This is a genomic window from Mycobacterium sp. E1747 (genome assembly GCF_001667775.1).
In the GTDB taxonomy this organism is placed as follows: domain Bacteria; phylum Actinomycetota; class Actinomycetes; order Mycobacteriales; family Mycobacteriaceae; genus Mycobacterium.
Map to the genome: position 1 here is coordinate 113,542 of NZ_LZJI01000183.1, position 42,546 is coordinate 156,087.

A 42,546-nucleotide genomic window follows, 5' to 3' on the forward strand; every position below is an offset into this window, starting at 1 on the left:
GCTATCGGGCCGTTGCGGACCATCCTGCACCGCAGGTCCAAACGATTCGGCGCACTGCCGTTGGTGGCGCCCCTGTTCGCGGCGGTCACGGTCACCGCCATCCTGATCTTCCGCGATCAGACCCTGGCGGGCGAGATCCAGGCCAGCATGCTCAAGCGGGCCGTCGGCCCCAGCCTGAGTTGGTTCGACGAACACATCCGCTACGAGCGCCTGTTCATGGCCAGTCCCGACGGCTCGGTCGCCCGCCGCTTCGCCGTGCTGGCCCTGGTCCTGGCTCTCGCGATCACGGTCGCAATGTCGTTGCGCAAGGGCCGAATTCCGGGCACGGCCGCCGGGCCGAGCCGCCGCATCGTCGGGATCACGATCATCTCCTTCATCGCGATGATGTTCACGCCCACCAAGTGGACCCACCACTATGGGGTCTTCGCGGGACTGGCCGGGCCGCTGGGCGCGCTGGCCGCCGTCGCCGTGACCTCCGTGGCGATGCGGTCGCGGCGCAACCGCACCATGTTCGCGGCCGCGGTGCTGTTCCTCATGGCCCTGTCCTTCGCCAGCGTCAACGGCTGGTGGTATGTCTCCAATTTCGGTGTGCCATGGTCGAATTCGTTCCCCGCCTGGCACTACGCCTTTGCCACCGCGCTGCTCGCGCTGACGGTCGTGGTGCTGCTGCTGGCCGCGTGGTTCCACTTCGTCGATCCCGAAAACGGCGCACCCAAAACCCGCCTGGGTGCACGATTCGCCGGAATCATCCAGTCCCCGTTGGCAATCGCGACCTGGCTGCTGGTGGTGTTCGAGGTGGCGTCGCTGACCCTGGCGATGACCGACCAATACCCCGCCTGGTCGGTGGGCCGCTCGAACCTGCAGGCGCTGATGGGCAAGTCCTGCGGCCTGGCCGAGGACGTCCTGGTGGAACAGGACCCCAGCGCGGCTGCGCTGTCGCCGGTGAGCGCCTCGCTGGGCGACGCCCTGGGCGCGGGCCTGTCGGAAGCGTTCACGCCCAACGGGATTCCCGCCGACGTCCGCGCCGATCCGGTGATGGAGCGTCCGGGCGACCGCAGCTTCATCAACGACGACAGGCTCGTCACCGGCGCCGAGGCCGGCACCGAGGGAGGCACCAATCCGGCGCCGGGAATCAACGGATCGGTGGCCCAGCTGCCCTACAACCTGGATCCCTCTCGCACGCCGGTCCTGGGCAGCTGGCGTCCTGGCATCCAGGTGCCCGCCCACCTGCGGTCGGGCTGGTACCGCCTTCCCGCCCGCGACCAGGCGCGGCCACTGCTGGTGGTGAGCGCGGCCGGCCGCTTCGACCCCCGTGAGGTGCAGGTCCAGTGGGCCACCGATGCGGAGGCGGCGGGTGGGCATCCCGGCGGGTCGTTCCAGTTCTCCGACGTGGGCGCCTCCCCGGCGTGGCGCAACCTGCGGTTGCCGCTGTCGGCGATCCCCGCCGACGCCACCCAGATCCGGCTGGTCGCCGACGACGAAGACCTGGCGCCGCAGCACTGGATCGCGCTCACCCCGCCGCGCATCCCGCAGCTGCGCACACTGCAGGACGTCGTCGGCTCGAAGGACCCGGTGTTCCTGGACTGGCTGGTCGGCCTGGCGTTTCCCTGCCAGCGCCCGTTCAGCCATCAAAACGGCGTCGACGAGACGCCGAAATGGCGGATCCTGCCAGACCGTTTCGGCGCCGAAGCCAACTCGCCGGTGATGGACAACAACGGCGGCGGCCCGCTCGGCGTCACCGAGCTGTTGCTGAAGGCGACCACGATGGCGACCTATCTGAAGGACGACTGGTCACGCGACTGGGGCTCCCTGCAACGGTTGACGCCATATGTCGCCGGCGCACAGCCCGCCCGCCTGCAGCTGGGTACGGCCACGCGCGGCGGCCTGTGGAGCCCCGCGCCGCTGCGCAAGAGCTAGCGACCGCTTTCTCGACGGGTCTTGCCCGCGATTATCCGTAAGTCTACGCTTACCGTTCGTGACCACTTACCAAAACGGTGACGTATGGCTGGCCCTGGCCGACGGGACGCGGCGGGCCATCGTGGAACGCCTCGCTCACGGCCCGTCGGCGGTCGGCGAGTTGGCCCGCGACCTGCCCGTCAGCCGGCCGGCGGTGTCACAACACCTCAAAGTGCTCAAGTCCGCGGGGCTGGTGCGTGACCGTGCCGCAGGTACGCGACGCATGTACCAACTCGACCACACCGGGCTGCAGGCGTTGCGCGCCGACCTGGACCGGTTCTGGACGCAGGCCCTGGCCGGCTACGCCCAGAAAATCGACGAGAGCAAAGGAGAAAGCAGGTGAATCAACGGATTTCGAGCGTCGCCCACACCATCGTCGTCAACGCGCCGATCGAGCGGGCCTTCACGGTCTTCACCGAACAATTCGGCGACTTCAAACCGCGGGAGCACAACCTGCTCGCGGTTCCGATCGCCGAGACGATCTTCGAGCCGCGGGTCGGGGGGCACATCTATGACCGCGGCATTGACGGCAGCGTGTGTCGCTGGGCCCGGATCCTGGTCTACGAGCCGCCGCACCGCCTGGTGTTCAGCTGGGATATCGGCCCGACCTGGCAAGTGGAGTCCGACCAGTCGAAGACCAGCGAAGTCGAGGTGCGGTTCACCGCTGAGCCCGGTGAGCGCACCCGGGTTGACCTCGAACACCGTCACCTCGATCGCCACGGTCCCGGCTGGCAGTCCGTCGCGGACGGCGTCGACGGCGAGGCGGGCTGGCCGCTCTACCTGGATCGCTATGCCCGCCTGCTGCCCGCTCGGGACCGGCAATGACGGCAAGCCTGATGAGCATGGCCTGCGACGAGCGGGCCGACCTCGCAGAGTTCCTGGCCACCCTGACGCCCGAGCAGTGGAAGGCGCCCAGCCTGTGTACCCGCTGGACGGTCAAAGACGTTGTCGCGCATACCATCAGCTACGAGGAGCTCGGTCCGCTGGGGCTGATGAGACGCTTCGCGAAGGGCTGGGTCGTCCGTGCCAACCAGGTGGGCGTCGACGAGTTCGCCGACCGGAGTCCAGATCAGCTGCTCGACTTTCTGCGGGGCCATCTCCAACCACAGGGGCTGACAGCGGGTTTCGGCGGAATGATCGCGCTCGTGGACGGCACGATCCATCACCAAGACATCCGCCGCGCGCTGAACCGGCCCCGCGTCGTCCCTGCCGATCGACTCGAGCGCGTCCTCGATCTGGTGCCGGGCAACCCGCGGCTGGGGGCCGGACGCCGAATCCGGGGGCTGCACCTGCGCGCCACCGACCTCGATTGGGAACACGGCCGCGGAACGGAAGTCACCGGGCCCGGCGAGGCGCTGCTGATGGCGATGTCCGGCCGGCCGGCGGCGCTCGCCGACCTCGCCGGGCCTGGCGTGAACACCCTGGCCGCCCGGCTGCCCCGCTGACGCCGCGCGGTCCCGCGCGGCCCCGCGTCCTCCGCGGACAAAGCGGCTTCGCTTACGATCGAGCCTCGTGCCCCACGACGGTTATCAGCGATCGCAGCGGATCCCGCGGTTCGTGGCGGCCGTCGCTGGCATCGTCGGACTGCTGTTGTGCGCGCTCGTCCCGTTGCTTCCGGTCAAGCAGACCACCGCGACGGTGCTGTGGCCGCAGGGCGTCGCGGACGGGCACGTCACCCAGATCACCGCACCCCTGGTCTCCGGGGCGCCCCGCGCGCTCGACATCTCCATTCCGTGCGCGGCGATCGCGACCCTGCCCGCCGGCGGCGGCCTGGTGGTCTCGACCCTGCCCGCCGGCGGCGTCGATGCCGGCAAGGACGGGCTGTTCGTGCGGGCCGACAAGGACCTGGTGGTCGTCGCGTTCCGCGACACCGTGGCCGCGGCCGCGCCGCGGGCGGCGGTCGCCGGCGGGGCCTGCAGTGCGCTGCACGCCTGGGCCAACGCCGGCGCGGTTGGTGCCGACTTCGTGGGCATGCCTGGCGCCTCGGGAACCCTGCCCTCGGAGAAAAAGCCGCAGGTCGGCGGCATCTTCACGGACCTGAAGGTGCCGGCCCAGCCGGGGCTGTCGGCCCGCATCGACATCGACACCCGTTTCATCACCGCCCCGACCGCCCTCAAGCAGCTCGCGATGGCCGTCGGTGCCCTGGCCGTGCTGACCGCCGTTATCGCGCTCGCCGCACTGGACCGGCGCAGCCGCGGCGGCGGCACGCTGGTCAACTGGCGGTCACCGATCGCGTGGCTCTCCCGCTACCGCCCCCGGGCGCGGTGGAGTTCCTGGCGCCGCGTCGGGCTGGCAACCTGGATCGCCGATGTCGGGGTGATCGCGACGCTGTTGGTCTGGCATGTCATCGGCGCCACCTCGTCGGACGACGGCTACAACCTGACCATCGCGCGCGTCTCGGCGAAGGCCGGCTACATCGTCGATTACTACCGCTATTTCGGTACGACGGACGCGCCGTTCGACTGGTACCTCGGGGTCTTGTCCAAGCTGGCGTCGGTGAGCACCGCCGGGGTGTGGATGCGGCTGCCCGCCACGCTGGCCGGAGTCGCGTGCTGGCTGGTCATCAGCCACTGGGTCCTGCGCAGGCTGGGCCCCGGCAAGGGGGGCCTGGCCGCCAACCGGGTGGCGGTGTTCACCGCGGGCGCGGTGTTCCTGGCCGCCTGGCTGCCGTTCAACAACGGGCTGCGGCCCGAGCCGCTGATCGCCTTGGGCGTGCTGGTCACCTGGATGCTGGTGGAGCGGGCGATCGCGCTGCAACGCCTGGCGCCGGCCGCGGTCGCCATCTTCGTCGCGATGCTCACCGTGACGCTGGCGCCGCAGGGCCTGATCGCCGTCGCCGCGCTGCTGACCGGTTCGCGGGCCATCGCCCGGACCATCCGGCGCCGCCGGGCGACCGACGGGTTGCTCGCGCCGCTGGCGGTGCTGGCGGCGTCGCTGTCGCTGATCACCGTCGTGGTGTTCCACGGTCAGACTCTTGCCAACGTCGCCGAGTCGGCGCGCATCAAGTACAAGGTCGGGCCGACGATCGCGTGGTACCAGGACTGGCTGCGCTACTACTTCCTCACGGTGGAGTCCAACCCCGATGGGTCCATGGCGAGGCGATTCGCGGTGCTGGTGTTGCTGCTGTGCCTGTTCGGGATGTTGGTCATCCTGCTGCGGCGGGGGCGGGTGCCCGGCGTGGCCAGCGGCCCGGCCTGGCGGCTGATCGGCACCACCGCCATCGGCCTGCTGCTCCTGACGTTCACGCCGACGAAGTGGGCGGTCCAGTTCGGCGCCTTCGCCGGACTGGCCGGGGCGCTGGGCGCGGTCACCGCGTTCGCGCTTTCGCGGATCGGCCTGCACAACCGCCGCAACCTGACGCTGTACGTCACCGCGTTGCTGTTCGTGGTGGCGGTGGCGACCTCGGGGGTCAATGGCTGGTTCTACGTCGGCAACTACGGGGTGCCGTGGTACGACATCCAGCCGGTGATCGCGAGCCACCCGGTGACGACGATGTTCCTGGCGCTGTCGATCCTCACCGGGTTGCTGGCCGCGTGGCAGCACTTCCGCATGGACTACGCCGGTCACACCGAAGTCCAGGACAACCGGCGCAACCGGGTGCTGGCGTCGACCCCGCTGCTGGTGGTCGCGAGCATCATGGTGGTCGGCGAAGTCGCCTCACTGACCAAGGGCGCCGTGTTCCGCTATCCGCTCTACACCACCGGCAAGGCCAACCTCGCCGCGCTGGTCTCGGGGCTCTCACCGGCCAGCTGCGCCATGGCCGACGATGTGCTGACCGAACCCGACCCCAACGCCGGCCTGCTGGCGCCGGCGCCCGGACAGACCTTCGGCCCCGACGGCCCGCTCGGCGGGGTCAACCCGGTCGGCTTCAAGCCCGACGGCGTGGGCGATGACCTGAGGTCCTACCCAGTGGTGACCAAGCCCGGCGTGGTGAATTCGGACGCGTCCCCCAACAAGCCCAACGCCGCGATGAGCGACTCGGCGGGCACGGCCGGCGGGAAGGGCGCCGCCGGCGTCAACGGCTCCCACGCGGCGCTGCCGTTCGGCCTCGACCCGGCCCGCACCCCGGTGATGGGCAGCTACGGCGAGAATTCCCTGGCCGCCACGGCGACGTCGGCGTGGTACCAGCTGCCTCCGCGGACCCCGGACCGGCCGATCGTCGTGGTGTCGGCGTCCGGCGCGATCTGGTCGTACAAGGAGGACGGCACCTTCACCTACGGGCAATCGCTGAAATTGCAGTGGGGAGTGACCCGCCCCGACGGCACCACCCAGCCGCTGGCCGAGGTGCAGCCGATCGACATCGGCCCCGAGCCGGCGTGGCGCAACCTGCGATTCCCGCTGACGTGGGCGCCGCCCGAGGCCAACGTGGCGCGCATCGTCGCCTACGACCCGAACCTGAGCTCGGATCAGTGGTTCGCGTTCACGCCGCCGCGGGTGCCGGTGCTGCAAACCCTGCAGCAGCTGATCGGGTCGCGCACGCCCGTGCTGATGGACATCGCGACCGCCGCGAACTTCCCGTGCCAGCACCCGTTCTCCGAACACCTTGGCGTGGCCGAACTTCCGCAGTACCGCATCCTGCCCGATCACAAGCAGACGGCGTCGTCGTCGAACGGGTGGCAGGCCAGCGAGGCCGGCGGCCCGTTCCTGGTCACTCAGGCGATGCTGCGCACCTCGACGGTCTCGACGTATCTTCGCGGCGACTGGTATCGCGACTGGGGCTCCGTGGAGCAGTACTTCCGGCTGGTGCCGGCTGATCAGGCGCCCGACGCCGCAATCGAACAGGGTGTGATGACAGTGCACGGCTGGAGCCGGCAGGGACCGATTCGGGCACTGCCATGAGCGTCACGACCGTGAACAACCGCGAAGGCACGGTGACCGCCCGTCAAGACGTGCGAGCGGCGCGCTGGGTCGCGACGATCGCCGGGCTGATCGGCTTCGTCCTGTCGGTCGCGACGCCGTTGCTGCCCGTCGTGCAGACCACCGCCACCCTCAACTGGCCGCAGGGCGGCCAACTGAACAGCGTGACGGCTCCGTTGATTTCGCTGACGCCGGTGGACGTGACGGCAACCGTGCCCTGCTCGGTGGTGGGCTCCCTGCCGCCCGAAGGTGGGGCGGTCCTGAGCACGGCGCCCAAGAAGGGCAAGGACGCCGCGCTGAACGCGTTGTTCGTCGTCGTCAACGCCAAGCGCGTCGACGTCACCGACCGCAATGTGGTGATAGCCAGCGCGCCCCGCGACCAGGTGGCGGGGCCGCAATGTCAGCGCATCGAGATCACCTCGACAAAAGCCGGCGCATACGCCACCTTCGTCGGACTCAGTGATTCGGCCGGCAGGCCGATCGGCGGCGGTTTCCCCGACCCGAACCTGCGGCCGCAGATCGTCGGGGTGTTCACCGATCTCACCGGCCCCGCGCCGCCGGGTCTCAAACTGTCGGCCACCATCGACACCCGGTTCTCCACCACCCCAACGACTTTGAAGCTGACCGCGATGGTGCTCGCCATCGTGGCCACGATCGTCGCGCTGATCGCGTTGTGGCGCCTCGACCAGCTGGACGGTCACCGGATGCGCCGGCTCATCCCGAAGAACTGGCGCACCTTCACCCTGGCCGACGTCACGGTCATCTTCGGGTTCCTGCTGTGGCACGTGATCGGGGCCAACTCATCCGACGACGGCTACATCCTGGGCATGGCCCGGGTCGCCGACCACGCCGGCTACATGTCGAACTACTTCCGCTGGTTCGGCAGCCCGGAGGACCCGTTCGGCTGGTATTACAACCTGCTGGCGTTGATGACCCACGTCAGCGACGCCAGCCTGTGGATGCGGCTGCCGGACCTGATCGCGGGAATCGTGTGCTGGCTGCTACTTTCGCGTGAGGTGCTGCCCCGCCTGGGGCCCGCGGTCGCCGGCAGCAAGGCGGCGAATTGGGCGGCGGGAATGGTCCTGCTGACAGCGTGGATGCCGTTCGACAACGGCCTGCGCCCGGAACCGATCATCGCCGTCGGTTCGCTGATCACGTATGTGCTCATCGAGCGCTCCATGCGCTACAGCCGGCTGACGCCCGCCGCGCTGGCGGTCATCACCGCGGCGTTCACCCTCGGCGTCCAACCCACCGGATTGATCGCCGTGGCCGCGCTGGTCGCCGGTGGACGTCCGATCCTACGCATTCTGGTCCGCCGGCATCGACTGGTCGGCACCTTGCCGCTGGTGGCACCCATGCTGGCCGCCGGCACCGTCATCCTGACCGTGGTGTTCGCGGACCAGACGCTGTCAACGGTGTTGGAAGCCACCAGGATTCGGACCGACATCGGGCCGAGTCAGGCCTGGTACACCGAAAACCTGCGCTACTACTACCTGATTCTGCCCACCGTCGACGGTTCGCTCTCGCGCCGCTTCGGATTCCTGATCACCGCGCTGTGCCTGTTCACCGCCGTGTTCATCATGTTGCGGCGCAAACGGGTTCCGGGCGTGGCTCGCGGACCGGCGTGGCGCCTGATGGGCGTCATCTTCGGCACCATGTTCTTCCTGATGTTCACCCCCACCAAGTGGGTGCACCACTTCGGGCTGTTCGCCGCGGTGGGGGCGGCGATGGCCGCGCTGACGACGGTGCTGGTGTCGCCGAAGGTGCTGCGCTGGTCGCGCAACCGCATGGCGTTCCTCGCGGCGGTGCTGTTCATCATGGCGCTGTGCTTCGCCACCACCAACGGCTGGTGGTACGTCTCCAGCTATGGCGTGCCGTTCAACAGCAGCATGCCCAAGGTCGGCGGAATCTCGATCAGCACAATATTTTTCGCGCTGTTCGTGATCGCCGCGGTGTACGCGGCATGGTTGCACTTCGCTGACACCAGCCATGGCGAGGGCCGGCTCGCGCGAGCGCTGACGGTCGCGCCGATCCCGTTGGCGGCCGGCTTCATGGCGCTGGTGTTCGTGGCGTCGATGGTGGCCGGCATCGTGCGTCAATACCCCACCTACTCCAATGCCTGGGACAACCTACGCGAGTTCAGTGGCGGCTGCGGCCTGGCCGACGACGTGCTCGTCGAGCCGGACAGCAACGCCGGTTTCATGGCGCCCCTGCCCGGCGGTTACGGACCGCTGGGCCCGCTGGGTGGGGTCAACCCCACCGGGTTCACCCCCAACGGCGTGCCGGACCGCACGCTGGCCGAATCGGTCAAGGAGACCTCGGTGCCGCAGCCGGGCACCGACTACGACTGGGACGCGCCGCTCAAGCTGACGGCGCCCGGCGTCAACGGATCGACGGTGCCGCTGCCGTACGGCCTGAATCCCGCTCAGGTTCCGCTGGCCGGCAGCTACACGACCGGGGCGCAACGGCAGAGCCGGATCACCTCTGCGTGGTATCAGCTGCCGAAGGCGGATGACGGCCACCCGCTGGTAGTCGTCACCGCGGCGGGCACCATCGCCGGCAACAGCATCTTGCACCACCACACCAGCGGCCAGACGGTCGAGCTGGAATTCGGCACGCCCGGTCCCGGCGGATCCGTACAGCCGGGCGGCAGGCTGGTGCCCTACGACCTCCACGGTGAGCAACCCAAGGTGTGGCGCAACCTGCGCTTCGCGCGGTCCCAGATCCCCGCCGACGCCGTCGCCGTGCGACTGGTCGCCGAGGACCTGTCCCTGACGCCGGACGACTGGATCGCGGTCACCCCGCCGCGGGTGCCGGAACTGCGCTCGTTGCAGGAGTACGTCGGCTCGACGCAGCCGGTGCTGATGGACTGGGCGGTAGGGCTGGCCTTCCCCTGCCAGCAGCCGATGCTGCATGTCAACGGCGTCACCGAGATCCCGAGGTTCCGCATCACCCCGGACTACAACGCCAAAAAGCAGGACACCGACACGTGGCAGGACGGCGTCAACGGCGGCCTGCTCGGCATCACCGATCTGCTGCTGCGGGCCCATGTGATGTCGACCTACCTGTCGCACGACTGGGGCCGAGACTGGGGATCACTGCGCAAATTCGACACCATCGCCGATGCCCATCCCGCACAGCTCGAGCTGGGCACCGCGACCCGCGGCGGTTGGTGGTCTCCGGGGCCCATCCGCATTAAACCGTAAGGCTTTATAACGCCTTTCTTCGCAATTAGTCAGCCGCCCAATAACCGCACAAATTAACGATTAAGTAATTGCGGCAAATTGGTTTGACGGTCCCACATTCGGGTTAATACCTAACCGCTGTGATCCAGTTCACACGGGGAGAAACGGGTGGGGACCATGTACACGCTGAGACGGATCCGAACATGTGCGGCGCTGATTGCGGTGGCAATCACCTGGGCGATCACGTTCGGCGTCAAGGCCCACGCCGAAGGCGGCACCACAGTGGTGCTGGACAACTATTTGCGGCGCTGCGATTTCAGCCGCGTCGGCGTAGCCCCGAAGGTGCCTAGCCCGATGCTGGGCACCGGCTCGGCGGTGATCCGTACCACCGGATCGAAAGCGGTCGCCGAGGTGCACCTGTACGACGAACCTGAGCCCGGCACCCACTTCGAGGTCGGGCTGATCCAGATGCCCCGGCCGTCGTCGGGCACCTGCGGGCCGGGTGACCCCGGCACCGCTTTCTCCGGCATGGATACCGATGCGGCGGGCACTGGGACAGCCACCGTGCAGGACACCATTCGGCCCGGCACGACCGGGGTTTGGGTGATTATCGAGCGCCCCAACGCTAACTCGCAGAATCCGGCGGAGTTCTACACATCGGAGTTCGTCGCACCGGTATAACGCCCCTTTGGGAGAGGGCAGTGCCTTAAGTCCCTATCTCGACGCCGCGGTCGAGTGCTCCGATAAAGGGGTCGCCGCGTGACCGGCGTCGGATGAAAGGTACGGCAATGAACGCTTCCCAATCGTCGACACGCTTTTTCTGCCGCGTGCTCGGCCCCTTCCTCGTCGTCGTCGACGTGACTGCGGTGGCGCGCGCCTCCGACATGCAGTCGCTGCTGTCGCAGTTCGAGGCGAATTCGATGTGGACCTTCGTGACCGGTGCCTTCATCTTGCTGCTCGGCCTGAGCATCGTCGCGGCGCATCAAAACTGGCGCGGCGCCGCGGCGGTCACCGTTTCGCTGCTCGGCTGGCTGATCGTGCTGCGCGGGTTGCTGCTGGTGGCCTTTCCCAGGTTCTTCGCCACGTTGGCCAACGACATGATCGGCGCCCAGGGCTGGTGGATCACGCTGTGTGTCGTCTTCGCCCTGATCGGCCTGTACCTGACCTACGTCGGTTGGGCGCCGGCGCCGGCGAGCCCGACGTCACGGGCGGCGGCGGTCAAGCCGGACGTGTCGCGAGCCGCGTGAGCGACACGGGGTCCACGCCGCACCGGCCAACCCGGCGCGAAGACTTCCAGGACCGCACCGGCGCCATCGGCAGCGCCATGCCCGCCGAGCTCGAAGCCCCGGCGACCGCCGCCGACGCCGCGATCGAGCACACCTCGGCGTTGCGACCGGGCTCGGCATTGCTTGTGGTCGAGCGCGGCCCCAACGCCGGTTCCCGCTTTGACCTGAGCGCAGAAGTGGTTTCCGCGGGCCGCCATCCCGACAGCGACATCTATCTCGACGACATCACCGTCAGCCGCCGGCACGCCGAATTCCGAAGCGTCGGCGGCCAATTCCGCATCGTCGATGTGGGCAGCATGAATCAGACCTACGTCAACCGACAGCCTGTCGATTCGGCGGTGCTGGCCAACGGCGACGAAATCCAAATCGGCAGGGTCCGTCTGGTTTTCCTCACCAACGCGTAGCGTCTCAACCATGAGCGACTATGCCGCAGAGGCGGTAGACAGGCTGCCCTTCTCCACCGAAGAGAAGGCGCAGCGCTACCGGACCGAGAACTACCGGGGGGCCGTCGGCCTCAACTGGTACCTCACCGACCCCACCCTGCAGTTCACCATGGCGTACTACCTGCAGCCGGAGGAACTGACCGTCGTGGAGCCGCATCTGGTGCGCATGGGCGAGCTGATGGGCGGCCCGGTCGCGCGATGGGCGGAGGAGACCGACCACAACCCGCCCCGGCTGGAACGCTACGACCGGTGGGGGCACGACGTCAGCCAGGTGGTCATGCCGGCCTCCTTCGCCGAGTCCAAACGCGCGGTCCTGGACGCCCAGCAGGCGCTGCGCACCGACGCCCGCGCCGCCAAGGTGAGCTCGGGACTGGGCCTGTTCGCGTCGAACTACCTGCTCAACCAGGCCGACATCGGGATGGGCTGCGCGCTGGGCACCGGCGGCGGCATGGTCACCTCGCTGGTGGCCGCCTACGCGCCGGCCGACGTGCGCGAGCACGTGCTGGCCAAGTTCGCCTCCGGCGAGTGGGCCGGGGAGACGGCGCAACTGTTAACCGAACGCACCGGCGGCTCGGACCTGGGCGCGCTGGAGACGACGGCGACCCGCGCCGGGGACACCTGGATCCTCAACGGATTCAAGTGGTTTGCCTCCAACTGCGCCGGTGAGGCCTTCGTCGTACTGGCCAAGCCGGAGGGCGCGCCCGACTCGACACGCGGCGTCGCCAACTTCCTGGTGCTGCGCACCCGCCGCGACGGGACACGCAACGGGGTGCGGGTGCGCCGCCTCAAGGACAAGCTCGGCACCCGCTCGGTGGCCTCCGGCGAGGTGGAATTCGTTGATGCGGAAGCGTTTCTGCTGTCTGGGGAGCCCAGCGGCGAGGCGGGCCCGTCGGACGGCAAGGGCTTGGGCCGGATGATGGAGCTGACCAACGCCGCGCGCCTCGGTATCGCCTTGTTCGGGCTCGGCAACGCGCGTCGCGCCCTGGTCGAGTCGCTGTGCTACGCCCGGCGGCGGCACGCGTTCGGCGGCGCGCTGATCGACAAGCCGCTGATGCGGCGCAAACTCGCCGAGATGATCGTCGACGTGGAAGCCGCGCAGGCAATGGTTTTCGACGGCACCGGCGCCACCAACCACCGCCAGCCCCGCGGCATGCGGCAACGCATCGCCGTGCCGGTCACCAAGCTCAAGGCCTGCCGGCTCGGCATCACCGCCGCGTCCGACGCGATCGAAATCCATGGCGGCAACGGCTATGTCGAGAGCTGGCCGGTGGCCCGGCTGTTGCGCGACGCGCAGGTGAACACCATCTGGGAGGGGCCGGACAACATCCTCTGCCTGGATGTGCGGCGCGGCATCGAGCAGACCCGCGCGCACGACGCGTTGTTGGCGCGGCTGCGCGACGCGGTGTCGGTGTCGGACGACGACGACACGACCCGGCTGGTCGCCGGGCGGATCGAGGACCTCGACGCGGCCATCACGGCGTGGTCCAAGCTGGATCGCGACATGGCGGAGGCGCGGCTGTTCCCGCTGGCTCAATTCATGGGCGACGTGTACGCCGCGGCGTTGCTCGCCGAGCAGGCCGCCTGGGAGCGCCAGACGCGCGGGGGTGAGCGCAAGGCGCTGGTCGCGCGGTTGCATGCGCAGCGGTACCTCGCGGATCGGGGTGCGTTGCGCGGCATCGACGCCGAGTCCGACGAGGCGCTGGAGCGGTTCGACGAACTCGTCGACGGCGCGCTGACGGGCTAGCGCGACTCTCGCGGAAGAACCTAGACCGGGATCAGCCCGTGCTTTCGCGCCGTCCGGAACCATAACTGCTTGTCCCGCAACAACTTCATAGACTTACGCAGCAGCAGCCGGGTGTCGTGCGGATCGATGACCGCGTCGATGAAGCCACGCTCGGCGGCCGTCCACGGGATCGCCATGTTGAGGTTGTAACCCTCGATGAAGTCCTTCTTGATCTGCTGGGCCTCGGGCGTCGTCGGGTCGGGGAACCGCTTCATCAGCAGCTGCGCGGCCCCCTCGGCGCCGATCACCGCGATGCGCGCGGTCGGCCAGGCGAAGTTGAAGTCCGCGGTCAGCTGCCGGGAGCCCATCACGGCGTAGGCGCCGCCGTAGGACTTGCGCACGGTGATCGTCACCTTCGGCACGTCGGCCTCCACGACCGAGTAGAGGAACCGCCCGCCGCGCTTGATGATGCCGCGCTTCTCCTCCTCGGCGCCCGGCAGGAACCCCGGGGTGTCCACCACGAAGACCAGCGGGATGTTGAACGCGTCGCAGAACCGGATGAACCGCGCCGCCTTGTCCGAGGCCTCGTTGTCGATCGACCCGGACAGATGCATGGGCTGGTTGGCGATCACACCCACGGGGTGTCCGTCGACGCGGGCGTATCCGGTGATGATGGCCGGGCCGTGTTGCGCGGCGACCTCGAGGAAGTCCCCGTCGTCGAAGATGCGCAGCAGGATCTCGTGCATGTCGTAGGCCATGTTGTCGGAGTCCGGCACGATCGAGTCGAGCTCCAGATCGGTGGGCGTAATCTCGGGCTCCAACCCGGGGTTGACGATCGGCGGCTTGTCGAAGCAGTTCGAGGGCAGGAACGACAGGAAGTCCCGTACGTACTGGAATGCCTCGGCCTCAGAATCCACCACCTGATGGATGTTGCCGTAGCGGGCCTGCGCGTCGGAGCCGCCGAGCTCGTCCAGGGTGACCTCCTCGCCGGTGACCTCCCGGATCACGTCGGGACCGGTCACGAAGAAGTAGCCCTGGTCGCGCACTGAGACCAGCAGGTCGTCCTGGATCGGCGAATACACCGCTCCCCCGGCGCACTTGCCGAAGATGAGCGAGATCTGCGGCACCAGACCCGACAGCGCCTCGTGGCGGCGGCCCAGCTCGGCGTACCACGCCAACGAGGTGACCGCGTCCTGGATGCGCGCTCCACCGGAATCCTGGATGCCGATGATCGGGCAGCCGATCATCGCGCACCATTCCATCAGCCGCGCGACCTTGCGGCCGAACATCTCGCCGACGGTGCCCTGGAACACCGTCTGGTCGTGGGAGAACACCCCGACGGGCCGGCCGTCGATCGTGGCGTGTCCGGTGACGCACCCGTCGCCGTAGAGCGCGTTGGGGTCGTTCGGCGTCTTGGCCAGCGCGCCGACCTCGAGGAAGGTGCCGGGGTCGACCAGTGCGTGGATGCGGGCCCGGGCACTGGGGATGCCCTTCTTGTCGCGCTTGGCGACGGCCTTCTCACCGCCGGGCTCCTTGGCCAGCTCCATGCGAACATGGAGCTCGGCCAGCTTTTCGGCTGTCGTGTGAGCGCGAGAAGGTTCCGCACCGGTCACTACTTGCCCACCTCACTCTTCCGGCGGCTCCCCGCCTCGATGTTCTCCAGCGCCTCGGTCATGTGCGCGCCGACCTTGGCGATGATCGGCTCGTCGATGGCCTGGATGTGCTCGCCGCCGATCGGCACGACCTCGAGGTCGGACACGTACTCGCCCCAGCCGCCATCCGGCTGGCGAATGGCATACCGCGGCTCGAACTCGATGACGTCGTCATGGTAGCGATCGGCCATGTAGAGCGTGACGTGGCCGTCGTACGGCTCGATCTGGACCGTCTCCAAGGCGCGGTTGTCCAGGTAGGACGTGCGCTGGTGCTCGATGATCCCGCCCGGGACCTGCACGCCGCTCTGCTGGACGATCTCCAGCACGAACTTGACCTGGCCCTCGTCGTCGAGTTCCTCGAGCTGCTCGTAGGGGATCGCGGGAATCTCGACGTTGAAGGTGCGTTCGGCGAATCTCGCGTACCGGTCCCACCGCTTGCGGGTCTCTTCCCTGGTCTGCGGGATCTCCTCGCCGGCCCGGACCGTGTCGATCATGCCGACGAACGCCACGTTGGCGCCCATCCGCTTGAGCCCGATCGCGCAGGCGTAGGCCAACGCGCCACCCAGCGACCAGCCGACCAGGATGAACGGCTTGTCCCCGTTGATCTCCAGCAGTTTGGGCACGTACTGGGCGGCCCGTTCCTGCACGGTGCCCTCGACGCGCTCAAGCCCGTACATCGGGGTGTCCGGCGGCAGCCGCTTGAGCAGTGGCTCGTAGACCACCGTCGAACCGCCGGCCGGGTGGAACACGAAAACCGGTACCTGCGAATCGTTTTGCGGCGCCCGGATGGTGCGGACGAACCCGTCGAGTTCACCGGCCTCGAGGTAGGTGCGCACCTTTTCGGCCAGCGCTTCGATGTTCTCCGATGTCAGCACGTCCTCGGCGGTGATCGGACCTTCGGCCCGCTCGGAGAGGCGCTGCGCCATCTTCTCGGCCTGCGCGTCATCCAGCTTGGGCAGCGGGTTGAAGATGCCGCCCGGGGACTTGCCGGTGACGATCGCCCACGTCGCGAACGTGACGCGTTCGGCGGCGTCGCGCGGCGGCACGTCGGAGTTGAGCGCCTTGCTGACCGCCTCGGAGCTGAGCGCCTGTGCGGCGCCGGCCAAGTTGGGTGCGGGCTGCCCGCCGTTCGCCTTCGGCCCGGACGGGTCGGTGGGCGGCGGCGGGATCGGCACGTCCGAGGCCGACGGCGCCGGCGCCTGGGTCTCCGGCTCCGCTTGCGGGTCGGGCGCGGGCGCGGCGACCGTGTCGGGCGAGGCGCCGCTCATCAACTGCGCCTGGGCCTTGGCGATCTCCTCGGGCGAGTGCGTCTGCTGGTACTCGTGCAGCTGCTCGACCTCGTCGCGGTGCTCGACCGCGTATTTGATCAGCTCCTCGATGTTGTAGAGGTTGGCGTCTCGAACGGCCGTCAATTGGATTGGCGGCAGGTCGAAGTCGTACTCGACGCGGTTCTTGATGCGCACCGCCATCAGCGAATCCAGGCCGAGCTCGATCAGCGGCACCTCCCACGGCAGGTCCTCCGGCTCGTAACCCATGGCCGAGCCGACGATCAGCCCCAGGCGCTCGGCGACCGTCTCGCCCGAGTCGGGCGACCACTTGCCCATGCTGGCCGAGAAATACCGGTTGGTCAGGCTGTCCGTCAGGGTTTCGGCGTCGGCCTCGGGGCCGGATTCCTCGGGCGCGACGGGTGCCCCGTTGGACGCAGCCGTGATCGCCGCGCCCGCGCCGACCGCGGCCGGCAAGGCGACACCGCCTTCACCGGCGCGGGTCACCAGCGCGTCGTACACCAGCGTGAAGGACTCGTCGATGCGGGAGTGCACCTGCACCGAGGCGCCGCCCGGGTGCCGGGTCAGCGTCGTCACCAGCCGGGCGCCCTCGCCGGGCACCGCGCGCTGCTCGGCCGCGGCCAGCTGCGCATCCGGAAGCACCTCGGCCGCAGCGGCTTTCACCAACGCGGGCAGGTCCGTCCGGCCCCGGGGGTTGTACTCCCAGACGTGGCGGCCGTCCGGCAGCGCGACGTGGTTGCCCGGCATCAGCACCGAGCTGCTGCCGTGCGCGAAGTGCACGTCCAGCCAGTGCTCCTTGCGCTTGAACCGGGTCGGCGGAATGTTGGCGTAGTCCTCGGGACCGGACGCCCGGCTGAACAGCGTCCAGATGTCCAGGTCGTGGCCGTGGACGTAGAGCTGGGCCATGGCCGCGATCATCGCCTCGACGTCGTCCTGCTTCTTGGCCAGCGTCGGGATCAGCTGTGCGTCGTGCAACCCCGCCGCGGCGGTGGTCAGGCCGATCTGCATCAGCGCCACCGGGTTGGGCGCCAGCTCGAGGAAGGTGGTGTACCCGCTGTCCACGGCGTTGCGGACGCCGTGCGTGAAGTACACCGAGTGCCGCATCCCCTTGACCCAGTAGGCGACGTCGTGGATCGGCTCGCCGTCGGGCTTGATGTAGGTACCCTCGTGCACCGTCGAGAAGATCCCCACGGTGGGCGTCATCGGCTCGATGCCCTGCAACTCCGCGGAGAACTCGCCGAGCAGCGGGTCCATCTGCGAGGTGTGGCCGGCGCCCTTGGTCTGCAGCTTGCGGGCGAAGCGGCCCTCGGCCTCGGCCCGGGCGACGATGGCGTCGATCTGTTCGGGCGGGCCGCCGATGACGGTCTGGCTGGGCGCGGCGTAGACGCACACCTCCAGGCCCGGGAAGTCGGCGAACACCGTCTTGAGCTCGTCGGCGGAGCACTCGACGAGCGCCATGAATCGGATGTACTCGCCGAACAGCATCGCCTCGCCCTCACCCATCAGGTGCGAGCGCGACGCGATGACCCGGGCGGCGTCGGCCAGCGACAGCCCGCCGGCGAAGTAGGCGGACGCGGGTTCACCGAGGGACTGCCCGATCACCGCGGCGGGCTTGGCGCCGTGGTGCTTGAGCAGCTCGCCGAGCGCGATCTGGATCGCGAAGATGACCACATTGGACGTCTCGATGCCGTACTCGTGCGAGTCGTCCAGGATCAGCTCGAGCACCGAGTAACCGCGCTCATCCTGGATCAGCGCGTCGACCTTTTCGATCCACTCCGCGAAGACCTCGTTGCGCAGGTAGAGGTTCTTCCCCATCTTGCGGTGCTGCGCGCCGAAGCCGGCCATCGCCCAGACCGGCCCGTTGGTCACCGGCCCGTCGACGCTGAACACGCCCGGCCGCTGCTTGCCCTCGGCGACCGCGCGCAGACCCTTGATGGCCTCTTCGTGGTCGTGCGCCAGCACCACCGCACGCGAGCGGCCGTGGTTGCGCCGCGACAGCGCGCGACCGACAGATTCCAGCGACGACGCCCGACCCTCCGGGCTTTCCAGCCAGTCCGCCAGCTCGGCGGCCGCGGCCTTCTTGCGCGAGGTCAGGAACGCCGACACCGCGAGCGGGATCAGGGGTTTGGTCGGCTCGGCGGCCTCCCGCGCCGCGAGCTCCTCCAGCGCGATCTCCTTGAGCCGCAGCGCCTCGTCGGTGATGCCCGGCAGCTCGTACGCGTCCTCGTCGGGCGCCTCGACATCCGGGATGATGTTGCCGAAGTCGTCGAATCGCAGCGCGTGGCTTTCCATGGTGGGGGCTCCCCCGCCAGCGGGAGGTGCCCCCACGGCGGTTTCCGAGGCCGCCTGCGCTTCGGGCGCCGGCTCGGGCTCGCGCTCCTCTTTTTCCACGACGTCGCGGGGCAAGACCTCGCGCACCACCAGGTGGGCGTTGGCGCCACCGAAGCCGAAGCTGGACACCCCGGCCAGGGCGTAGCCGCCGTACCGCGGCCAGTCGGTGGCCTCGTCGACCACCTTCAGGCGCATCGCGTCGAAGTCGATGTAGGGGCTGGGGCCGGCGAAGTTGATCGACGGCGGCAGCTTGTCGTGTTGCAGCGCCAGCACCACCTTGGCCATGCTGGCCGCGCCGGCCGCCGACTCCAGGTGGCCCACATTGGTTTTCACCGCGCCCAACAGCGCCGGGCGGTCCGCGGGACGGCCCCGGCCGACGACGCGGCCCAGCGCCTCGGCCTCGATCGGGTCGCCGAGGACGGTGCCGGTGCCGTGCGCCTCGATGTAGTCGACGTTGCGGGGATCGATGCCGGCGTCCTTATAGGCCCGGCGCAGCACGTCGGCCTGCGCGTCCTGGTTGGGGGCGATCAGGCCGTTGGACCGGCCGTCGTGGTTGACCGCGCTGCCCGCGATCACGGCGAGGATCTGGTCGCCGTCGCGGCGGGCGTCGTCCACCCGCTTGAGCACCAGCATGCCGCCGCCCTCGGAGCGGGTGTAGCCGTCGGCATCGGAGGAGAACGACTTGATCCGGCCGTCGGGCGAGAGCACCTGACCGATCTCGTCGAAACCGAGCGTGACGACCGGCGTGATCAGCGCATTGACCCCGCCGGCGACCGCCACGTCGCACTCGCCGTTGCGCAGCGCCTGGACCGCTTGGTGGGCGGCCACCAGCGAACTCGAGCAGGCGGTGTCGACGGCCACGGACGGGCCGCGGAAGTCGTAGAAGTACGAGACCCGGTTGGCGATGATCGACGTCGCGGTGCCGGTGATGGCGTAGGGGTGCGCGACGGTCGGGTCGGACACCGCCAGGAAGCTGTAGTCGTTGTTGGAGACCCCGACGTACACGCCGACGGATCCGCCGCGCAGGCTCGACGCCGGGATGCGGGCGTGCTCGAGCGCCTCCCAGGTCAGCTCCAGCGCCATCCGCTGCTGCGGGTCGATGTTGTCGGCCTCGGTCTTGGCCACCGCGAAGAACTCGGAGTCGAAACCCTTGATGTCCTTGAGGTAGCCGCCGCGGGTGCGGGCCTTGGCCATCCGCTCGGCCAGCCGCGGCTCTTCGAGGAACTCCGCCCACCGGCCCTCCGGCAGATCGGTAATGGCGTCGCGGCCCTCCATCAGGGCCTGCCACGTCTCGTCGGGGGTGTTCATGTCGCCGGGCAACCGGGTCGACAGGCCCACGATCGCGATGTCGACTCGCTCGGCCGGGCCCTTGCGCGTCCAGTCCAAGACGTCGTCGCCGGAGGTGTCGAGCTCCGGCTCGCCCTCGATGATCCGGGTGGCCAGCGACTCGATGGTCGGATGCTGGAAGGCCACCGCGACCGACAGCGTCACACCGGTCATGTCTTCGATGTCGGCGGCCATCGCGACGGCGTCGCGCGACGACAGGCCGAGCTCGACCATCGGCACCGACTCGTCGATGTCGTCCGGTGACTTGCCGACGGCCCGGCCCACCCAGTTGCGCAGCCACTCGCGCATCTCGGGGACCGTCAGGTCGGTCTTTTTGGCGGGGACGTCCCCCTCGGGGGACGGGGCGTTGTTCTCGGCGTTCCCGGAATGAGCAGTCTCAGCCATAGTTTTCGTGGATTCAGTCTGTTGCGCCAGCGAACGCCGTCGGCGAACCGACGCCGCTACGCAGGCTGCCGTCGAGGTAGGCGGCGCGGCACGCGCGGCGCCCGATCTTGCCGCTGGAGGTACGCGGGATCGTTCCGGCCTGCACCAGCAGCAGGTCGCGGATGGTCACCCCGTGGCGGACGGCGATGGCCGCCCGGATCTCGTCCGCGATCGGCTGGTAATCCAGCTTGTGCGTGCCCGGGGCACGCTCGGCCACGATCACCAGCTGCTCGGAGCTGTCGTCGGGGTCGTGCTTCAGGCCGGTGTGCGGGTTGTCGAACACCACCTGCGGCAGCTGGTTGGCCGGGACGGAGAACGCGGCCACGTAGCCGGTGCGCAGGGCGCGGCTGGCCTCCTGGGCTGAGTACTCGAGGTCCTGCGGGTAGTGGTTGCGGCCGTCGATGATGACGAGGTCCTTGATCCGGCCCGCGATATAGAGGTGGCCCTTGTGGTAGGTGCCGTAGTCGCCGGTGCGCACCCACATTCCGTCGTCCGGAGCTCCCTCGGCGTGCGACTGGCTGACGCGCGACTTGAGGATGTTGCGGAAGGTCTCGGTGGTCTCGTCTTCCTTGCCCCAGTAGCCGGTGCCCATGTTGTTGCCGTGCAACCAGATCTCGCCGATCTGCCCGTCGGGCAGCTCGCTGGCGGCGTCGGGGTCGACGATGACGGCCCACTCGTCGACGCCGATGACGCCGGCGGAAACCTGCGCGACGGCCGTGGGCGCATCGGGGGCCACCTCGACGAAGCGCTGCTTGTTCAGCTCGTCACGGTCGACGTGGATGACCGTGGGCGCTTCGTCCATGGGCGTGGTCGAGACGAACAGCGTGGCCTCGGCCAGGCCGTAGGACGGCTTGATCGCGGTCTCGCGCAGGCCGTACGGCTTGAACGCTTCGTAGAATTTGCGCATCGACGCCGGGGACACCGGCTCGCTGCCGTTGAGGATCGCCTTGACGTTGCTCAGGTCCAGCGGTGGCTCGCCGTCCTTAGGCACCCCGCGCACTGCGGCGTGCTCGAACGCGAAGTTCGGCGCGACGGTGATGACCTCGCTATCCGGGGCGTCTTCGGGCTTGCGCGCCATCTCCCGAATCCAGCGGCCGGGCCGGCGCACGAACGCGGCCGGGGTCATGAACGTGAAGTTGTAACCGAGCACCGGCGACAGCAGCGCCGTGATCAGGCCCATGTCGTGGAAGAACGGCAGCCAGGACAGGCCGCGGTCGCCTTCCTTGCCCTCGAGGCCGTTGAGCACCTGCAGCACGTTGGTCGGCAGGTTCAGATGGGTGATCTGCACCCCGGTCGGGGTACGGGTGGAGCCGGAGGTGTACTGCAGGTAGGCGATCGTGTTCGCGTCGGCCTCGGGCTCGGCCCAGGTGGACGCCACCTCGGTGGGCACGGCGTCGACGGCGATCACGCGGGGCCGTTCCTTGGCCGCGCGCGCGCGGATGAATTTGCGCACGCCTTCGGCGGCCTCGGTGGTGGTCAGGATGGTCGACGGCGTGCAGTCGTCGAGCACCGCGTGCAGCCGGCCTACGTGGCCCGGCTCGCCCGGGTCGAACAGCGGCACGGCGATCCGCCCGGCGTACAGCGCGCCGAAGAAGGCGATGAGGTAATCCAGGTTCTGCGGGCACAGGATGGCGATGCGGTCACCGGGCTGGGTGACCTGCTGCAGCCGAGCGCCCACCGCCCTGTTGCGCGCGCTGAAGTCGCGCCAGACGATGTCGCGGTACACCCCGTCGCGCTCGGTCGAGAAGTCGACGAAACGGTAGGCCAGCTTGTCGCCGCGAACCCTTGCCCACTTCTCAACGTGCTTGACCAGGTTGGTGTTGTCCGGGAACCTGATCTTTCCATTCACGATGAACGGGTTGTGGTACGGCATTCCGCTCTCCTGTCACACCTGTTGTAGGCCGGCGCTACGCCGGCTTGTAGTCCTTCGGTCGGCCATGCCGACGGCTTCCATTTCTACGCGGGCCAGTCCTCGCGCGGCGCCGCGGGCGCCAGCCTCCTGTTCATCCAGGCCGGCTTCCATCACGATCGGTCCGCAACAAAGTGTTATAGCTCTTAAATTCCTCTTAATGTTAAGGGGCGGCCCGCAGCACACCAAATCACAAGGTACCGCTGATCTGCACCCGCAACGGGCTCCTGACGGCTGTGTCCCGCCCCCGGGTCATCCATGTTTGGGGTGCGGCGCGTTGGCGATCAACCCTTGGACCCAGTTCAGCGTCCAATCGGTGGCCGGCTGCCCGTCCAGGTTCCAGAACTGCGTGGTCGCGTACAACGCGTGGATGGGCTGTCCGGCACCGCCTGCCAGCGTGTTGAGCGTATTGGGCAGGTTGGCCACGCTGAACGCCTCGTCCGGGGCGGCGCAGATGAGGTCGCCCGGCGCGCAGATCTCGTTGGTCTTGTCGTTGAGCGCGCCGAAGCCTCCGGGTCGGGCGCCGGTCATCGTCAGACCCAGCCCGGAGAGCACCGGCACCTCGTGCAGCGTGACCTCCGCGCCCTGCCCGGGCGGATTGGGCCCGATGTCGTTGCCAACGCCGGGCTGGCGGCGACCGTCGGCGATCAACGTCACACCGAGCACCAGGTCGTCGTCGACGGGTCCGCGGCCATTGCCGATATCGCTGGCGATGTCCCCGGCGATCACCGCGCCCTGCGAGAAGCCCATCAGCACGTAACTGGTCAGCGGGCACTTGGCGTTCATGTCGGTCATCGCCTGAACCGTCGCGCGGGTGCCCTCGGCGCGGCTTTCGTTGTACGACATCTGCGTATCGCCGCTGAGCGGGTTGTGGAACTGCGCGGTGTAGGGCGTCGTGTACTCCTGCACCCGGGACGCGGGGAATTGCTGGGTGATCGCCGCGGCCACCTTATGCAGCAGCGCGTTGGGGAATTGCATCGGGTTGAGCGGATCGTCCTGCGGGGCGGATTCCCAGGTGCCGGGGACGTTGACCAGCTGGACGTCGGGGCACGACGCGTCTTGCGAAGCGGGCCGGGGCTTGTGCGGGTGCGTGCTTGTGGACGGTGACGGCAGGACGCCCGGCGGAACCGCGCTGGGCGGCGATTCGCGGCCACGCAGCATGACGACCACGAGCACGATGACCAACAACACCACCCCGGCCATCGCCAAGGCGGCGGTCCAGGCGAGGGCTCGGTGGCGCTTACGCCGGGCGTTGGTGGCCATGTTCTCCCGCTAGCAGGGTCGGTGGATCGCAGCGATGCGGTCCTCCCGACCCCAGCTGCATCCTCTACACGGTACCGGCTCGCCGGAGCGCCTCAGGCGGGCCCAATCGCGCCGACCCGCCGCGCCCGGCTTCACCGCCCTTGCGATCGGCACCGGCCCAATCGCGCCGACCCGCCGCGCCCGGCTTCACCGCCCTTGCGATCGGCGCCGGCCCAATCGCGCCGACCCGCCGCGCCCGGCTTCACCGCGCTTGCGATCGGCGCCGGCCCAATCGCGCCGACCCGCCGCGCCCGGCTTCACCGCGCTTGCGATCGGCGCTAGCGAATCGCGCCGACGATGTCGCCCGACATCGCCCCGAGCTGCCCCGACCACGAGCCCCACCCGTTGTCGCCGCCGCCGGGGAAGTCGAAGTGACCGTTGTGCCCGCCGACGCTGCGGTACTGCTGGTAGAACTCGCGGGAGCTGCCCATGGCCGCGCCCGCCTGCCCGATCATGGCGGCGTCGTCGCCGCCCATGTTCGTCGGGCTGTAGACCCACACGCGGGTGTTGTTCTGCGCCAGCAACGACGCGTGCACGTAGGGGTCGTGCCACTTCCAGCGGCCCAACTGCGGGGCGCCCCACATCCCGTTACCGTCCACGCCGCCGAACTGCTGCAGGCCGGCCAGGATCGCGCCGTTGTAGTTGGTGCTCGACGGGTACAGGAACCCGGACAGCGAGCCGGCGAACCCGAAGCGGTCCGGGTGGAAGGCGGCGAGCGCCATCGCGGCGTAGCCGCCCTGCGAGGCGCCGACGGCGGCGTGGCCACCGGGCGCCAGGCCCTTGTTGGCGGCCAGCCAGTTCGGCAGCTCGCTGGACAGGAAGGTATCCCACTGCTTGCTGCCGTCCTGCTCCCAGTTGGTGTACATGCTCCACGCCCCACCCGCGGGCGCCACCACCGAGATGCCCTTCCCGCCGAGCGTGTTCATCGCGTTGCCCGCGGTGACCCAGTTGCTGACGTCGGGGGCCGCGTTGAAGGCGTCCAGCAGATAGACCGCGTGCGGTCCGCCGCCCAGGAAGGCTACCGGGATGTCGCGGCCCATCGCGGCCGACGGCACCATCAAGCTCTCGTAACCGGCCGCCCTCGCCGTGCCTGCCGGCCCGCCCGTCACGGTCACCCCGATCAGCCCAATCGCCAGCGCGGCTACGGAGAACACCCGAAGAAGCGCTGACGCACCCCGCACGACCCTCATGTCATCCTCCATCGTCTAGTCGCTGACGAGCACATTAGCCAGCGCCGTACCGTCCCCGCCCGCGGGGTAGTGAAACAAATCACACACCAAAACAACTAGCGGCGGAAACCCCGAAGGGTTCCCGCCGCCAGTCGCGTTGTCTGTGGGCTTAGGTGCCCTGACCGTTGGTGCCGTTCCCGGCAGCCGCGGCGGCCGTGGCCGGCCCGGCGCCCGGGGTGGCGCCCAGCGTCGACTGCAGATCAGGCTTCATCGCCTGCAGCTGCGCGCCCCAGTAGGGCCAGTCGTGGGTGCCGTTGGCATCGAAGTTCCACACCGCGTTGTTACCGCCGGCGGCTTTGTACGCGTCCTGGAACTTCAGGTTGCTGGTCCGCACGAAGCCCTCGAGGAACTTGGCGGGCAGGTTGTCGCCACCGAGGTCGGACGGCTTGCCGTTACCGCAGTACACCCAGATCCGGGTGTTGTTGGCGACCAGCTTGCTGACCTGAAGCGACGGGTCGTTGCGGGCCCACGCCGGGTCCTCCTTGGGACCCCACATGTCAGCGGCCTTGTAACCACCGGCGTCACCCATGGCCAGGCCGATCAGCGATGGCCCCATCCCCTGCGACGGGTCCAGCAGCGCCGACAGCGAGCCGGCATAGACGAACTGGTTCGGGTGGTAGGCGGCGAGGATCAGCGCCGACGAGCCGGCCATCGACAGACCGACGGCCGCGTTGTTGGTCGACTTGACCTGCTTCTGCGCCGACAGGTACGCGGGCAGCTCGCTGGTCAGGAAGGTCTCCCACTTGTAGGTGGTGCAGCCGGCCTTGCCGCAGGCGGGCTTGTACCAGTCGGAGTAGAAGCTGGACTGGCCACCGACGGGCATGACGACCGAGATGCCGGACTGGTTGTACCACTCGAACGCCGGGGTGTTGATGTCCCAGCCGTTGAAGTCGTCCTGCGCGCGCATGCCGTCGAGCAGGTACAGCGCAGGCGAGTTGGCCCCACCGCTTTGGAACTGAACCTTGATATCGCGGCCCATCGCGGCGGAAGGAACCTGCAGGTATTCCACCGGCAGACCGGGGCGCGAGAAGGCACCAGCGGTCGCCGAGCCCCCCACGGCGCCAATCAGGCCCGAGAGCAGCGCCGCGCCAGCGGCCGCCACCACGAGCCGCCGCGGCATGCCTGCCACGGCGCCGCGAAACCTGTCGACAAGCGTCATCCTTGCTTCCTCATCCTTCTTCGGCGCGCCCGGCATCCGGACGCGTCCATAATTTGGGTCGTACTGCATACGATCTCCGCGCAGCAGTGCTCGTGTAGTCAACCACACCTTCCGCCGCCCGGTCGCATCGAGGCGAGCCCGGAAAGGGTCAGCAGATCCCCGCTACCCGGTGTTTTTCCCACGAAACGTCGAACCCGAAACCCCCGTTTTCGCACGTGCTTGAGCGTCATTGGCAGCTGGTGAAGACCCAATTGTGATGTTGCTGGCAATTTTTCATCGGACGCACACGCGAAAACTTCGAGATTGCTCGAAAATTCTTCTGCGCGGGGGTTACTCGCGAGGCGGCGGCGGAGCCTCTTCGGGCACCGGGAGGCCACATCTGGCGAGCTCGTAGCGTGGCACCCGGTCTATCCGGTATTTGGTGAATTCATAGGAATGCAGCAGGTTGGACACGAACCTGTGCGGGGTCATCGGCGCGCGCGCCGAACTCAGCACCGCCTCCGTCTCGGGGCATTTGAGGGCGGACACCGCCTCGGCGACCCACTGCTGGCTCAAGTAACCCGGAATGCCGGGATACATCTTTACCCACGGGCCGTCGGCGATCACCCAATCCGGGAAGAGGTTCTTGTCGTGCCCAATGCGGCCGTGCTGCAACCGTTCCGTGTGTTGCGCAAGCGGATTGGCCAATCCGATCTGGTCGATCACCCTGACATCGAGCCCAACATTCATGCTGACCATGCCCAGGTTGGTGAAAAACACTGCGTGCTGCGGTTTTTGGGGCGGCTTGTCGGGGCCCGGCTGCGCCATCGGCACCAGGTCCCACTGGATGTAATTGCCCGACGGCAGCAGTAGCGCGCCATCGGGGGTGTTGTCGAGCGCCGTCAGGATGGCCGCCATCCGCGGATAGCCCAGGTAGTCGGCGGCGGTCAGCGGGTGCGCGTGCCCGGTGGCCTGCGCGTAGAAGCGCCGCTCGTCGACGATGCCGGAATAGCTGACATGGGTGGCGTCGTCGCCCATCCCCGGTGAATTCGCCGCCCACAGCGACCAGCCGGCCACACCCAGCCAGAGCGCGCCGGCCGCGCCGGCCACCCAATAGCCCGTCTCCCGCGAGTAGTCCTGCCCATCCGGAATGGCCAGCGGGATCACGGCCACGGGGGCCAGCATGCAGAACAGCGGCGCCAGCAGCACCCGCCCGTGCATGAAGTCGCCGCCCTGCCGAATCCAGTAGAGCGCCTGCAGCAGGCCGCTCACCAGAATGAAAGCCACGACGGCGGGCGGGCTTTGAACCGCCCGGGCCACCCGTCCGTAGTTAGGCGCGAGGGCGGGGCGCAAGAACGACGGCCGGCGGCGCGCGGCGAGCAGCAACAGCCCTAGCGGCAGGAGGAGCACCACGGGCACCCACACGGCATAGGGCGCGTCGAAATTCAGCAGGTAGATCATGCCTTGGGACCACTTGTCGCCGGCCGCGTCCTTGGCGAGCGCGGTCCCCGGCACCAGCAGGCCGTAGTAGCCCATGCGGAAGATTTGGTAGCCGACGGGCAGCAGCCCCCCGGCCACCACGACGAGCACTCGGCGGCGCCAGGTCCGCGCCGCGACCAGCATCATGATCAGCGCAAGCCCGCCCATCAACGCCAGCTCGGGTCGGACCAGGACGCTGAAGCCGGCGACGAACGCCAGCGCACCGATGAAGACATCGCGATCCGGGCGGTTCCGTACCGGCTGCGCCCAGCAGACCATCATCCACCACAGCAATCCGAGGTAGGCCAGGGTCAGTCCGCTCTCTAGACCGGAGGTGGCGAAGTCGCGCGCGGGCGGGAGCGAGATATAGACCAACGCGCCGGCGGGCAGCATGACGGCCCTGCGGCCGCGGAGACTCGGGGCATACAACCGGGCAGCCCCCAGCATGAGCAGGGCCATGCCCACCACCGACAGCGTCAGGGCCAGCGCCAGCGCCACGTATTCCATCCGCATCGGCCCGCCCACCCAGCTGCCGACGTACATCAGATAGGTCCACGCCGTGGAGGTGTTGGCCTCCACCCGCTCCCCCTGGTTGAAGACCGGCCCGTTGCCGGCGAGCAGGTTACGTACCGTGCGCAACACGATCAGCCCGTCGTCGGCGATCCAGCGCCGCTGCCAAGCGCCCCAGGCGAACAGGACGGAGACCACGGCCACGCTGATCCACAAGCTGACCCGCACCAGTGTTGTGTAGGGGAACACCGGCCAGCCCAACCGCCTGATGACCGGCCGGCTGCGCATCATGCGCGCTTTGAGGGCCTGCAGTTCGGGGCTAGCCGAAGGCAACGGCGGCTCCAACTGTCGCGATCCACGCCACCGCCAGCAGCTGCAACACCCGGTCCCGCAACGCGATGTCCTCGGGTTCCCCGGCCAACCCGCCATCGACGTCGACCGCATAGCGCAGGATGGCGATGGTGAACGGGACCATCGAGACCACAAACCAGCCCGCCGCACCCTTTTCCCGGTCGAAGGCCCACAGCCCGTAGCAGACCACCAGCGCGGTGGCCGACAACGTCCAGACGAACCGCAGATAGGTGCTGGTGTAGTTCTCCAGGGCCTTGCGGATCTTGGCGCCGGTGCGCTCGGCCAGCTGCAGCTCGGCGTATCGCTTGCCGGCCACCATGAACAGCGACCCGAACGCCATCACCAGCAAGAACCACTGGGTCAGGCGGATGTCGGTGGCCGCGCCCCCAGCGATGGCCCGGAGCAGATAGGCCGACGACACGATGCAGATGTCCATCACCGCTTGGTGTTTGAGGCCATAGCAGTAGCCCAGCTGCATGGTGAGGTAGATGGCCAGCACCAGCGCCAGGTGGGGTGTGATCCACCAGCCGATGACCAGCGAGGCGATTCCCAGCACCGCCGCCAGGGCGTAGGCCAGCCACTCCGGCACGACACCGGCGGCGATCGGACGGAATTTCTTGGTGGGGTGCTCGCGGTCGGCCTCGACGTCGCGCGCGTCGTTGATCAGGTAGATCGACGACGCGGCCAGACAGAACGCCACGAACGCGCCCAGGGCCGGGTAAGCCTTGTCCATCACGTCGCGCAAGTGGTAGTGCACCGGGCCGCCCAACGCGGCCAGCGGCGCGGCCAGCACCAGGACGTTCTTCACCCATTGGCGTGGTCGGATCGCCTTGACCACCCCGACCACCACGTTGCCCGAGGGCCCGGTCACCACGTCCTCACTCATACCGCCAGACCTTCCGCGCCCGACCTTGTAGCCGAACGGTGATTCGCGCGACGGTGGCGCCGAGGGCGATGCCGCAGGCCACGTCGCTGGGATAGTGCACCCCCAGCAGCATCCGCGACAGCGCCATCGGGGGGATCAGCAGGGCCGGAAGCGGCAAACCCGTGATCCGGCCCATCAGGATGGCCGCGGCCGTCGTCGAAGTGGCATGGGCCGACGGGAAACTCAGCCGGCTGGGGGTGCCGACGTTCACCACGACGGCCGGGTCATGCGGCCGCTGGCGCCGCACCATGCGCTTGACCAGCACGGCGGCGGCGTGCGCGGCGAACGTCCCCGCCCCGGCGACCAGCCAGTCCCACCGCCGCTTGGGTGCCAGCACTGCGCCGACTGCTGCGACGGCCAGCCAGCCGAGGCTGTGCTCGCCGAAATGGGACAGGCCGCGCGCCGTCGTCAGCACGCCGGGGCGCTCGGCGAGCGCGGCTTGCACGGCCACCAGAGCGGCGACTTCGCCGCGCGGGGAGGCCGAATCAGCCATGCTCTCGCTCGGCGTGCGCGGGCAGCAGCGCCGTCTCCCATTTCTGCTTGCTGGACAGCACCGGAAGAGCGTCCCGGTACGTTCTGCGCATCTCGTCGAAGCGGCTCACCAGCTGGCGCTGCCGGCGCAGCGAGGCGAACAGCAGCTGGAACATCTTGCGCCGGTCGCGTTGCCGGTAGACCACGCCGCACCCGTCGGCCGTCGTCACGGTGACGCCGTCGACCGTGCACAGCCGGAACCAGCGGGCGTCCTGGGTCGGCACGTTGAATTCGGGGCGCCGGTGGGCCTCGGGGTCGGCCTTGGTCGCGTTGTGCAAAATGCCGCGGGCCAGCCGGTAACCGATCGACACCGGGTTCACCGGCGGCTTCATCGCCTTGGTCTTGTTCGACGGCGTCGGGAGTTCGCTCGCGGCCGGCAGCACCACCGCGTCCGGATACTCCTTACGCAGCCGATGCACCTCGGGCAGCGCGGATTCCAGGATCGAGAAGATGTGCTCCGGCCCGGCAAGGAAGTCGTCGATCGCCCTGTTCTGAATCGCGACGGTCGAATACTCAAGGCAAGCAAGGTGTTTCAGCGTTGCCCTCAGGTGACTGCGAACCAGCCCGGTGATATCGCCGTCCCAGTGCATCGCGGCGACCACCAGCCGGTTGCGCAGGTGGTAGTAGGCCTGCCAGTCGATGGCGTCGTCCTTGTCGCTCCAGGCCATGTGCCAGATCGCCGCGCCGGGCAGCGTGACGGTCGGGTACCCGTGCTCGCCGGCGCGCAGGCCGTACTCGGCGTCATCCCATTTGATGAACAGCGGTAGCGGTTGGCCCAGTTCCTCGGCGACCTGCCGCGGGATCATGCACGTCCACCAGCCGTTGAAGTCGACGTCGATGCGCCGGTGCAGCAGCGTGCTTCGAATGTTCCTGTGGTTCAAGGGGTATTCGGCGAAGTCGTGGTCGTACTCGGCGTGCGGCGCGGCGGTCCACATGAAGTTCGACTGGTTGACGACCTCGCCCATGATGTGCAGGTGCGACGGCTCCTGCAGGTTGAGCATTTGACCGCCGATCAGCATCGGGGTCTTGGCGAAGCGGTGCAGGGCAAGCACCCGCAGGATCGAGTCGGGCTCGATGCGGATGTCGTCGTCCATGAACAAGATCTGTTGGCAGTCCGTGTTTTTCAGCGCCTCGTACATCACCCGGCTGTAACCGCCCGAGCCGCCCAGGTTGGGCTGGTTGTGAATGGTCAGCCGGCTGCCCAGCCCGGCGGCCGCCGCCGGGAAGTCCGGGTGGTCACGCACCTTTCGGGTGCCCTGGTCCGGGACGATCACGGCCCCGATCACCGCGTCCACCAAGGGATCTGCAGTAAGGTCGGCCAGCGCGTTGACGCAGTCGGCGGGCCGGTTGAACGTGGGGATGCCGACCGCGATGTTGGCCGTGCCCGGCGCGGGCTCGGTCGCATACCAGCCACCGCTGACCAGGTTCACCGTGGTGTCGGTAGTGACGTCGAACCAGATCCAGCCGCCGTCCTCGAACGGCTTGAGCGGCACCTCGATCTCGACGATCGCCGGCTGATCCGCGGTTCCGACAAACTGGCGGCCTTCCACGGAGATTCGCACCCCGGTGGCCTTGGTCCGGTACACGTCGACGCGTCCCGTTCCGCTGAGTTCGACCCGCAACACCACCGACGTGCAGATGGACCAGCGGCGCCAGTAGCTGGCCGGGAACGCGTTGAAGTACGTGGCGAACGACACCTCGGACTCTTTGCCGATCTCCAGCGAGGTACGGCTGGTCGCGTGCGCACGCCGCGCGTTGGTGGTCGATTCCTCTAGATACAGCTTGCGCACGTCGAGGGGCTCGCCCGGACGCGGCAGGATGATTCTGGAAAGCAGGCTTACGGCGGTCATTTAGCGCCGTCCCCCACAAGCGGGTGGTACTCCCACCTCATCGCTGGCCTCCTCATTTCGTCGCCGGCGCGCATCCCCCCGCGCCTTCCTCCACCAGAGCCTTGCCCTCGCGCAGGTGGGGCGCGAGGGTGTTGTCGTACATGTTCAATGCGCTGGCGATCGCCATGTGCATGTCCAGGTATTGGTAGGTGCCCAGCCGCCCGCCGAACAGCACTTTGGCCGAGGCGGTTTCGGCCTTCGCCCGGGCGCGGTACGCGGCCAGCAGGGCGCGGTCGGCCTCGGTGTTGATCGGATAGTAGGGCTCGTCGTCGTCTTCGGCGAACCGCGAGAACTCCCGCATGATGACCGTCTTGTCGGTCGGGTAGTCGCGTTCGAGGTGGAAGTGGCGGAACTCGTGGATACGGGTGTACGGGACGTCGAGGTCGTTGTAGTTCATCACCGACGTGCCTTGGAAATCTCCGATGGGCAGCACCTCGAGCTCGAAGTCGAGTGTGCGCCAACCCAGCCGGCCTTCGGCGTAGTCGAAGTAGCGGTCCAGCGGACCGGTGTAGACCACCGGGGCGTCGGGACTCTCCGCGCGCAGCCGGTCGCGGACGTCGAACCAGTCGGTGTTCAGCCTGACCTCGATGCGGTCGTCGGCGGCCATGTTCTGCAGCCACGCCGTGTATCCGTCGACCGGCAGGCCCTCGTAGGTGTCGCTGAAGTACCGGTTGTCGAAGGTGTAGCGCACCGGCAGCCGGGTGATGTTCGCGGCGGGCAGTTCCTTGGGATCGGTCTGCCACTGCTTGGCGGTGTAGCCCTTGACGAACGCCTCGTACAGTGGTCGGCCGATCAGTGAGATCGCCTTCTCCTCGAGGTTTTGCGCGTCCTCCGTTTTGATCTCGGCGGCCTGCTCGGCGATCAGTCGGCGCGCCTCGTCCGGGGTGAAGTACTTGCCGAAGAACTGCGACACCAGGCCCAGTCCCATCGGGAACTGGTAGGCCTGCCCGTTGTGCATCGCGAAGACGCGGTGCCGGTAGTCGGTGAAGTCGGTGAACTGGCGCACGTAGTCCCACACCCTCTTGTTGGAGGTGTGGAACAGGTGGGCGCCGTACTTGTGGACCTCGATGCCCGTCTGTGGCTCGGCCTCGGAATAGGCGTTGCCGCCGATGTGTGGGCGGCGTTCCACCACGAGCACGCGCTTCCCGAGTTGGGTAGCCACGCGCTCGGCAATGGTCAGGCCGAAGAATCCAGAGCCGACGACAAAGAGGTCAAAGCGACTAAAAGGAGAAGTCATCGGTTGCTTAGGGTATCCGACCGCGTGGGCCTAACCCATTTGGCGAGGCCAGGAAGTCCACGATCGGTCAACTGGCCGGTCTTTTCGGCCCCATGGGCCCGGCGATCACAGTCCGAGTCGCATTTACCTCACGATTCAATATCACCACTCTAGTCACAGCAATCTCACTCGTACCATCGACTCTGTGTGGTTGTCGCCGGCTACGAACTCGGCAAGGCCGCACTGAAACAACGCAGTTGACATTGAGTTGTCCAGATTGAGGAGACTTCCGTGCCGAACCGACGCCGACGCAAGCTTTCGACAGCCATGAGCGCGGTCGCCGCCCTGGCAGTGGCGAGTCCTTGCGCATACTTCCTTGTCTACGAATCGACGGCCGGCAGCAAGCCGTCCGAGCACCACGACTTCAAGCAGGCGGCCATGATGACCGACCTGCCGGGCGAGCTGATGGGCGCGCTGTCGCAGGGGCTGTCACAATTCGGGATCAACCTGCCCCCGGTGCCCGCGCTGAGCGGCGGCGCGGCCAGCACTCCGGGCCTGACCAGCCCCGGCCTGGGCACTCCGGGCCTCGGGACTCCAGGACTCACCAGCCCGGGGTTGACCAGTCCTGGCCTGACCAGCCCGGGGTTGACCAGTCCTGGCCTGACCAGCCCCGGCCTGACCAGCCCTGCGCTCACCAGCCCGGGCCTGGCGCCCACGACGCCGGGGCTCACCGCGCCTGGCGCGCTGCCAACCACGCCGGGCGCCGGGGTGGCGACTCCGGGTGCGGGGCTCAACCCGGCGCTGTCCAACCCGGGGCTGACCAGCCCGGCCGGTATCGCGCCCGGCCTGGGCAGCCCGACGGCTGGCGGTGAAGTGCCGATCACGGCTCCGGCCAGCCTGGACCCGGGCGCTGACGGCACCTACCCGATCCTCGGCGATCCGTCGTCCTTCGGTAACGGTTCACCGATCGGTGGTGGCACCGGCCTCGGCGGCGGCGGAAGCTCCAGCGGCGGCGGTGGCCTGGTCAACGACGTGATGCAGGCCGCCAACCAGCTTGGCGCCGGTCAGGCCATCGACCTGCTCAAGGGCCTGGTGATGCCGGCGATCACGCAGGGTCTGCACGGCGGGGCCGGCGCAGCCGGTGCCCTCCCGGGTGCCGCCGGTGCCCTGCCGGGTGCCGCGGGTGCCCTGCCGGGTGCCGCGGGTGCCCTGCCGGGTGCCGCGGGCGCCCTGCCGGGTGCCGCCGCGGGTGCCCTGCCGGCCGCCGCGGGCGCTGCCGGGGCGTTGCCGGCTGCCGCGGGCGCGGCACCGGTCCTGCCCCCCGTCTAGACCTCGGGAAACCTCCCAACCAGACGGCACCGCAGATTTCTTCTGCGGTGCCGTCGAATGTTGGCTGCAGATTCGCGACGCCCCGGTCGTGTCGTCTCAGCATTAACATTAGAAACACAAGTAACATCGCCTGGTGTCTCGTAGTCGTGGGCCGACGACGTTGCTCGCCGCCATCGCGGCGACCGTCGTCATCGTCTCCTGGGTGGCGGACACCGCAGCGGACCACCGCACTGCCAGCCCGCCGCCCGCCCATGACACCCAGCTGGCCGAACAGCCGCTGGTCGGGTTGGGCGGCGGTGTCACGGTTCGCCAGATCAGCCAGCAGACCCCGTTCTCCCTTGTCGCCCTCACCGGCGACCTGGCAGGCACCTCTACCCGGGTGCGGGCGCGCCGGCCCGACGGTTCGTGGGGGCCGTGGTACCAGACCGAGTACGAGACGGCGGCGCCCGACGGGGTGACGGCGGCCGGATCGCTCGAAGGGCCACGCGGAACCGACCCGGTCTTCGTCGGCACCACCACCACCGTCGAGATCGCGGTCACCCGCCCGATCGATGCGCCGGTAACCCAACCGCAGTCCGCGCCCCCCAACGAGGCCGGCCTGGGCTACAAACCGGCCTCCCGGGAACAACCCTTCGGCCAGAACATCTCCGCCATCCTCATCTCTCCGCCGCAAGCGCCGGCGAAAGCGCAATGGACGCCGCCGTCGGGGGTGTTGATGCCCGGGCAGGCCCCTGCCATCATCGGCCGGGCGGAGTGGGGCGCCGACGAGTCGCTGCGATGCGGTAGTCCACAGTACGACAATGGGATTCGCGCCGCCGTGGTGCACCACACCGCGGGCAGTAACGACTACTCGCCGCTGGAATCGGCCGGCATCGTCAAGGCCATCTACACCTATCACAGCAAGACGTTGGGCTGGTGCGACATCGCCTACAACGCCCTGGTCGACAAGTACGGCCAGGTGTTCGAGGGCAGCGCCGGGGGGTTGACCAAGGCCGTCGAGGCCTTCCACACCGGTGGATTCAACCGCAACACCTGGGGCGTGGCGATGATCGGCAACTTCGACGACGTACCGCCGACGCCGATCCAACTGCGCACCCTCGGCAGGCTGCTCGGCTGGCGCCTGGGCCTCGACGGCGTCGACCCCAAGGGCACCGTGTCGCTGGAGTCGGCGGGTAGCCACTACACCACCTTCCCGGCCGGATCCATCGCGACGCTGCCCACGATCTTCACGCACCGCGACGTCGGCAACACCGATTGCCCGGGCAATGCCGCCTACGCGCTAATGGACGAAGTGCGTGACGTGGCTTCGCATTTCAACGATCCGCCCGAGGAATTGATCAAGGCCCTGCAGGGCGGTGCGATCTACGATCACTGGCAGGCGATGGGCGGCATGAACAGCGTGCTGGGCGCGCCGACATCCCCGGAGGACAGCGCAGAGGGTGACGCCCGGTACGTCACGTTCGCCCGGGGTGCGATGTACTGGTCGCCGGAAACGGGCGCGCAGCCCGTCACCGGCGCGATCTACGACGCCTGGGCGTCGCTGAGCTACGAACGCGGTCCGCTCGGGTTGCCGACCAGCGCGGAACTTCAAGAGCCGCTACAGATTACGCAGAACTTCCAGCACGGCACGCTGAACTACGAGAGGCTCACTGGCAACGTCACCGAGGTCGCGGAGGGCATCACCACGCCGCTCTCGACGCAATCACCGAGTGGCCCCACCGTGCCGCCCGAACACTTCTCGCTACCGGCGCACCCGTCCGCCACCTAGCCGGGCCGAAACCGACGCTAAGGCCACCACCGCTCCAGCACCCGGCCCACCCCGTCGTCGTTGTTGACGGCGGTGACCTCGTCGGCCGCGGCCAGCACGTCGGGATGCGCGTTGCCCATCGCCACGCCATGACCGGCCCAGCGCAGCATCGGCAGGTCATTGGGCATGTCACCGAATGCCAGCACCTCGCCGCTGGAGATGTGCAGGGGCCTGGCGATCTCGTCCACACCGGTGGCCTTGCTGGTGCCCAGCGGCACGATCTCCACGAGGCCGTTATTCGTGGAGTAGGTGATATCGCCTTCGATGCCCACGTGCTTGGCCAACGTGGCGGCCATATCGGCGCTGCGGGCCCCGCTTCGGCGGATGAGAAGCTTGATCGCGGGCGCGCTGAGCAGGTCCTCGATCGACACCTCGGTGTTGTCCGGGTTCAACCACGCGTGCTCGTAGCCCGGCGAGCTGATGAACTGGGGAGTCGCTGTGTCGTGGGCGCGCTCGCCGATCCGCTCGACGGCCAGGCCGGCGCCAGGGATGACGCGCGTCGCCAGCTCCGCCAGCTCGGCCAGCGTGTCGACGGACAGCGTGCGCGCCGACACCACCCGGTCGGTGGCCGGGTCGTAGACGACGGCGCCGTTGGCGCACACCGCGATTGGCGCGAAGCCGAGCGCGTCGACGACCGGGCGTATCCACCGCGGCGGGCGGCCGGTCGCCACGACGAACGTTGCACCGGCATCGACGGCGGCGCGCACGGCGTCGCGGGTGCGCGGGGTGATGGTTTCGTTGTCATCGAACAGGGTGCCGTCGACGTCGCAGGCTATGAGCGCCGGCACAGTCACTGTGCAGTCATCTGGACGGTTCCGCGTTCGCACCTCGCCAGTTTGGTCAATGCACTCCGCTCTGGTCCTGTCCGGGTCGGGTCACGCCGTCGGTGCCGTACTTCTGCATCCGTGCCTGCAGCTCCGACAAGCGGATCGCCCGGGAATCCTCCTGGCTGGGCGCGGTGCCGCCGAGGCGTCGCGGGACCCAGAATTCACCCTCGGGGTGGGGATATTCCTCCTGCACCTGGTACAGCAACGCATTCAGCGCCTGGCGCAGCGCCACGTTGAGCTGTTCGGGCGTGCCATCCGGCGGCAGCGGGCGGCCTGCGGCGACGGTGATCGGAACCTTGTTGCGCCACACCTTCTTTGGATGATCCTTGGGCCAGATCCGGTGAGCGCCCCAGACGATCACCGGAACGATCGGCACTTGGGCATCCAGCGCCATCCGGGCCGCGCCACTCTTGAACTCGCGCAGCTCGAAACTGCGGCTGATCGTCGCCTCGGGATGCATCCCGATCAGCTCGCCCTGCCGCAGGCGCTGCGTGGCCAGCTCGAGCGCGCCGCTCCCGTTAGTACGGTCCACCGGGATCAGCCTGGCGTGGTTAATCACGTAGTTGACCGCCTTCACATCGGCCATCTCCGCCTTGATCATGAAGTACGCCCGCCGGCCACGCTCGCGCACCGCGAGAAGCGTTGGCAGCCAGTCCAGGTAGCTGGTGTGGTTTTGGGCCAGCAGGGCGCCGCCCCGCTGGGGGATGTTTTCCAGGCCGCGAAAGGTGAACTTGGTTCCCTGCATCGCGACCATTGGCGGCACGACCCACTCGCACAACCGGTAGAACCCCTCGGGCATGTCTTCTCCTTTGCCTACCGCGACGGCCGTCCACTACGGCCCGCGACCCGCGCCGCGGCCTCGTCCGCCTCCATCCGGGCCGCCTCCGCCATGGTCGGTGCCGAACCGCCCAACCGGTGCGGCGTCCAGTACGCCCCTGGCTCGTGCGGATAATCCTGTTGGACGTGGTGTAGCAGTGCGGTCATCGACTCGCGCAGCGCGGCGTCGGTCCGCGCGATGTCTTGGGCCGCCGGCACTGGCGCGCCTGCCTGAACTTTAATCGGTACGCTGGCGCGGCCCAGGTTGCGCGGGTGGTCCTTGGTCCAGATTCGGTGAGCTCCCCAGACGATCACCGGGACGATGGGAACGTCCGCCTCGATGGCCATGCGGGCGGCGCCGGTCTTGAATTCCTTGAGCTCGAAGCTGCGGCTGATGGTGGCCTCGGGATAGACCCCCACCAGTTCGCCCTCGCGGAGCCGCTGCACGGCCACGGCGTAGGCGCTGGCCCCGGCGCCGCGGTCCACCGGAATGGTTCGGGTGTGCTTGATCAGGAAATTGACGCTCTTCACCTGCTGCATTTCGGCCTTGATCATGAACCTGAGCCGGCGGCCGCGCCGGTGCACGGCCAGCGCGGCGGGCAGGAAGTCGACATAGCTGGTGTGGTTGATCGCGATCACGGCGCCGCCGGTGTGGGGAATGTGTTCCTCGCCTCCGTATGAGATCTGGGTGTCGGTCGCAACGACGACCAGCCGAGCCAGGATCTCGAGCGTGCGGAAGACGGGCTCCACCATTGATCGCTACTCCGGAGCTCCCGTGGATCGGGCCCGGCGGGCAGCGCGAGCGGCGGCCTCCTCGGCGTCCATCCGGGCGGCTTCGGCCAGCGACGGGGCGCTGCCGCCCAACCGGCGCGGCACCCAGAACTCGCCCGCCGGGTGGGGCCCGTACATCTCCTGGGCCCGCTCCAGCAGGTGTTGCATCCGCGAGTGCAGCAGCCCCTTGAGCTCCTCGACGCCCAGCGTCGGTTCGATCGGCTCGCCGACGAGCACCGTGACCGGCACTTTCGGGCGCAGCAACTTCCTCGGGTGCCCCTTGGTCCAGATGCGCTGTGCGCCCCAGACGATCACCGGAACGATCGGCACCCCGGCCTCGACGGCCATCCGGGCGGCGCCCGACTTGAATTCCTTGATCTCGAAGCTGCGACTGATGGTGGCTTCCGGGTAGACGCCGACCAGCTCGCCGTCCTTGAGGTTCCTGACCGCCTCCTCGTAGGACGCGGCCCCATCCTGCCGGTTCACCGAGATGTGCCGCAGGCTGCGCATGATCGGGCCGGTGATCTTGTTGTCGAACACCTCCTGCTTGGCCATGAACCGCACCTTGCGGCCCAGTCCTTGCTGGTAGGCGGGCAGACCCGCGAACGTGAAGTCGAGGTAGCCGGTGTGGTTGATGGCGATGACCGCACCGCCGGTTTTGGGCAGGTTGTCGACGCCCGCGACGGTGATCTTGAGGCCCTGAAGGCGCCAAACCAGGCGGGCGAGTTGAATGACAGTCCCGTATACCGGTTCCACAGATGATCAGCCTAATGCTCCTGGCTGTGAGTCACCCGAAGTGGCGAAAAGGAGCCACTGTGTGAGCTTCCCCGCGGCCGACGTTCCGCCGCCCGAGGTGGTCCGCCGGGTTGCCGCGAGCAGGGCGGTACGGGAACCCCGACCCCGCGCGCATCGACCTCTACCGTCGGCGGTGGAAGGCCGACGATGCCGCCTCGCGCTAAGCTCGGGTGCTGAAAAGCCGATACCGGGCCGTGGGCGGTCACGGCCCCCAGGAAGGTGTTTGTGCAGGTCACGAGCGTAGGTCATGCCGGATTTCTGATCGAGACCCCAGCGGGCAGCATTCTGTGCGACCCGTGGGTCAACCCCGCGTACTTCGCGTCCTGGTTTCCCTTCCCCGACAACAGCCAGCTCGACTGGGACAAGTTGGGTGACTGCGACTACCTGTACCTGTCGCATCTACACAAGGACCACTTCGACGCCAAGAACCTGGCCGAGCACGTCAATAAGGACGCGGTGGTGCTGCTGCCGGACTTCCCGGTTCCTGACTTGCGGAATGCGTTGCAGGAGCTGGGTTTCTACCGGTTCTTCGAGACCAGCACCTCGGTCAAGCACCGCGTCAGCGGTCCGAAGGGCGAGCTCGACGTCATGATCATCGCGCTGCGCGCGCCCGCGGACGGGCCGCTCGGCGACTCCGCACTGGTGGTTTCCGACGGCGTCACAACGGCTTTCAACATGAACGACGCCCGGCCAGTCGACCTCGACGTCTTGGCGTCGGCGTTCGGCCGCATCGACGTGCACATGCTGCAGTACTCCGGTGCCATCTGGTACCCGATGGTCTACGACATGCCGGCCCGCGCCAAGGAGTCGTTCGGCGTCCAGAAGCGGCAGCGGCAGATGGACCGCGCCCGCCAGTACATCGCCCAGGTCGGCGCGACGTGGGTCATCCCGTCGGCCGGTCCGCCGTGCTTCCTGGACCCCGACCTGCGCGACCTCAACGACGATCACGGCGACCCGGCCAACATCTTCCCCGACCAGATGGTGTTCCTCGACCAGATGCGCAGCCACGGCAACGATGGTGGCCTGCTGATGATCCCCGGTTCGACCGCGGACTTCACCGGCGCCACCCTGAACTCGCTGAGCCACCCGCTGCCCGACGACCAGGTCGAGGCGATCTTCACCACCGGCAAGCGGGCCTACATCGCCGACTACGCCGAGCGGATGGCGCCCGTCCTGGCCGCCGAGAAGTCACGATGGGCCCCCGCCACGGGCGAACCGCTGCTGGAGCAGTTGCGTGTGCTGTTCGAACCGATCATGTCGCAAAGCGACGAGATCTGCGACGGTATCGGCTATCCGGTCGAACTCGTGATCGGCCCGGAGTCCGTCATCCTGGATTTCCCGAAACGCACTGTGCGCGAACGCATTCCGGACGAGAAGGTCCGTTACGGGTTCGCCATCGCGCCGGAGTTGGTCCGCACCGTGCTGCGTGACCGGGAGCCGGATTGGGTGAACACCATCTTCTTGTCCACCCGGTTCCGGGCGTGGCGCGTCGGGGGTTACAACGAATACCTCTACACCTTCTTCAAATGCCTTACCGACGAGCGGATCGCCTACGCCGATGGCTGGTTCGCCGAGACGCATGACGATTCTTCGTCGGTCACGCTGGACGGCTGGGAGATTCAACGTCGCTGCCCGCATCTGAAGGCCGACCTGTCGAAATTCGGTGTGGTGGACGGTAACACGTTGACCTGCAACCTGCATGGCTGGCAGTGGCGGTTGGACGACGGTCGCTGCCTGACGGCGCGCGGTCACGGACTGAGAAGTTCGCGGGCATGACCGCCAACCATGGCCAGTGTTACGACGATGGCCTGGTTCAGCTGGACCGTGCGGCGATCACGTTGCGCCGCTACCACTTTCCCTCCGGCACGTCGAAAGTCATCGCACTGAACGCGGTTCGCGGGTATAAGGCAGAGGGGTTGGGTCTGCTCACGCACCGATTCCGGATCTGGGGCAGCTCGGACTTGCGCCGCTGGCTGCCGCTGGACGTGAGCCGGCCGTTCAAGTCGACGCTGATCACGCTGGACGTGCCGGGCATTGCGCCCAGTCCCGCCTTCACCCCGGTGCGACCCGAGGAGTTCACCGCGCTCCTGGACGAGCTGCTAAGTCAACGCGGTTAGCCGCGAGCGCGCGAAAACCTGGCTGCGTCCGCCCTCGGCCACCGGACATACGCCGATTTCAAGGTGTCGACGCATCGGGAGAAGGGCAGCGACCGTTCACCCGGGGGGAGCCGCCGAACACCGGTGGTGCTGATGTTCCCCGGTAGCGCAGCCCGCGTTGGGTGCGCCGCTTGGAACGACGTGCCGCCTCGAAGGTCAGGCGGTGCGCTCTTCGAGCGCGCGGCGCGCCGCGTTGTAGCCGGGTGTGAAGGTGATACCCGGCCCGCCGTGGCAGCCGGCGCTGCCCAGGTAGAGGCCTTCGATCGGGATGGGCTGGCCCCGAAAGCCCTTGGGGCCGGGCCGGTTCGGCCCGATCTGATCCGAGCTGAGCAGTCCGTGGCAGTAATCGCCACCCGGGGCCCCGAACATCACGCCCATGTGCTTGGGGGTGAAGGTGGTGTGCCGGATGATGCTGCGCTCGAAATTCGGCGCCAATCGGGTGATCTTGTCGATCACGCGCTGGCCCATCTCGACCTTCGCGTCGCCGTAGTCGGCGCCGCCCTCGATCGGGAACCACAGCGCGAACGCCGACGCGGCGTGCTTGCCCTCGGGCGCCAGGTCCGGGTCGTTCTGCGTCGGAATCTGCAACACCACGGTGGGGTCGGCCGGCACGATTCCGCGCCGAGCTTCCTCCCACTGCTGCTGAACTTCCTCGGGCGTGCAGAACAGGCCGATTGATGCCTGCATCGCAGGGTCGTTGAGCGCCTCGTAGGGCGCGGCGAACTCCGGCGCCTCTTCCAGCGCGAAGTGCATCTGCAGGTAGCTGCCGCGGTGGTCGGTCCGGGCAAATCGCTCCCGTATGTCGGCGGGCACCAGGGCCGGGTCGATCAGGTCGTTGACGGTGACGTCGGGAGCGATGCCGGAGACGATGATCGGGGCGGTCAACTGCTCGCCGGCCTCGGTGCGCACCCCGCGCACGCGACCGTCGGTCACCAGGATCTCAGTCACCTTGGATCGCAGCCGGACTTCCCCGCCGTGGCTTTCCAGCAGCTCGCCCAGATGCGCGGTGAGCGCCCCGATACCGCCGCGCAGCTTCTTCATCTGCATGGTGTCGCCATCCGGGACACCCAAGCCGAA

General features: G+C 68.3%; 30 protein-coding genes (1 of these 30 only partly in view). 14 read left to right on the forward strand and 16 right to left on the reverse strand.

Features of this window, described 5'->3' with window-relative positions:
- The 10 genes from A5695_RS17645 to A5695_RS17690 form a co-directional block, all read left to right on the forward strand.
- Positions 1-1,917, forward strand: the 3' portion of a protein-coding gene (locus A5695_RS17645; RefSeq protein WP_156749718.1) for an arabinosyltransferase domain-containing protein. 1,362 nt of this gene lie to the left of the window's left edge; the window shows 1,917 of its 3,279 coding nt (coding positions 1,363-3,279); its start codon lies beyond the left edge, outside the window; its stop codon occupies positions 1,915-1,917.
- A gap of 58 nt (positions 1,918-1,975) precedes the next feature.
- A complete protein-coding gene (locus A5695_RS17650) occupies positions 1,976-2,299 on the forward strand; it encodes a helix-turn-helix transcriptional regulator (protein WP_068084745.1) in 324 nt (107 codons plus the stop codon).
- Positions 2,296-2,781, forward strand: a complete 486-nt coding sequence (locus tag A5695_RS17655) for an SRPBCC family protein (protein WP_068084749.1) — start codon at positions 2,296-2,298, stop codon at positions 2,779-2,781. The genes A5695_RS17650 and A5695_RS17655 overlap by 4 nt, the downstream gene beginning before the upstream one ends.
- Positions 2,778-3,401, forward strand: coding sequence for a maleylpyruvate isomerase family mycothiol-dependent enzyme (locus A5695_RS17660; RefSeq protein ID WP_068084752.1), 624 nt, complete (start codon positions 2,778-2,780; stop codon positions 3,399-3,401). The genes A5695_RS17655 and A5695_RS17660 overlap by 4 nt, the downstream gene beginning before the upstream one ends.
- A gap of 67 nt (positions 3,402-3,468) precedes the next feature.
- Positions 3,469-6,795 (forward strand): arabinosyltransferase domain-containing protein, encoded by a 3,327-nt coding sequence (locus A5695_RS17665; protein ID WP_068084755.1) that lies wholly within the window; start codon positions 3,469-3,471, stop codon positions 6,793-6,795.
- Positions 6,792-10,019: an arabinosyltransferase domain-containing protein gene (locus tag A5695_RS17670; RefSeq protein WP_068084758.1), complete on the forward strand. Its 3,228-nt coding sequence runs from the start codon at positions 6,792-6,794 to the stop codon at positions 10,017-10,019. Before A5695_RS17665 ends, A5695_RS17670 begins: the two co-directional genes overlap by 4 nt.
- Before the next feature lie 156 nt (positions 10,020-10,175).
- The gene (locus A5695_RS17675) at positions 10,176-10,679 is read left to right on the forward strand and encodes a hypothetical protein (protein WP_068084761.1); all 504 of its coding nucleotides are present in this window, start codon (positions 10,176-10,178) and stop codon (positions 10,677-10,679) included.
- Between the two features lie 107 nt (positions 10,680-10,786).
- Positions 10,787-11,245 carry a hypothetical protein gene (locus A5695_RS17680; protein ID WP_068084766.1) on the forward strand — a complete coding sequence of 153 codons (459 nt, stop codon included), beginning with the start codon at positions 10,787-10,789 and terminating at the stop codon, positions 11,243-11,245.
- A gap of 65 nt (positions 11,246-11,310) precedes the next feature.
- Complete coding sequence (locus A5695_RS17685; protein WP_369830206.1) at positions 11,311-11,688, forward strand: FHA domain-containing protein; 378 nt, start codon at positions 11,311-11,313, stop codon at positions 11,686-11,688.
- A 10-nt stretch (positions 11,689-11,698) separates the two neighbouring features.
- On the forward strand, positions 11,699-13,471 hold the full coding sequence (locus A5695_RS17690) for an acyl-CoA dehydrogenase family protein (RefSeq protein ID WP_068084772.1): 1,773 nt from the start codon (positions 11,699-11,701) through the stop codon (positions 13,469-13,471).
- A 20-nt stretch (positions 13,472-13,491) separates the two neighbouring features.
- Here A5695_RS17690 and A5695_RS17695 read toward each other — a convergent pair whose 3' ends face one another.
- From A5695_RS17695 to glf, 11 genes are all read right to left on the reverse strand, one after another.
- Positions 13,492-14,997 (reverse strand): acyl-CoA carboxylase subunit beta, encoded by a 1,506-nt coding sequence (locus A5695_RS17695; protein WP_231974887.1) that lies wholly within the window; start codon positions 14,995-14,997, stop codon positions 13,492-13,494.
- A gap of 65 nt (positions 14,998-15,062) precedes the next feature.
- A complete protein-coding gene (gene pks13 / locus A5695_RS17700) occupies positions 15,063-20,450 on the reverse strand; it encodes a polyketide synthase Pks13 (protein WP_068084779.1) in 5,388 nt (1,795 codons plus the stop codon).
- 13 nt (positions 20,451-20,463) lie between these two features.
- Positions 20,464-22,362: a long-chain-fatty-acid--AMP ligase FadD32 gene (gene fadD32 / locus A5695_RS17705; protein ID WP_068084781.1), complete on the reverse strand. Its 1,899-nt coding sequence runs from the start codon at positions 22,360-22,362 to the stop codon at positions 20,464-20,466.
- A gap of 288 nt (positions 22,363-22,650) precedes the next feature.
- Positions 22,651-23,661, reverse strand: coding sequence for a cutinase family protein (locus tag A5695_RS17710; protein WP_068084783.1), 1,011 nt, complete (start codon positions 23,659-23,661; stop codon positions 22,651-22,653).
- Between the two features lie 317 nt (positions 23,662-23,978).
- Entirely contained in the window at positions 23,979-24,881 is a 903-nt protein-coding gene (locus A5695_RS17715; protein ID WP_068084879.1) for an esterase family protein, read from the reverse strand.
- A gap of 157 nt (positions 24,882-25,038) precedes the next feature.
- The gene (gene ag85A / locus A5695_RS17720) at positions 25,039-26,088 is read right to left on the reverse strand and encodes a diacylglycerol acyltransferase/mycolyltransferase Ag85A (RefSeq protein WP_068084882.1); all 1,050 of its coding nucleotides are present in this window, start codon (positions 26,086-26,088) and stop codon (positions 25,039-25,041) included.
- Between the two features lie 330 nt (positions 26,089-26,418).
- Entirely contained in the window at positions 26,419-28,389 is a 1,971-nt protein-coding gene (aftB, locus tag A5695_RS17725; protein WP_304442346.1) for a terminal beta-(1->2)-arabinofuranosyltransferase, read from the reverse strand.
- Positions 28,376-29,293 (reverse strand): decaprenyl-phosphate phosphoribosyltransferase, encoded by a 918-nt coding sequence (locus tag A5695_RS17730; protein ID WP_068084789.1) that lies wholly within the window; start codon positions 29,291-29,293, stop codon positions 28,376-28,378. The genes aftB and A5695_RS17730 overlap by 14 nt, the downstream gene beginning before the upstream one ends.
- On the reverse strand, positions 29,286-29,825 hold the full coding sequence (locus tag A5695_RS17735; protein WP_068084798.1) for a phosphatase PAP2 family protein: 540 nt from the start codon (positions 29,823-29,825) through the stop codon (positions 29,286-29,288). Before A5695_RS17735 ends, A5695_RS17730 begins: the two co-directional genes overlap by 8 nt.
- Positions 29,818-31,713 carry a glycosyltransferase gene (locus A5695_RS17740; RefSeq protein WP_068084801.1) on the reverse strand — a complete coding sequence of 632 codons (1,896 nt, stop codon included), beginning with the start codon at positions 31,711-31,713 and terminating at the stop codon, positions 29,818-29,820. The genes A5695_RS17735 and A5695_RS17740 overlap by 8 nt, the downstream gene beginning before the upstream one ends.
- Positions 31,714-31,765: 52 nt before the next feature.
- Entirely contained in the window at positions 31,766-32,989 is a 1,224-nt protein-coding gene (gene glf / locus A5695_RS17745) for a UDP-galactopyranose mutase (protein WP_068084802.1), read from the reverse strand.
- A gap of 270 nt (positions 32,990-33,259) precedes the next feature.
- On the opposite strand from glf, the gene A5695_RS17750 reads away from it, so the two are divergent.
- On the forward strand, positions 33,260-34,297 hold the full coding sequence (locus A5695_RS17750) for a PirG (protein ID WP_197515533.1): 1,038 nt from the start codon (positions 33,260-33,262) through the stop codon (positions 34,295-34,297).
- 130 nt (positions 34,298-34,427) lie between these two features.
- Positions 34,428-36,065, forward strand: coding sequence for an LGFP repeat-containing protein (locus A5695_RS17755; RefSeq protein WP_197515536.1), 1,638 nt, complete (start codon positions 34,428-34,430; stop codon positions 36,063-36,065).
- A gap of 17 nt (positions 36,066-36,082) precedes the next feature.
- Here the strand turns inward: A5695_RS17755 and A5695_RS17760 are convergent, their stop codons facing one another.
- Genes A5695_RS17760 through A5695_RS17775 form a run of 4 tightly spaced genes read right to left on the reverse strand, consistent with a single transcriptional unit; the run spans position 36,083 to position 39,274 of the window.
- On the reverse strand, positions 36,083-36,898 hold the full coding sequence (locus A5695_RS17760) for a Cof-type HAD-IIB family hydrolase (RefSeq protein ID WP_068084811.1): 816 nt from the start codon (positions 36,896-36,898) through the stop codon (positions 36,083-36,085).
- 46 nt (positions 36,899-36,944) lie between these two features.
- The gene (locus A5695_RS17765; protein WP_068084814.1) at positions 36,945-37,730 is read right to left on the reverse strand and encodes a 1-acyl-sn-glycerol-3-phosphate acyltransferase; all 786 of its coding nucleotides are present in this window, start codon (positions 37,728-37,730) and stop codon (positions 36,945-36,947) included.
- A 14-nt stretch (positions 37,731-37,744) separates the two neighbouring features.
- Positions 37,745-38,500, reverse strand: coding sequence for a 1-acyl-sn-glycerol-3-phosphate acyltransferase (locus tag A5695_RS17770; protein ID WP_068084817.1), 756 nt, complete (start codon positions 38,498-38,500; stop codon positions 37,745-37,747).
- Between the two features lie 6 nt (positions 38,501-38,506).
- Positions 38,507-39,274 carry a 1-acyl-sn-glycerol-3-phosphate acyltransferase gene (locus tag A5695_RS17775; RefSeq protein WP_068084823.1) on the reverse strand — a complete coding sequence of 256 codons (768 nt, stop codon included), beginning with the start codon at positions 39,272-39,274 and terminating at the stop codon, positions 38,507-38,509.
- Positions 39,275-39,538: 264 nt separating this feature from the next.
- Between A5695_RS17775 and A5695_RS17780 the strand changes: the two genes are divergently transcribed.
- Together A5695_RS17780 and A5695_RS17785 are read left to right on the forward strand one after the other, a co-directional pair.
- Positions 39,539-41,089 carry an MBL fold metallo-hydrolase gene (locus A5695_RS17780; RefSeq protein ID WP_068084884.1) on the forward strand — a complete coding sequence of 517 codons (1,551 nt, stop codon included), beginning with the start codon at positions 39,539-39,541 and terminating at the stop codon, positions 41,087-41,089.
- Positions 41,086-41,430 (forward strand): hypothetical protein, encoded by a 345-nt coding sequence (locus A5695_RS17785; RefSeq protein ID WP_068084827.1) that lies wholly within the window; start codon positions 41,086-41,088, stop codon positions 41,428-41,430. The genes A5695_RS17780 and A5695_RS17785 overlap by 4 nt, the downstream gene beginning before the upstream one ends.
- Before the next feature lie 195 nt (positions 41,431-41,625).
- Here the strand turns inward: A5695_RS17785 and A5695_RS17790 are convergent.
- On the reverse strand, positions 41,626-42,546 hold a 921-nt coding region (locus tag A5695_RS17790; protein ID WP_197515534.1), incomplete at its 5' end, for an NAD(P)/FAD-dependent oxidoreductase.

Coding starts and splice junctions, on each gene's coding strand:
- A5695_RS17660 (WP_068084752.1), top strand. CDS start 2,778: ATGACGGCAAGCCTGATGAGCATGGCCTGCGACGAGCGGGCCGACCTC.
- A5695_RS17670 (WP_068084758.1), top strand. CDS start 6,792: ATGAGCGTCACGACCGTGAACAACCGCGAAGGCACGGTGACCGCCCGT.
- A5695_RS17675 (WP_068084761.1), top strand. CDS start 10,176: ATGTACACGCTGAGACGGATCCGAACATGTGCGGCGCTGATTGCGGTG.
- A5695_RS17680 (WP_068084766.1), top strand. CDS start 10,787: ATGAACGCTTCCCAATCGTCGACACGCTTTTTCTGCCGCGTGCTCGGC.
- A5695_RS17690 (WP_068084772.1), top strand. CDS start 11,699: ATGAGCGACTATGCCGCAGAGGCGGTAGACAGGCTGCCCTTCTCCACC.
- A5695_RS17695 (WP_231974887.1), bottom strand. CDS start 14,997: ATGGAGCTGGCCAAGGAGCCCGGCGGTGAGAAGGCCGTCGCCAAGCGC.
- pks13 (WP_068084779.1), bottom strand. CDS start 20,450: ATGGCTGAGACTGCTCATTCCGGGAACGCCGAGAACAACGCCCCGTCC.
- fadD32 (WP_068084781.1), bottom strand. CDS start 22,362: ATGCCGTACCACAACCCGTTCATCGTGAATGGAAAGATCAGGTTCCCG.
- A5695_RS17710 (WP_068084783.1), bottom strand. CDS start 23,661: ATGGCCACCAACGCCCGGCGTAAGCGCCACCGAGCCCTCGCCTGGACC.
- ag85A (WP_068084882.1), bottom strand. CDS start 26,088: ATGACGCTTGTCGACAGGTTTCGCGGCGCCGTGGCAGGCATGCCGCGG.
- A5695_RS17730 (WP_068084789.1), bottom strand. CDS start 29,293: ATGAGTGAGGACGTGGTGACCGGGCCCTCGGGCAACGTGGTGGTCGGG.
- A5695_RS17735 (WP_068084798.1), bottom strand. CDS start 29,825: ATGGCTGATTCGGCCTCCCCGCGCGGCGAAGTCGCCGCTCTGGTGGCC.
- A5695_RS17740 (WP_068084801.1), bottom strand. CDS start 31,713: ATGACCGCCGTAAGCCTGCTTTCCAGAATCATCCTGCCGCGTCCGGGC.
- glf (WP_068084802.1), bottom strand. CDS start 32,989: ATGACTTCTCCTTTTAGTCGCTTTGACCTCTTTGTCGTCGGCTCTGGA.
- A5695_RS17765 (WP_068084814.1), bottom strand. CDS start 37,730: ATGCCCGAGGGGTTCTACCGGTTGTGCGAGTGGGTCGTGCCGCCAATG.
- A5695_RS17770 (WP_068084817.1), bottom strand. CDS start 38,500: ATGGTGGAGCCCGTCTTCCGCACGCTCGAGATCCTGGCTCGGCTGGTC.
- A5695_RS17785 (WP_068084827.1), top strand. CDS start 41,086: ATGACCGCCAACCATGGCCAGTGTTACGACGATGGCCTGGTTCAGCTG.